This is a genomic window from Haloferula chungangensis, assembly GCF_042664875.1.
Lineage (GTDB): Bacteria > Verrucomicrobiota > Verrucomicrobiia > Verrucomicrobiales > Akkermansiaceae > Haloferula > Haloferula chungangensis.
The window spans coordinates 510262-559424 of record NZ_JBHTBS010000003.1 but is presented as its reverse complement, the minus strand read 5'-3'; the positions used below and the strand labels follow the sequence as shown (position 1 = coordinate 559424).

Below are 49163 nucleotides of genomic sequence, written 5' to 3'. Positions count from 1 at the left end.
ACGCAGCTTCAACTCGATGTCCCAGCGCTGCGCGTAGAGGGCGGAGAGCTCGAGCCAATCGTAGCTCTCGTGGTCGGTCAGGGTGGTGGCCAGCACCATGCGGCGCTTCTTGCCATCGCGGTCCTCGTGCCACAAAAAGATGCCCAAAAAGATGCCAGGCAGATGCCCAAAAAGATGCCAGATGCCCAAAAAGATGCCAGATGCCCAAAAAGATGCCAGATGCCCAAAAAGATGCCAGGCAAACAGTGATTGACTCGCTGATATTTTCTTGATAGAAAGTTCGCAACGTGATGAAAACCAAAGAGCAAGAAGTGATTGATCCGGTTGAAAAAGCAGGGCTGGCAACTGCTCCGGTTCCGGGCGGATTTCGGCGTGGGAAGGGGCTTGGGCGAAGGCGGATTCTGGGGATGGATGGCCAGTCGAATTGCTATCACGTGATGAGTCGAACGGCTGGTGGGGAGATGCTCTTTTGGGATGTCGAAAAGGAGGCGTTTCTACGGGTGATGCGTCGTTTAGAACGCTTTGCAGGAGTGGAAATTCTGACTTTTGCGGTGATGAGCAATCACTTTCACCTTCTCGTTCGCGTACCGGACCGGGCGAGGTTTCTGCTCCGATTCGAGGGGCCAGAAGGTGAAGAGAAGCTGCTTGAGCATCTGACCCTTCTTTACTCGAAGGCTTATGTGATGGCGCTCAGGCATGAGCTTTCCGATTTGCGCTCGAAGGGCATGAATGGGCCAGCGGAGGAATTGCTGGAGCGTTATCGGAGCCGTTTCTGCAATCTTTCGCAGTTCGTGAAAGAGCTGAAGGAGCGCTTTTCGCGCTGGTTCAACAAGCATCATGGACGGCGGGGAACTCTGTGGATGGACCGCTACAAAAGCGTGCTTGTGCAAGATGGCGATGCGCTAAGGACGATGGCGGCTTACATCGATTTGAATCCTGTTAGGGCGGGCCTGACGAAGGACCCGAAGGATTACCGCTGGTGTGGATATGCGGAGGCGGTCGCAGGGTCGAAACGGGCTCGGCGTGGGCTTTGCCGGGTAGTGGATTCGCCGCTTGATTCGTGGAATGACAAGGCCGGGGCATCGAATCTAACAGCTTCCGAGTGGTATCGCTGCTGGTTGTTCGGGGAAGGTGTGGAGGTTGAATCGTCTGCGTTTTCCTCGGGGCGGAAAGGGATTTCGACGGATGCTGCGAAGAAGGTTTTGGAGACCGGAGGGAAGCTGAGTTTGTCGGAGTTGCTGAGGTGTCGTGTGAGGTATTTCAGCGATGGGGTGGCGATTGGGAGTCGGAGTTTTGTGGAAGGGGTGTTTGCTGAGCGGCGGGAGCATTTCGGAGCCAAGCGGAAGAATGGAGCGAGGAAGGTGAAGGAGGTGGAAGGATTGGAGATGTTCTCGCTGCGGGCGCTGAGGATCAAGGCGGTGGAGTGAGGCAGTGAGCAGAGGGCTGTGAGCGGTTTGAATTGCCAGCTTGGCTTTGGGCCGCTTGGATACCCGCGCACCAGCCGATGGCCGATAATTCTCCGTCCCAATCCAAACGTTCCGTGTTCTTTCGCCGACTGGCGAGCACACTCGGATTATGGGCGCTTGTCGCCGCCGGACTCTGGAGCCAGCAGGCCTGGGCCTATGTCGGTCTCGTCGGCTTGTTGACCCTGCTCTCGACGATCGAGTATTTCCAGATGCTCAAGCAGAGCGGGACGAAGTGCTTTCCGCGATTTGGCATCGGGCTCGCGCTTGCCTACTGCGGGCTGCTTTACTGGTTGCTTCTAGGTGATGGGAAATTGGGCTCGGGCGGAGGAGTTTCCCTGCCGGCAGACTACGATGGCGCGGCGGTATTTCTGGCGGCGGCCGGGGCCTTCACCTTGCAGCTCAGGCATCCGCTGCGTGGCTTGGAACCCCTTCAAACGGTTGCCTTCACGGTGCTCGGCTTTGTCTATGTCGCGCTGTCTTTCAATTTCACGGCGCGTCTCGTGTTTCTCGTTCCAGGCGATGGCCAGGTTCCGGGGGCGATGATGCTGCTGTGGCTGATTGCGGTGACGAAGTTTACCGACATGGGAGCCTACATTACCGGCTCGATGATCGGAAAGCGGAAGATGATTCCGCATGTGAGTCCGGGGAAGACCTGGGAAGGATTTTTTGGGGCGCTGTTCTTCGCGCAGCTCGCAGCGTGTGGACTGTTTGCAATGATGCCTAACAAGCTCGCAGCACTCGGTGGCTGGCCGCACGTGATTGCGCTTGGCTTCATTCTGGCCCTGCTGGCCGTGGTCGGTGACCTGGCGGAAAGCATCGTCAAGCGCAGCCTCGGAGCAAAGGATTCGGGCAGGATGCTGCCGGGAATCGGCGGTGCCCTCGACCTGATCGATTCGCTCTGTTTCACCGCGCCGGTGCTCTACTTTTATTTGAAATGGGTGACGCTGTGAGGAAAAAGGTGGTGCTGTTAGGGTCGACCGGGTCGATCGGATGCTCGACTCTGGAGGTGGCGAGGCAGATTCCGGACCGGGTGGAACTGGTGGGGCTCGCGGCGAATGCCAGCGTGGGAAAACTCGCCGAGCAGGTCCGCGAAACCGGTGTGAAGCATGTGGCGCTGGCCGACGCTTCGAAGGAAGCTGAGCTGCGGGATCTGTTGCCGGAAGGCGTGAAGGTCTACATCGGCAACGAAGGTCTGATCGAGCTGGCGACGCTGTCCGGGGCCGACGTGGTGCTGGTGGCCATTGTCGGCACGGCGGGCTTGGAACCGGCGCTGGCAGCGATCGAAGCCGGCAAGGACCTGGCGGTGGCGTCGAAGGAGATTCTGGTGATGGCGGGCGAGATCGTGACCGCTGCCGCTGAGAAGCGCGGGGTGAAGATTCTGCCGGTCGATAGCGAACACAATGCGATTTTCCAGTGCCTCGATGGCCATCGGGGAGGGGCAAGGGAAGTTTCGCGGCTGATTCTAACAGCTTCGGGTGGACCCTTCCGGACCTGGCCCGCGGAGGACCTGAGAAAGGTCACCCTTGAGCAGGCCCTGAAGCATCCGACATGGGAGATGGGCCGTAAGATCACCATCGATTCGGCGACGCTTTTCAACAAGGGACTGGAGATGATCGAAGCGCGCTGGCTTTTCGGGATCGGCATGGAGCGCATCGATGTGGTGGTGCACCCGCAGAGCATCGTGCACTCGATGGTCGAGTTCGTGGATGGCTCGGTGCTGGCGCAGTTGAGCCGGACGGACATGTGCTTTCCCATCCAGTATGCGCTGACCTGGCCGGACCGGGTTCGTGGGGGCCTGAAGCCTCTGGATTTCGGCGAGTTGGCAAAGCTGGAGTTTGAGAAGCCGCGCGACGATGTTTTTCCAGCGCTTGGATTGGCGCGGCGGGCGGGACTGGAAGGCGGCACTTTGCCCGCGGTTTACAACGCAGCAAATGAGATCGCCGTGGACGCATTCGTTGCCCGGCGGATTGGCTTTACCGACATCTGGAGTGTGGTCGGTGAGGCGATGGACGCGCATCAAACCGGTGCCGCGGACTCGCTGGATCGATTGATCGATGCCGACGCCTGGGCGCGCATGAAAACGACAGACTTGCTTGGGGCTTGCCGAGCCTGATTCGGCAGCTAGTTTTCGGAGCGTGAGGAACTCGATGGTGCTGCTCCTGCTCGGAGCGATTTCCGCAGAAGGGGTGATCCTATACGGATCCGGTGACCCGGTGATCAATCGCGAGGTCGCGCCGGGAGGCGCATTGAGCGGGTCCGGTTGGCAGTATCAAGGGGAGTTCGGAAACTTCATGGGAACGATGATTTCCCCAAGTCATTTCATCACGGCCGCACACATCGGTGTATCGAGCACCTTCATTTCCAAGGGATATTTCAACGGAGGAAGCGACGTCGTTTACAATGTGGATAGCTCCGCCAACGGTGGGGTCGGTTACTGGAACGTCGCCGGAACAGACCTGAGGATTTTCGCAGTCACGGGGACTTTCACCTCCTACGCACCACTCTACACCGGGAGCGATGAAGTCGGGAAGGACCTGGTCGTCATGGGCAGGGGAACTCAACGTGGTGCCACGATCGACCTGCAATCGGTCACGAAAGGATGGCAGTGGGGGCCTGCTGACGGGGCTTCGCGCTGGGGTACCAATACGGTGGCCGCGACGATCACCCAAGAAGGCGCTGACTACCTTCAAGCCGATTTCGACGCGACAGGTGGAGCCAACGAAGCTCATCTATCCGTCGGCGATTCCGGAGGGGCGCTTTTCATTCAGGACGGGGGAAGCTGGAAGCTGGCCGGTATCAACTATGCCGTTGATGGCAAATGGGACTTCAATGACACCGTCGGCGATGGTCAGGAGTTCGACGCGGCCTTGTTCGACGCCGGGGGGCTTTATCTGGGGAGCGATTCCGAAGGGTGGACCCTGGTTGCCGACGGGACTGATGATGCGCCGAGCAGTTTTTATTCGACGCGCATCAGTAGCTACCATTCCCAGATTGAGGCGATTACGGGGATTCCTGAGCCGCGTGTCGGCATTCTGACTCTTGCACTTCTTCCGTTGCTTTCGCGTCGCAGGCGTTGACGTCGGCGGGGTGATGGGGTCCCATCGCCGGGATGTCGAAGGAATCGGGAAAGAAAGGGAAGGTTAGCGGCTCGATGAAGTGGCTTTTCGGCTACCTGCGTCCCTATCGGGCGATTTTCATTCCTTCGTTGCTCGCGCTCTTTGTCACGGCGGCTTTGTCGCTGGTCTTTCCTCTGATTTTGAAGGATCTCATCGGGGATCCTGCGGATGCCTGGAAGAATGGGGTGGATGCGCAGACGGTGAAGGACGGGCTCGATCAGAACATGAAGTGGCTGGTCGGAGCCCTGTGTCTGCAGGCCTTTATCGCATTCTGGCGAGTACTCGGTTTCATGAAGTCCGGGGAGGCGGCACTCAATGATTTGCGTCGAGATCTCTTCGCCCACATGCTTCGGCTTCCCGTTTCCTTTTTCCAGGACCAGCGATCGGGAGCCCTGAGCACTCGGGTAGCGGGTGACCTGGGAGTCGTCCGCGAAACCCTGATGAACACGGTGCCCCAGATGGTTCGGCAGCTGGTGATCCTGGTGGGCGGCCTAACAGCAGTGTTCTTTTTTTCGTGGAAGCTTGCATTGGTGATGCTGGGAAGCATTCCGGTCGTCGTTCTGGCGGTGGCAGTTTTTGGGCGAAAGGTGCGGGCGAGGTCAAAGGAAGCTCAGGATGCCTTGGCGGATTCGGGGACGGTGATCGAAGAGTCGGTGCAGAGCATTACGGACGTGAAAGCCTTCGGGAACGAGGCCTTCGAGGAGCATCGCTATTCGTCGGCGCTTGACCGCTTTTTCGCCGTGACTATGAAGGGGGCTCTGGCTCGCGCGTTCTTTCTCTCGTTCATCATATTCGTGATGTTCGGGACCATCGCGTTCGTAACGTGGTATGGAGCAGGCATGCTGGTTCGCGAAGAGTTGAGCCAGCGCGACTTCGTTGCCTTTATCCTCTTCAGCATTTTCGTCGGCGCATCACTGGGGTCATTTCCGGAAATCATCTCGCAGCTGCAAGCCATGAGCGGTGCAAGCGAGCGGATTCGGGAAATCCTTCAGGATGAGACGGAGGCATCAGGGGGAGAAAAAATCACCGGTTTGACCGGTGCTTTGGCCTTCGAGGACGTGGCATTTCGCTATTCATCAAGACCGGAGCAGGCGGTTATAGACGGCTTGAACCTGGAGGTTGAACCCGGGCAACGGGTGGCGTTGGTGGGGCCATCAGGGGCCGGCAAGTCGACAATTTTCTCGTTGATCCTCGGCTTTCATCGGCCGGGGGCTGGAAAGGTGACGTTCGACGGTCGTGACGCAACGACGCTAGATTTGGCGTCGCTTCGCTCGCAGATCGCGGTGGTTCCTCAGGAGGTGCTGCTCTTCGGCGGCACAATCTTGGAGAACATCGAGTATGGCCGGCCCGGCGCGACCAAGGAAGAAATCGAGGCGGCGGCGAAGGAAGCCAATGCCCATGACTTCATTATGTCGCTACCTGAGGGTTACGCGACGATGGTAGGACCTCGGGGAGTGAAGATTTCCGGCGGTCAGAGGCAGCGCATCGCGATCGCAAGAGCGATCCTCTCCGATGCCCGCATCCTGCTACTCGACGAGGCGACCAGCGCGCTCGATACTGAAAGCGAACGACTCGTCAATGAGGCGCTTGAACGACTCATGAAGGGGCGCACCAGCCTGGTCATTGCGCATCGGCTCTCCACCGTCCGCCATGCCGATCGGATCCTAGTGATCAACCACGGCAAGCTGGTGGAAAGCGGAACTCACGACCAGTTGGTAGCGATGCGGGGAACCTACCGACTTCTTGCCGAGACCCAGCTGGCCTGACCCCAGGATTACTCCAGTTCTTCCTCGGTCTCGTCAAGATACGAGTCTTCGCGTCGCGGTTCGAGGCGTCGCTCCGCCGAATGGCGACTTAGCAGGTAGTAGGTGACTCCCGCGCCAATCGAGGCGACGAGTGAGATCATCACCAAGGATCGGGTGGAGATGTCAACGTTACCAATGGTTTCCCGAGTGCGGTCCAGCAATGAGTTGCTGGACGGGTGAATGTAGTGCATTGCCCGTCGTTTGATGCTACGTGGCGTCATAATGTCTGGATAGTTCATGTTAGTCTTTGGGGTGGGATGTCAAAAAGCTTCTACAATGGCTTCGAGGCCGCAGATGCTTGAGAGCACATCGGAGCGTGCAGCTTCGAGCATGGGAAGGTGGGACGGCAAGGTTTCCGAATCCTTGCACGCGTGTGCCAACGCGCGATCGAGCTCCCTTTCGCTGCGGATGCATTCCGAGATGATGGGTGAAACATCATCCCTCGACACCCCGGATTGGAATTCGAGGTTCCATCGGCGATCTTTTGCTTCGGTGCTACCTTCCTGATCGACCTTTTGGCCCTGCTCCGCGATGGCGTCCTTGATCGTTTCGATAATCACGCTTCGGCGGCGCGAGATGGTCCGAAGTTCCTCGGCCAGGGCCCGATGATCTACCAGCTCCGCAGCTTGTTGGTAGCCGTCCCGTGAATCGATGTAGCGGGTCAGCACCTCCTGGAGTTCGGGCGCATCACTGAGCTGGCGGTGGCTCACGCTGGTTGCTTTCATAGGACTTCACCATTCGCAGACCTTATGCCGTCATGAGGAGGACCATCCTCCGATGCGAATCACTCTTGATGGGGGTAGCCGGGAATGGCTGGTGATCAGCGACTCGAGGCCATTCAAACAACTTTCGTGCGGAAACCACACTCTCTTGGCGAGGCGTCCTCGGACTGTGACGATGAGTGCAAAATGCAGCTTCGTCGTGCATCATGGAGATGAATCATTCGTTCTGCCATGCGGCTTTGGTTCGCCAGCGATGCTGGAAGCACTTGATTTCGCGCGGATACCATTGTGCCGCGATCTCGGCACAGCGTGTGCGAGATGGAGATGAACGCCGCAGTTGCCTGTTTGAGCAGGCGCTGCCATGCGCAATCCGAAATATTAACTATCGATCCCACCATGAATGATTCTTATTCAACTGCCGAGGAAACCGCCGACAATGTTGCCTACACCGCCGAGAAGGAAGCTGCGAAGCATAAGCTTGAGGGGGCGAAGAAACATGTCAGTCATATTGCCGAAGAAGCCAAAGAAGCAGCACGTGATCTGGGGAGCGCCGCAAAGATCGGTGCTTCAGCACTGCGGGACGCTTCTCGCTCGCGGGTTTATTCAGCACGTGATCTCGCCTCTGACCGCGCCTTGAGTGCACGTGATGACCTCGAATCGAGGGTGCGCCGCGAGCCGGTGAAATACATGGGCATCGCGCTCGGAACAGGATTTGTTCTGGGTTGGCTGTTCCGAGGTTGAGTTCCAGGTCGAGAGGATGACCCGTGGCCACGGCCATAAACGCTAACGGAACTGAATTCGGAACCGACCTGATCCGATGACAGGTTAGAGAGAGAAGGCTCGTGTTAAGCTTTCTCCTCTAACCTGTTGTTGGTGAGATGTGCTGCCGCTGCGGCGTTTAGGACCCAACCTTGGAGAAGAGATCCTCGGGCCAGACCTCGATGTCCAGGTTTCGCTCACCCCGAATCAATGATTCAAGGGCGGAAACAGCGCGTCTGGCATCGCCGATCGGGCGCGAGAAAAGGTTCCAATGATCCGAGTCTTCTCCATCATGATTCGGAATCACGGCGGCGAAGCGGTACGCCTGCTGCAGCTCCTCAAAAATCGATCCGGAGCGTTCTTCGATATCATTAAGCTCCGGAAGACTGAGGGAGGCAGATTTTTCATTCGATCGTCGCAACAGACGCTGGCGTGACAGGTTTTGCAGCTGGCGCTCGAAGCGTTCAGCCGAGGATTCGAGGATTTCGGAGATCTCTCGTAGAGAAAGAGGTGACAGGAATACGTCGATGATCGTGATCTCCGGGGATTTGAATTCGTCGCGCAGGTTTAAGGCGATGTGGTGATTGCCTTCATAAAGAACATTTCCCTGATGGATAAGCTCGTGCATTTCCACCAGATCCACGGCCTGCAATTGATCCCGAACTTCGAAGACGCGGTACCGGTCGTCGTCGCGGAGTGCCTCGATTTCCTTCCTGCTGCGGAAGTGGTAGTCACGTCCATCGACTTCGTCGGCCCTGGGAACCCGCGAGTGATAGAGCACGGGCGACTGCGTCCCTTTCATCAATTCCGGATGCAGTCTTCTGAGCGCCTTCACGAGCGGGGATTTGCCCGGATGGTCCACTGACGATCACAAACCGTGGGTTGTCATTTTTCATGGCGGGTTTTTCGGGTTCACTCGATAGGGTTGATCGCCCGCTCTCCCGACGTGTTTCCGGGGAGACCGGGCGATCGTGAAGGCGCGTCGGCGGAGTTTCTCACGCGCCCGGTCGATCCCAGAAGCGCAACTTTCGACAGGTCTCGATAAAGATGCTGGCATCCTTGGTCTTCATTAGAGGAATGAAGCCGTCGTCCATCTTCTTATCGAGTTGAAGGTCTTTGAGTAAGGTTTCCGCTTCGCGGGAATAAGCGATGAATTTGTAGTGCGCGAATGCATCCGCGAGGAAGTCACGAGCGGCGGGTTGCTTGGCGAGTTCAGTGGCACCCTCCTCGGAAACAAGGATGGCAACCGCGTCATAAAGCACCGAAGGACCTCCATCCAACTTCTCATCACCGACGATTCTTTCGCCGTCATCTGCAATGACGCCGCCGACCTTTGGGGCGACGACTTCGATGGTGGCACCCTCCTTTTCTGCTGCGGATTTGAGAGCTTTAAAGACTTTATGACGAAGCCCATCAGTCACCAGTACTCCGACTTTTCTGCCCGAGAAGGAACCTGGACCATTCTGCAAAATGCTTAGGGCGGGCGATTCTGGGAGATCCGTGATGGGTTGGCGAGCCGGCTCCGAAGCTTCAGGAAGGTCCATTCCAAGACCATTGGCAACCTTCTCAGCGAGACCACGATCCACGTTGAGAAGGTTTGCCATCAAGCGCGTGCGGATCCCTTCGGTTTTAACCTTGCTCAGTTCGAAGACCAGAGCTGAGACCATATGCTCTTGTTCAATGGGCGTCTGGCTGATGTAGAATTGGCGGGCCTGACTGTAGTGATCGGCAAAAGTCTCGGATCTCTGCCGGACTTTGACGCTGTCATCTTCAGCTGGCTCCGGATAGGATTTGAAGCCGGCATCGCTCTCCCGGGGTCCACGCTCCTCGCCCTCCCAGGAGTTCGGTTCGTAGTTGGCCCGGCCTTTCGGGTTATGCATTGCCATATGTCCGTCCTGCTGGAAATGGCGCATGGGGCAGCGGGGAGCATTGACCGGGATATGGGTGAAGTTCGGGCCGCCGAGGCGTTTGAGCTGGGTATCGAGATAGGAAAAGTTCCGGCTCTGGAGAAGCGGATCGTTACTATGGTCGATGCCGGGGACGATGTTCTGGGTGCAGAAGGCGACCTGTTCTGTTTCCGCAAAGAAGTTGTCCACAACCTGATCGAGCACGAGACGACCGATCGGGCGAACCGGCGCGAGTTCTTCAGGGATTAGTTTGGTGGCGTCGAGAATATCGAAGGGGAATTTGTCGACGACCTTCTGTGTAAGGATTTGGATGCCGAGTTCCCACTCGGGGAAATCGCCGTTTTTGATGGAGTTCCACATGTCCCGGCGGTGGAAATCAGGGTCGGCTCCGTTGATTTTGACCGCTTCATTCCATACAACCGATTGCATGCCCTGTTTCGGCTTCCAGTGGAATTTGACGAAGGTCGATTTTCCCTTCGCATTGACCAGCCGGAAAGTATGGACGCCGAAGCCTTCCATGAAGCGCAGAGAGCGAGGGATCGCCCGGTCCGACATGATCCACATGATCATGTGGGTGGCTTCCGGCATGAGGGACATGAAATCCCAGAAGTTATCATGAGCGGTCTGAGCTTGGGGGAAGCCGCGGTCGGGCTCCGGTTTTGCCGCATGGATCAGGTCCGGAAACTTCATGCCATCCTGAATGAAGAAGACCGGGATATTGTTTCCGACCAGGTCCCAGTTCCCCTTCTTTGTGTAGAATTTCACCGCGAAGCCTCGGACATCGCGCGCGAGGTCGGGAGAGCCGGCGCTGCCGGCTACCGTCGAGAATCTGACAAAGGTCTCCGTCTTCTCGCCGGCGCGTTGGAAATGGTCGGCGCAGGTGAGATCGGAGAGGTTATCATAATTCTCGAAGTAACCACGCGCTCCGTAGCCTCTGGCATGAACGACACGTTCGGGGATGCGCTCGTGGTCGAAGTGGAAGATCTTCTCCCGGTGGACCTGATCTTCGAGCAGGCTCGGGCCTCGGGTGCCCATCTTGAGCGAGTTCTGGTCATCGCTGATGGGAACGCCCTGCTGAGTGGTCATGATGTCATCATCACCATACGCCTTTTGGTGATTCTCGCCGCCGGCAGCCAGACCGGTGAAGGGGCACTTGCCCACACTTGGAGAAGAGTTGGAGGAACTCTCTTTAGGACTGGCGGATTTCTGTTTGCTCGATGGTTTTTGCTGAGATTTTTTCATGGTCAGCGTAACCACTATCCCGAATCAACTTTTCGGCAAACGGAAAGAAGTCATTCGATGGGAGATTTTTCGTTTCGTGTCTGCCCGGTTTCCAGGGGAGTTATACCACAGTATTACCATCTCTCCGCCAGCATCAATGCCATTGATGTCAAACCGGAACACTATCTGAAAATCGGTTTCATGCAAGGTGCACGGTCCAAGATGCATCGTGCATGATATGATGGAAATTTACGCCTGTCTTTCAGAGGCTTTCCTGAGAAGCGAAATGCCGGATCACTCGCTTGCCGGTGCAATGACATTGTAGCGGAGGATGTCACCCATGAGTGGGCGACCGTCGGCGTCGGAAGCGTGTTTCAGGTTGATGGTGTAGAGACGCTTGGTATCAATGCGGGGAAGGGTGATGCGGAGGGTTTGTCGGTCGTCTGACAGGGTGCTTTCAACCGGGTTGACTTCCTTGAGGTCGATTTTCGCCGAGCCGTATCTGGCGTGGTAGTCGTAGGTGTGACGAGAGACTTCAAGTCCGGGAAGTTTCTCGCCGAGTGGCTGGTTGAAGTGGATCTCGAAGCCATTCGCGAGGAGCTTGACGCGATCTACGATGAACATCGTATTCCCAAGCCAGTTGATCTTGCGCATGCCCTCGTCGCCGGCCCATGTGAGGTGGGTCTTTCCGACCCATAGCGAGCCCTTTTCATCGAAGGCGAAGCGGTGGTTGCCGATGCCCATGGCGGTGGAGGAAAGAAAGGGGATGGCGGTGCCCTGGGTAGTTCCGCCAACGACCTCCGGAAGAAAGCGGATGAGAGTCGGCTGGTTCATGTCGCCAATGATCAGCTCGCCTTTAGGCAGGCCGAATTTTTCCGCACCGACGGTAGGAATCGGCTGGGTCGGGGAGTTGGCGAGCTCCCCCCTGGGGGAAGAGTCCGGCGGCGCGGGTGCGCATGGATTCGAGTTCCTCGACGGGTACTTCGAGCGGGTTCCGGGTCCAACCTTCTTTCCAGATGAGCGAGGCGGGGTGACCACGCCGGCGGGGTCAGTCCGTGAATCGTTGCAGAAGTAATTTCTCCAGCTTCTCCGCTTCCCTCATCAAGGCCTTCTCGGACCTTACCCGCGCTACCGAACGGCTCACTCTTGTCGGGTGGCCCACACAGCCTGTCGGCCACCCAATCACGCGAAACCGAGATCATCTTGCGCAGCAACCACACCAGCATCGCCTTCTCCTCCTGATAAGCGCCCCTCCCCTCCAATCCGACACGTTTTTCAGGAACTCCAAGCTCCTTCATCACCAGCCGGGTAGTCCGCCCCGCTTCCACCTCGTCGTGCGCACGCCTCACCGCCAGCCATTCTTACTTCCCGCAAACCTCCTCCATCCGGTCCAGCCGTTTCAGCCGTTTCAGCCGTTTCAGCCGTTTCAGCCGTTTCAGCCGTTTCAGCCGTTTCAGCCGTTTCAGCCGTTTCAGCCGTTTCAGCCGTTTCAGCCGATCCCGATCCCGATCCCGATCCCGATCCCGATCGCCCTCGAACACGTTTCGCCCGCCATCTCCGCGCGCCACCACGTGGTAAATCGCCCCTGCCGCCTCGTAGCGAGCCTGCCTTGCCATGTGAAACCCAGCCAATCAGCACGATCTTACGAAGAGTTAATGCCACTTATCACGGACTGACCCGAATGGCACTGTTTTAAGCCGGATCTCGGTGGCTTTGGTGTGATCCGTCCGCCGGAGCGAGCCTGTCCTGATTCTACATAATCCTTACGGTGGTAGCGATTGAGAGTGGCAAGCGGATCGGAATTCCTTGATTTCTTGAGGATTCCTGGCCCGACAGGCCGCTTAAAACAGCGCCATTCCGGACTGACCCCTTCTGGACCCCTTCTGAAATCCTTGTCAAATTAACGATCCCGCCGCCATTCTCTACCCAAGGAACCTGAGGGCGATTTAGTCGGAATACATACAATCAAGGACTGTTCTTCAAAGAATCGAGAACCATGAGCACTGGAATCTGCATCAATACGAAGCCCGACAAGGATTTTGAAGGATACTTTCAGAATCTCGCAATGGACTTTGAGGAAGTAAATGAACTCCTCAAGGGCGACGGATGCGACCTGTCCTATTTCATGTTCAGTGCTGAGATTTTTGAAGACGAGATTGCGGAGAAGAGGCACGCGGGAGCAACGGAGGAGCAGCTCAAAGAGTTTGCCAAAAACTATGACACATCGAGGTGGGAGGATATTGCCGTGGCGGTGAAGAAACTCCTCCAAGCGCAGCAACTTGTCCAAGACTACAATGAAGACTGCTTTAGTTTCGGGAAGGAGGAATTCCTTATGGAACTGGACGAGCTAATTGCAGAGCTCACTCCTCACGCAACTAAGAATCTACGAGTTCAGCTACTCAGCGCCTAACAGCATGTATAAAAAGACCGATTAGCGGCGAGGTCTAGACGGACCCGCAAAATCTGACCGCGAAAGGCGACCGTGCGGCAAATCGAGCCGGGGAAAAATCCGATTCCGTTCGCTGAGACCAGCATGGCCCACAGAGCCGTCAACAAGCCACAAAAACACGCCCATCCCGCCGCGCCCCGCATTACATGGTGGTGCCATAACCGGTCAGGAGCCGCATCAGCAGCGTCGCTTTTTGGACAGCTCCCCTACGAGACCTCAACGCGTAGGGTCACCACCTATTAACCCTCGGATGCTCATACTTTTTCGTTGGCACGGAGAGCCGATTCAACTAGGTTCGGAGGGGACTCATTGGCTGATTCCACCGCTGCTGGGCTAGCGTCGCGCTGCGAATCTTCGCTTCAGCCTCCGGCCTCGGCTCCGATAGACAGGGAAGATCAAACTCAACTTCAACTTTCTTAGCGACTGAATCAAACCTTTGACGCAATCTAGATGTTTGTCGTTCGCAACAATCGCCTATAGCCCACTTCACAACCGATAATACGTAAACCAAAAAACTTCATTCCACCCACTTCGATGGCGTCAGCCAATTGATACCACTGATTGAGTTTTTTCCCTATATGAACAAAGAAAGACATGCGGAACTAAAAGTGAAATGGCGAAGAGCCGGCCACCCAAAATTTGACCGAATTATTGACGATCCAGTCTCCGACAAAGTCTTTGTCGTCTATGACGTCAAGCACGTCGAAGCACTCGACCGGGAAACAGGCAAGCTCGTATGGAAATACACTTGTCCTTCTAAAACTTCGATTTGCTTCCCTACCTGCACGGTCACAAGCTCCGGCCTGTCATTCTTGCTGTGGGGGAAGCGGCTGAGCAACACCAGACAATGGATTGTGCTCGACCACCAAAGCGGTAAAGACATCCTAATTGAAGAGCTCGACTTATATGGCCCAGCGAATCCGGTTGAAAATCTCCGTGGCTTCCCAATGGGCCAAGGCAAGATGCTTGTGGAAGTAGGGCAAGCCGGCTGCTGGTTGGGGAAAGCAGGCGACTTCCTTAGTTTACGCGACTCGCTTGCTCCTATCACCCTGGTATACCGAGCCGGAGAAAATCGACTGCTGGGAAGCGCGGTAGTCGAAGGCAATAATACTGCAATCGCAATCACACTCGATTTCCAGAGTATAAAAAATTCAGAGGTCACCTACTTCAACCCGGAAGAACTCGGGGTAATAAGTATTCGTCCCTTGTCTTATTCTAGAAAATACTATGTTTTCGAACCCTTCCCTTTCGACGGTAACCTCCTCATATGCAATTCAAAAGGTGAGCTGGTCCTGAAAATTCCCGACTGCAAAAAACAAATTCATGCGGTGCTGAACTCACAGGAACTGGAAGAGGACTTCATTGTCGCCTCGAGCGAAGGCAATTGCCTGTCGATCAGGAGATTCGACGTCGCAAATTCCAGGGACAAATGGAGAGCTGATCTCAATGTCCTTAGCGGATCTGGCATTGTTCCTTTCTATTTTACTGCCGACGGACTATTGATGCTGAGGCGCACTGAGGACGCCGACGGGTCTTCACACGGGATCTTCAGGATCGATTCCATTGATCTCGAAACAGGAGGAACAACGGAAGTTAAATTCAAAAATCGACCGGACAGAATATGGTCAAGTGAGATCGATGGGCTTGCCTGGACCGAATTCGGAGCCGAAGAAGGTAATCTGGTTTTTGGGTCCGTATTTAGATCCTAATAGTGAGAGCGAAGAGCGTCCCCCTTTGGAACTGAAAAGGGAACGAGAGAGGTCCGAGAGGGGTCCGAGAGGGGTCATCCGTGATTTGTTGCAGAACCAGTTTCTCCAGCTTCTCCGCTTTCCTCATCAAGGCCTTCTCGAACCTTACCCGCGCTACCAAACGGCTCACACTTGTCGGGTGGCCCACACACAGCCTGTCGGCCACCCAATCACGCGAAACCGAGCTCACCTTGCGAAGTAACCACACTGACGCCTTCATTCGCCCGTAGGAAGGAAAGCTGCTCCATCGCCACTCTTTCAGCATCTTCCTCGCCGCCCCCCTCACCCTTCACCGCCACTGCCTTGTAGCGAGCCAGCCTTGCCATGAAATCCAGCCAATAGCCAATGCCGCTTATCACGGACCGACCCCTTTCATTCAAGGACCCCCTTAACAGACCGACCCCTTTCACTTGTCATAGAAATTTACGCCTGTCTTTCAGAGGCTTTCCGCAGAAGCGAAATGCCGGATCACTCGCTTGCCGGTGCGATGACATTGTAGCGGAGGACGTCACCCATGAGTGGCCGACCGTCGGCGTCGGAAGCGTGTTTCAGGTTGATGGTGTAGAGACGCTTGGTATCAATGCGGGGAAGGGTGATGCGGAGGGTTTGGCGGTCGTCTGACAGGGTGCTTTCAACCGGGTTGACTTCCTTGAGGTCGATTTTCGCCGAGCCGTATCTGGCGTGGTAGTCGTAGGTGTGACGAGAGACTTCAAGTCCGGGAAGTTTCTCGCCGAGGGGCTGGTTGAAGTGGATCTCGAAGCCATTCGCGAGGAGCTTGACGCGATCTACGATGAACATCGTATTCCCAAGCCAGTTGATCTTGCGCATGCCCTCGTCGCCGGCCCATGTGAGGTGGGTCTTTCCGACCCATAGCGAGCCCTTTTCATCGAAGGCGAAGCGGTGGTTGCCGATGCCCATGGCGGTGGAGGAAAGGAAGGGGATGGCGGTGCCCTGGGTAGTTCCGCCAACGACCTCCGGAAGAAAGCGGATGAGGGTCGGCTGGTTCATGTCGCCAATGATCAGCTCGCCTTTAGGCAGGCCGAATTTTTCCGCACCGACGGTAGGAATCGGCTGGGTCGGCGAGTTGGCGAGCTCCCCCTGGGGGAAGAGTCCGGCGGCGCGGGTGCGCATGGATTCGAGTTCCTCGACGGGTACTTCGAGCGGGTTCCGGGTCCAACCTTCTTTCCAGATGAGCGAGGCGGGGTGACCATGGAAGCTGCCTTCAGTGACATGGCAGAGCGGGCTGGTGCCGCGCCAGTCGCCCTGGTTGTCGGTAACCCAGAGGCGGCCTTCGTCGTCAAAGCCGATGCCGTCCGGCGACCGGAACCCGTAGGCGAAGACCGAGCTATCGCCCTCCGGAGTAATCTTCATGATGCAGCCGCGGTAGGGAACCCGTGAGAACATGCGGCCGGCCTTGTGTTTATTCGTCTCCCAATGATCGCCCTCGGTCCAGGTGGCAAAGACCTCGCGCTCGAGCCCGATGGGGGAAAATTCGCCACGCACGATGGGAAAGGTGCCGGCCAGATGTGAGGCGACATTGAGGGCGACGTAAAGGTTTCCGTCCTTGTCACGGGCGGGGCCGTAGGCGAACTCGTGGTAGTTGCCGGTAAGACCGAAGTCGGTGAAGACGGCCTGGTAGTGGTCGGCCTTGCCGTCTCCGTCGGTGTCAGAGAGACGGGTAAGCTCGGACCATTGCATGACGAGCAGCGATCCGTCCTTGTCTTCGAGAAGTCCGAGCGGGCATTGGAGTCCTCGGGCGAAGTTTGACCAAGTCTGTGTCTTCGTGTCGTAGATTTCGACTTCGCCGCTGTAGAAGCAGGCGGCGATGCGTCCGTCTTCAAGCACGGTGAGACCTCCATATTGAGGATCGACCGTGGCGGGTGAGGGGATGTTCTCGACCTTGTAGTAATCCATCCAGTTCTGCGCCTGGGCGCTGAGACCGAGGCAAATGGCGATGAGTGAAATGCGAGCGGTCTTCATTTCTCGGAGGTGTTGGAGATGGTGAGGGTGAATGCGGCTGCTTCTGCAGGCGTGAGGGTCAGCTTGTTGTCGCGGATGCTGCCTTTGTCACAGGTGATGCGGCCCGGCCCCTCGTGGGTCAGGTCGAGGACGAGGCCGTTGGTGGCTCCGGTGGTGGTGAAATGGCGCTCAATGGCCTGCGCATGCCGGGCCTTTCTAACAAGTTCCCGGATTTCGACCCCGCCCATGCTGTAGTCAAATTCCGGGTAGCCTTCAACGAGGCGGTAGCCCCTGTAGTCGGGAGTCGTGTTTCCGAGCTTGGTGAAGAAGTTTTCCGTGGTCGCTCGGATGAATGGCTTGGCGCGGAGGCCCGCAATCTTGCGCGAGCCACGGGCGGCGGTGTGGTCGCCTTTCCAAGCGTAACGAAATTGGCAGATAGCGGTATCCCAGCAGAGTGCAAGCCCATCCGGCAGGGCAACGACGATGGACGCCGGGCTGGAGTCAGGCATGAAGGTATGGACGACATAGGGGAGCTCGCGTTTCGGCTCCTTGTAGTTGGCAAACATCGGCGAGCCTTTCTTCTCTCTCTTGCCGACGACAACCTTGAGGATGAAGTCGTGGATATTGGCAAGGGTCTCGTCGGGGAGGTGGGCCATGGACGGCATCTCGACGGCGAGCGGATCCTTCTTTCCGGGATTTTTGGCCCAGTGAATAAAGGTCGCGCGCTTGTCCTTCGGGTAGACGGAGGCGATGCGGATCAGTGAGGGGCCGACGGTGTGGGCATCAATCTGATGGCAGGCCATGCAGTTGACCTCATAGGCGGTTTTTCCGGCTGCCACTTCCTGAGCATGGAGGCAGGGCTTCGCCGTCAGGGCGATGGCGAAGAGGAAGGGATGGATGACTCGGGGCATGGATGGGAGTGGTAGTGGGATCGTCGAAGGAATCGAGTTGGCGGGCCGCATTGCTTCTCAGTCACCCGATACGGTGAAAGTCCGTAAATTTATCGGGATGAGGGGCTTGTTAGGGTTTTCCGAGCATGGCACCGCCGTCGCAGCCGCAGATATCCCTAAAAATGAGGATGGGCGAAGGAGATGGAAAAATCTGCGGTGGGCTCACGGCTTGCGTGCCTTGGTTGATCTGGACGCGTTCCGGTTCTTACCTCGTCTCTGCAGGTGCTCGGGGACATGAACGCCCGGGGCATCGTGCTCGGATTCCCACAGATCGAACCTTGGCAGGATGGCCTCAAGTTTACTGCGTTCGTGGCGATGCTGTTCGCCAACGGCATTCCAGTCGGTGATCTGGGCGAAGCTGATGAGGTCATCAGGCTCGGAGGAAACGTCCCACCATTTGCCGAAGCCATCGCGCATCACCTTGCTGCCGCGGATGAGTTGGTCCTTCCCCCGGTAAGCGTAGATCCAGTCGCGGTGGGTCGATTTCTCGGTGAAGAGGAAGGGATAAAGGCTTTCGCCGTTGATCTCGTAATCGGCGGGGAGCGAGTAGCCGGTGATGTCGGCGAGGGTGGGAAGGATGTCGGAGAAGTTGACGAGGATGTCCTGCTCGCCGTGCTTGGTCATGCCGGGGGCGTGGATGATCAGCGGAACGTGGGTGCCTTTCTGGCGATCGGGACTGTGCTTGCCGTAACCGCTGGTGCCGTTGTCGGCGCAGAAGATGAAGATGGTGTTGTCGGCGATGCCCATCTCCTCGAGCTTGTTCTGATAGAGCCAGACCTGGTAGTCGAGGTAGTTGATGTGGTGATGAATGCCGGACTCGGTGGTGGTACCATGAGTGTCGTAGATGCCCTTGTCACCGGTGACCTTCGGCTCGGTTCGGGTATATTTTTCGCCGTCCCATTTGACGATCGGAGTGTCCGGCCACTTTGAGGGGGAGTCGGGCTTGAACCAGTCGAAGGCGTCGTGTCCGAGGTGGCTGCAGTGGTAGATGAAGAAGCGCCGACCTTCCTTCTGCTTCCGCTCCATGAACTCGAAGGCGAACTCGAGTTCGATGTCGGGACCGTAGGTGTTGAGGCCGAAGCTCTTCTTCGATTCCTCGGTATGAGGATACCAGGCGAACGTCTTTTCTCCGGGATGATTCATCAGGCGGACGTGCGGATACCAGTACCACCCATGCTGAAGATAGGTGTCGAGAGGTTCGTCGGTGTCGGAATTGAAGATCTGGTTTTTTCCATCGACCTTCTTCTGGTACATTTTGAAGTCGGTGAAGGGGTTGTCGCGATCCTGCAAGTTGCCCGGGGTGAAGCAGCCTTCGTCGTAGCCGAATTTTGTCAGGTCGCCGGCCATCTGGGTCTTGCCAGCCCAGAAAGTGCCGTAGCCTGCCCGTTGAGCGACGTGGCCGAGCTGGATCGGCGAGCTTTCGTAAAGCGGCCAGGTGGCGAACTTGCCGTTTCCGACTTCATACTGACCGGTATCGCCATTCGTCCACCACTTGTGGATGTGGGCGTAGCGTCCGGTCATCATCATCGCGCGGCTGGGGGAACAGACGGTGGTGGCCCAGGCGGTTTTGATCCAGCAGCCCTCGTTGGCGAGCTTGTCGATCGCCGGAGTCTGCGCCCGGAATTTCGGGTCGCTGGAGTCGCTGGAAAGAGGCTCGGTCCAGACCGAAGAGCCGTAGATCGGCAACTCGCGGGCACTGATGTCGTCGGCGAACAGGATGATGATGTTCGGTTTTTCGGTCGCCGGAACAAGGCCGCTCAAGGCGACACTCAAGAGCATGGAAAGGCCGCGGATCTGCTTCATGGTGGAGTGCATGGTCATTGATGGAGATTCCAGGACCTTGGTGGACGATGATTACGTGGTGGGGACGACAATCTGTCATACAAGCCAAGTTTTTCGCGGCGCCCCTTAAGCCTCACCTATCGCCTGATTCAGCAATTGTTCTTATGATCGATCAGGGGCTCTGGCAGTCTCGTTCCTCCAATTGGAGAAGGGCCAGCCAGGTGCCGGATCGAGATGGTTGATTCTAAGAAATTTGCTGGGTGCTCTTTTTGTGGCCAAAGCACGCAGGCTATCAACGAGAACTCAAGCGAGCACACCAAGGCGTGAAACTGCGATGCACTATCTGACGCTTTTTGCTTTCGCTTTCTGCCTTCGCCGGGCGACAGTATGTCACCTTGCCCGAGTTGGCAGGATGCCAACGCTCCGCTTTCGAGCAAAGACATCAGTCTAATACCAAGTGCCGAAGGGTCGTCGGTCGGGCTGGCGTCGACTTCGGTCGAGCGCGAAGTGCAAGGAAAGCCAGCACCCCGAATTTTATGCGCATCATTCTAAATGGCAAAAAGGCAGGCTTGGAGTCTGTGCGATCAGCAATTCGTCACGCGAGAGAAGAAGGTCCTTTGGAAGTTCGGGTAACCTGGGAGTCAGGAGACATTGAACGTCTCGTCGGTGAGGCTCTGGCGGAGGGGTGTTCACGACTTGTCGTGGGAGGTGGAGACGGGTCTGTGAAGGAGATCACCGACGCGCTCATGAAGTATCCGGCCGAGAGACGACCGGAATTGGCGATCCTTCCGCTGGGAACTGCGAATGATTTTGCCACGGCCTGCGGGATCACCGCGGATCCTGTCGGTGCTCTCAAGCTGGCCCGCCAGGGTGAGGTCCATTGGATCGATGTCGTGAGTGCGAACAACGAGTATTTCATCAATGTGGCCAGCGGTGGGTTTGGTGCCCAGGTCACGGCCAACACTCCAGTGGGTTTGAAGAATTTCCTGGGTGGTGGCGCCTACACGCTTGCGGGTGTCGTTCAGGCGCTTGGATTCGAACCATATGACGGGAAAGTTCGAATGCCGGATGAGGTCGTCTTGGGAAAGATGGTGATTGGTGCGGTGTGCAACGGACGACAAGCAGGAGGCGGGCAGCAGCTGGCGCCGGACGCACGAATCAATGACGGGTTTCTGGAAGTGGTGGGTCTGTTGGATTTCCCTCCAAGCCACACCAGGCAAGTGTTGGAGGAATTGAGAGATCGTGAAGTGAGCGGAACCTATGTGAAGCGATTCAAGGTTCCGTGGGTCGAGTGGGAGTCAGAGGTTGAAATGCCGATCAATCTGGACGGCGAGCCGATCAAGAGCACAAAGATCCGCTTCGAAGTGCAGCCAAAGGCCCTGAGGCTCGTCCTGCCGACCCCCTGTCCGATGATTGATTGAGGGGGCGTTGGTGAGGCGCTTGAGTGGCTCAACATGGAAACCGAAAAATATCGAGCGCTCCAAGCGGGGAATGCGTTCTACTGGCGGTCGCGAGAAAATCTCGTGGAATGTAGAGTCCACTTCATGAAAAACGCCATTCTGATCTCCCTCGGCAGCTGCCTCGCTGCGTCCATGCTTCCGGCCCAAACGCCGACGGCATCCTCTGAGTCTTCCAAGCCCAGCGACATCTATCAGGATGGCTGGATCGACCGGAACAAGAACGGCGTGAAGGATCCCTATGAGAATCCGGAACTCCCGATCGATGAGCGCATTGCCGATCTGTTGGAGCAGATGACGATGGATGAGAAAACGGCTCAAATGGGCACCATCTATGGCTACAAGCGGGTGCTGATGGATGTCCGCCCGACGGAAAAGTGGAAGAACGAGGTTTGGAAGGATGGCATCGGGAATATCGATGAGCACGCCAATGGCGTCCGCGGTGTGATGGAGATGACCGGGCATGAAGAGCACGCGGAGTTGCTCAATGAGATTCAACGCTGGTTCATCGAAGAGACCCGCCTTGGGGTTCCCGTTGACTTTACCAACGAAGGCATTCGGGGTGTCTGCCACAGCTGGGCGAGCAATTTCCCGACACAGCTCGGCATCGGCGCGACCTGGGACAAGGAGCTCGTCCGCCGCATCGGTGAGATCACCGGTAAGGAAGGCAAAGCGCTGGGATATTCGAACATCTATTCGCCCATTCTCGACGTCGTACGTGATCCACGCTGGGGCCGCACCATCGAATGCTACGGTGAGGAACCGTATCTGGTCGGTGAGTTAGGAAAGCAGCAGGCACTTGGTCTCCAATCGCAGGGAGTCGCCTCGACCGTGAAACATTTCGCGACTTACAGCAGCCCGAGCGGTGGTCGTGACAGCAAGGCGCGCACCGATACCCAGATTCCTTACCGGGACATGCATGAGATCCTGATGCATCCCTTCGAGAAGGTGATCAAGGAAGCGAAGCCCAAGGGGGCGATGAGCTCCTACAACACCTACGATGGTATCCCCGTCACCGGGAGTCCCTACTTCCTAACAGACCTGCTGCGCGGTGAGTATGGCTTCAATGGCTACGTCGTTTCCGACAGCGGAGCGGTTTCCCGTCTTCACGAGCAGCACAAGACCGCCGACAGCTTCGAAACCGCTATCGTACAGGCCGTAAATGCCGGTCTCAACGTCCGCACCAACTTCAAGCCGACGAAGGATTTCGTGATTCCTCTTCGCAAGGTCATTGCAGAAGGGCGCATCAGCGAAGAGACGATCAACTCACGCGTTGCCGATGTGCTGCGAGTGAAGTTCGAGCTCGGCCTCTTTGACGAGCCATTCGTCGATGCCAAGGCTGCACCTTCCATCGTCCATCAGCCTTCGCATGAGGCGACGACTCTGGAAGCAGCCCGTAAGGCGATGGTGCTGCTCAAGAACGATGGCATTCTTCCTTTGGATCCTGAGAAGGTCGGCACGGTGCTGGTGACGGGGCCGGGAGCCGACGATGTCAAACCGATGCTCAGCCGTTACGGTCCGGGTTCATCCAACGTGATCACGCCATTGGCCGGTATCAAGACCTACCTCGGAGACAAGGCGAAGGTGCTGCACACGGAAGGTGCCTACTATCACGATAAGCGATTCCCGACTTCCGACATCATGCCAGAGCCTCCCAATGCGGAAGATCAGGCGAAAATCGATAAAGCCGTGGAGATGGCCGAGCAGTCGGATGTGGTCATCGTCTTCCTTGGCGACAACGATGACACCGTCGGTGAGTCTCGCTCGCGCACGGATCTCGATCTGCCGGGTTACCAGAATCTGCTCGTCCAGGAGTTGGTCAAAACGGGCAAGCCGGTGGTCGCCGTGCTGATGCCGGGTCGGGCAATCTCGATCAACTGGATCCAGGAAAAGGTCCCGGGCATTCTCGTTTCATGGCACGGAGGTGAAAAGGCCGGTCAAGCTGTGGCGGAGACGCTCTTCGGCGCCAACAACCCCGGAGGAAAGCTCCCGATCACCTTCCCTAAAACGGTCGGTCAGATCCCACTTGCCGTGCCGCATCGCAATGGTGCCTGGGGTACGCAGGGCAAGAGCCACGATCCGAATGGCTGGGGCACTTCGCGCGTTCTCGATCCGCTGTATATGTTCGGTTATGGCCTGAGTTACACCACCTTCGAATACAAGGATCTCAAGATCGAGCCGGCGGAGCCGACCGAGGACGACGAAATTACGATCACCTGCAACGTCACGAATACTGGCGATCGGGACGGGGACTCGGTGGTGCAGCTTTACATCAAGGACGTGGTGGGATCCGTCACGCCCTTTGCTCAGGTGCTGCGCGGATTCGAACGCATTCCCCTGAAGGCGGGTGAGAGCAAGGAAGTCAGCTTCAAGCTGCAACCCAAACGCGACCTGAAGATGCTCGACATCGACAAGAAGTGGATCGTCGAGCCCGGTGTCTTTGAGGTGATGATCAGCGAGGCCTACGGAAAAGACGGCGTGAAACAAAAGGGAAGTTTCACGCTGCGTTGATTGGTGTTAGGCAAGTCGCGCACGACGAATGAAACCCTCTCTCTCACAATTCCTTCTCGGCCTTCTGGTTGGGGCGCTGCTCTGCTGTGTGGGCTTTGCCTGGATTGGCCAGCGGGATGGCAAAGCGGCGGATGGCTCCCGGGTTCGGGAGATCACCGTGGCGCACGGACTTGCGGTGACCCATCCGGTCCACCAAGGGATCGAGGAATTCGGCCGCGAGCTCGACCGGCTTTCCGGAGGGTCTCTGAAGGTGAACATCTTTCCTGGCGAGCAGCTCGGGACTGAAACCGTCTGCCTTGAGAAGACCCAGCAGGGAGAGATCGACATCACCAAGGTCAGCACGGCTCCGATCGGGAATTTCGTGCCTGTCTTCAAGCTCTTCAGTCTGCCATATCTTTTTCGCGATGAAGATCACTACTGGAGGGTTCTCGATGGCGAAGTCGGCGAGGACCTTCTCGATGCCCTGAGCATCACGGAAAGCGGAACATCGAGCGGTCTGGTCGGGATGACGTACTATGATGCGGGTAGTAGAAGCTTCTACGCGACCCGCCCTCTCACATCGGCGGATAGCCTGAAAGGGCTCAAGATCCGCGTGCAGCAGGACCCGGTGGCGGAAGCGGCGGTCAAGTCCTTGGGGGCATCGGCCGTAACGATGGGATTCGGTGAACTTTACACCTCGCTCAAGCAGGGTGGCGTGGACGGCGCCGAGAACAATCCCCCGAGTCTGCTTTCCAGCCGCCACTTCGAAGTCTGCAAGCACTACCTGCTCGATGAGCATTCGCGGATTCCCGATGTGCTGGTCGCGGGATCAAAGTTCTGGGACAGCCTGAATGAAACCGAGCGGGCATGGGTCGACCAGGCGGCCCGGCATTCGAGCAAGTTCCAACGCGAGCTGTGGGCGATCGAAAGCCAGAAAGCTCTGGATGAACTGGAAGCTGCGGGCGTGACGATTCTGAAAGCGGATCCCGAAGCATTCCGCCATCTCACCAAGCCGGTGGTCGAGCAATTTGCTACCGGTGACCGCAAGGAATTCGTCAACCGAATCGGAGCCGTCAAATGAAAGGCTTTGCTTTGCTTCAAAGGGTGCTGGGGAGGGTGCTTGGCGGCATCTGTGTCGTGGTCTTCGCGGTGCTGGTCGTGGATGTGCTGTGGGGCGTATTTACCCGACAGGTGCTCAATGAGCAGCCGGCATGGACGGAAGAGTTGGCCCGCCTGCTTCTCGTTTGGTTGGCAATCTTGGGAGGCGTTCTGGCCTATTCCGGTGACCGCCATCTGGGTGTTGACGTGTTGGTGAGCCACTTTGATCCGGCGACCAGAAAGCGCGCTCATGCGGTGGGACATATCTGCGTCTTCGCCTTTTCCGTCGGGGTGCTTCTGATCGGAGGCATCGAACTTTTTCGCGATCGTCTGAGTTCGGGGCAAATGATGGCGACCCTCGGAATCCGCAAAGCGTGGTTCTATCTCGTGCTTCCGGTGGGCGGGGGGCTCATCGCGCTGTTGGCCGTCGAGAAAACCATCGCCGCTCTCATCGGCCATGAGGGAAAGGGGGAGCAGGCATGAGCGTCGGACTTGCCGTTCTCCTGGTCTCTTTCGTCGTGCTTTTGCTCCTCGAAGTTCCAGTCGCTTTCGTCATCGGGATTGCCACCTTGTTAGGGGCACTGGCGCTGAGTCGGGACGGATCGTTCGTCTCGGTGGCCAGCGATATGGCCAACGGCCTCGATAGCTTCCCGCTGCTGGCGATTCCCTTCTTCATTCTCGCGGGTGAACTGATGGCGACCGGTGGTCTGGCACGTCGCCTGATCGATTTCGCTTCGTCGATGGTCGGACGGATGTCCGGCGGTCTTTCGATCGTGAACACGCTTACTTGCATGCTCTTCGGCGCAGTATCCGGATCGGCGACGGCGGCGATTTCCTCGGTGGGTGCCGCGCTCATTCCGGAGATGGAAAAGAAGGGCTACCCGCGGGAGTTCAGCGTCGCATTGACCGCGACGGCTGCCACGACGGGGCTTCTCATTCCGCCGAGCAACGTGATGATCGTCTACGCTCTGGTGGCGTCGAATGTCTCGGTTGGAGCGCTGTTTCTTGCCGGCCTCATTCCGGGGCTGGTGACGGGCTTTGCCGTGATGGCGGTGGCTTTCCTCGTTAGCCGTCGTTTCAAAGTCGTAGGAACGGCAAATGCGCAGGGTGTGATTGTTCAGGAAGTTCCGGCTTTCTGGCGATCCTTTTTGAGGGCTTTGCCGAGCCTCTCGATGCTCTTTCTGGTGATCGGTGTGATCATCGGCGGCATCATGACGCCGACGGAGTCGTCCGCGATCGCGGTGCTCTGGTCGCTGTTGTTGGTTTGCGTTTTTTACCGCGAGGTGAAGTGGTATCAGCTACCTCAAATCCTGATCAACTCGGCGCGCACCACGGGTATCGTGCTGTTGCTGATCGGCACGAGTGCGGCGATGAGCCGGCTTCTCACCATCGAGCAGGTTCCACAGGCGGCGGCCGATGCCTTGCTCAGTGTTTCGAATAACCCGCTCGTCATCCTTTTGTTGATCAATGTGGCACTGCTGTTAGTCGGCATCTTCATGGACATGACGCCTGCGGTGCTGGTGTTCACACCGATCTTCCTGCCGGTTGCTGTTGGGATCGATATCAACCCGGTTCACTTCGGGGTGATCATGATTGCCAACCTGTGCATCGGCCTCTGCACACCGCCTGTCGGTTCCTGCCTGTTCCTGGGATGCGGGGTCGGAAAGGCAAAGATCGCCGGGGTCTCGCGGGCAATGGTTCCCTTCTACATCGCGATGTTTGCGGCGCTGCTGCTGATCACCTACTTTGAAGACCTCGCGCTGTGGTTGCCGAGGGCTTTGGGGGAACTGGAGTGAGGGGGAGGATGAAGGATCAGGAAGGTCCGTTCAGACGTGCGCTGAAACTTCGCGCGCGATCTTTTTGCCGAAGCTTCTCTCGGCGGCTTCCAGATCGTGGTCGGCCTGTAATCCCATCCAGAAGGCCGCAGAGGTTCCAAAATACCTTGCCAGTCTCAAGGCGGTTTCGGCGCTGATGCCGCGTCGACATTTGGTGATCTCCGTGAGTCGTGATGGCGGGATTCCCGTCGCCCGCGAAACCGATGCTTGAGTCAAACCCAAGGGACGAATGAATTCCTCAAGCAGGATTTCACCAGGATGAATCATGGGGAGCAGGTCTTTTTGTTTCATGGCTTTAGTGATAGTCGACGATGGAAACCTCATGCTTCGAGCCATCTTCCCAGCGGAAGATCACTCGCCATTGGTTGATCCGGACACTCCAGAAGCCTTTGAGGTTTCCTTTCAATGCCTCCAAGCGGTTGCCCGGTGGGACCGATAAATTCTGAATGATTCTCGCCTGATGAATCATCCTGAGTTTGCGCCGTGCCACTGCCTGGATGTCTCCGGGTAGTTTTTTGGAACGCTCCCCTCGGTAGATCCGTTCAGTCTCGGAATCGCCAAAAGTTTCGATCACCAATTCACCCTCCGCCGATCTAGAATTACGGCAAGCGTCATTCCATTCGGACTGGGGAGGCTTCTCTATTTGGTGGGCTTGGGTAAGGCGGAGTACTGGGGTTGCGGCACGGGGGTGTGCCGCTTCCTGGCGACTGAAGTCGCGGCTCCTTGTAGGTGTGCCGCCTTCTATTTGCGGACGCCGTCGGACTCGATGAGTTCGTCGAGTTGCTTGGCCATAGAGGCTGCTTTCTCGGGATTCTGGTCGATGATGTTACTCTGCTCGCTCGGGTCGGTCTCGAGATTGTAGAGCTCGGGTTTGGGTGCCTTTTTCCCCTTGGTCTCTTTTTTCAGCGACTCGTTGGAGATGTATTTCCAGTCGCCGGAGCGGAGGGCGAAAGTGCGGGCCTCCTGAACCATGTAGGGCAGGCCTTTTTCATCCTCGCCGAGGAAGGCGGGAAGCATGTCGCGGCTGTCCTGAGCTTCGTTCTCGGCGAGTTCGATATCTAACATGTTGGCGAAGGAAGCGATGAAATCGATCTGGTTGACCATCGCCTTGGAGGTGCCGGGTTTGATCCTGGCGGGCCAGCGGATGATCAGCGGGACGCGCGTTCCGCCTTCGTAGATCTGATACTTGCCGCCGCGCCAGATGCCGGAGCCGTCGTGGCCCTGGTCCACTTCCTTGGAAGATGTTTTCACCCGGGTGCCATCATTGTAACCGTCGTCATAGACCGGTCCGTTGTCGCTGGAGAAAATAACGATGGTGTTCTCGGTAAGGCCGTTCTCTTCGAGGGCTTTCATGATCTCACCGGTGGCCCAGTCGAACTGGACCATCGCATCGCCACGGAATCCAAGCTCCGTTTTCCCTTTGAAGCGCGGGTTGGGGGCGCGGGGGACGTGGATGTCCTGCGAGGCGAAGTAGAGGAAGAAGGGCTTGTCCTTGTTCGTCGTAATGTAGTCTCTGGCTTCTTTCACGAAGACATCGGCCATCGTTTCATCGTTCCAGAGCGCGGATTTTCCACCCGCCATGTAGCCGATGCGGCCGATGCCGTTGATCACGCTGTCACTGTGCCCATGGGTGCTCTGGTAGTAGGTCATGGCCTCGCGGTCGGTCTGGCCGTCGGGATACTGGGTGCTGCCGGGCTTCTGGACGTCCTTGAGCTTGTTGCCGACGTAAAGCGGGTCATTCGGGTCGAGCCCGACGACGTGATGGCCATCCAGGTAGACGCAGGGAACGCGGTCGTTGGTGGAGGGGAGGAGGAAGGACGAATCGAAACCAATCTCGAGAGGACCGGGTTTGACGGCGCCGTTCCAGTTCGTCGGCACGCCTTTTTCACCGATCCCAAGGTGCCATTTTCCGACGACTCCGGTGGTGTAGCCGGCTTTCTTGAAGAGCTTCGGCAGGGTCAGGATCTCGGTCGGGATGGAAAGGGGGGCGTTCGGCGGAAGAATGCTGACATCGTGGCGGAAACCGTGAACGCCGGTGAGCAAGCTGAAGCGCGAGGGGGTGCAGGTGGCGGCGGAACAATGGCCGTCGGTGAAATTCAAACCACCAGAGGCAAGCCGATCGATGTTAGGGGTCGGGATCAGTTTTGAACCATTCACGCCCACGTCTCCAAAGCCGACGTCGTCACCGTAGATGATGACGACATTGGGGCGATCGGCGGCGGAAAGGGTGCAAAGTCCGCAAAGGAGAGCGGCACTGAGTTGAAGTAGGGTTTTGGGGCGGGTCATGGGGATTATTCGTGAAGGGTCGGAAAAGTGGAACGCGTTGTTCCTCTTGCTGGGCTTTTATTTTTCCGAAGCGACGTTGATGGCCGGAAGTTCCTGCATCGCAGTGAAATGATGGCGCATCATGAAAGGAGTCTACTGAGGAAAGATGGGATTACTTTCGCACCCAGGCTCTCACGTAATCGACTTCCATATGGGTTGGGAAACCATCGGGAGTGGAAGCTTCGGGCACGGGTTCGCGGCCATCGACGCCCGCCCAGCGGATCAGGGGCGGGCGTGGCTCAAGAGTGAGGGTGACATACATCGGGAGGTGCCAGTATTTGTTCTCTGCTTCGGCAACCTTGATGCCGTCGATGTACCAGGTGATTTTCTCCGGAGTATTTTCACAGCCGTAGGTGTGGAAGTCATCGCGCGGATCCCATGGGGCCATGTAGTGGTGCTCGCAAAGGTCGGGAAGGTGCTGAGGACGCTGCCAAATCTCCTTGCCGTCCTTGATGATGCGGGTGTGGAGGTTGCAGTCGATCTTGTTAGGCGGCACCGGCTTCTTCGGGTTGTTGGCACCTTGAAGCATCTCGACGATGTCGATTTCCGAATAGGTCACGTGAGGATAGTCCGGGTTCTTGCCGCCGGAGCTGTAGAGCCAGAAGGCGGGGCAGAGGCCGGGGAACTTGCTGCAGCCCTTGATGCGCGCTTCGAAGTAGCCGTAGGTGGTCGTGGTGTCGGAGCGCAGGATGCCGACCTTGTAGAAGAACTCGCGGCCCTTCCGATCCTTGTGCGGTTCGTGGGTCGCCTTGATGACGAGGGAGCCGTCCTTTTGAAAGACGTTGTCGGGCGTCCAGGCTCGGTCGCCCCAGGGCGCGAGGTCGTTGTCCCACTTTGAGTCGTCGATTTCGCTTCCTTCGAATTCGTCGGTGAACTCCTCGACGAGGACCCATTGCTTCCCGGGATCGGGATCAGCGAAGATCGGTTGCGGAGACGCTGGGGTCGGAGAAGATCCCGTTTCGGACGATTGAGGACTTGTCGGTTTCTTACTGCAATTCGATAGGACGGCGATGGACAGAAGCAGGCAGAGGGCGGAAGGATTTCGGGTGATCACGAGATTGGCTGGGTTGCTTGGTGGCGGAATGAGACGAGGTGAACAACCCTGATCTTTCTAATTGCATACAAAACACTAAAAATATTTGTATGCCGCCGCGATGCCGAACAGGGTGGATCGGTTGGGATCTCAGTCTCGGAACAGCGCTTCGAGATCGGAGTCCTTCACCGCCATTTCCTGGCACGTTTTATCGAGCGCAATGGCCTGATCGAGCAGCTGGCGAGCTTCTTCGAGTTCTCCGGACACCGAGGCGTAGCAGGCCAGGTTGTAGATAATGATGGGCTCTTTCGGATGGGATTTCCGCGCCTCGATCAGGATCTCGCGAGCGGCATCGATCGTCTCCAGACGTCGCACTGCGTAGGCCCAGCTGATCCACCACTGCGGGCTATCGGGGTCACTGCGGGCGAGGCGCTTCGCCAGTTCGCCCATCTCCGCCCACCTCGATTGACGTGAGAAAAGATCGCAGCGGAGGATGTTGGCGATGTCCAGATCCTGATCGATCAGCCCGAGTTCCTCCAGAGCTACGTCGAAAAGACCGAGCTCCGTGTAGCCTTGAACGGCCATGACCTGTCGTGCTGTTTCAGCGTCCATCGTGAGGTGGGAAGCGTCCCGGTGGATGAGCCTGCGGTCAAGCTTGGCGGCTTGGCTCTTCAAGTGAAGCAGTGAATCGATGGGGGGGCAAGCCATTGATGCCGTGCTTGCGGGCATTGTCATCTAACAGGCCTCAGGCGATGAAGCCGATATCGGGTGCGGAGGAGAAGTTGGCGATGTTGGGGAGGACGGCGGACATGTTGCCGGAGGAGACGCCGAACCAGCTGGCCATTTCCTCGAAGTATTTGTCGGTGGAAGTGGTGGGGAGCATGCGTCCGCCGTTGCCGAGATCGTCGCTGCTGTTGAGGGTGAGATCGGGGAAGGTGCCGAAGACCTTGCCGCCGTCGACCGGTCCGCCCCAGACCATCTGGTTGCCGCCCCAGGCGTGGTCGGTGCCGCGGCCGTTCGAGCGCAGGGTACGTCCGAAGTCGGAGGCGGTGTAGGAAATGACGTCGTTGGCGACGCCGAGGTATTCGAGGGCCAGCTGGTAGTTGGCGATGGCGGTGGAAACTTCGTCGAGCATGCCGGACTGGGTATTGAGAAGCTCGCTGTGGTGGTCCCATCCGCCGCGTTGGATGAAGATGGTATTGCGCCGGAGTCCGAGGGCTTCGCGGGCTTTGATGGTCTTGGCGGCGGCCCAGAGTTCTTTGCCGAAATTGCCGGTGCTGTTGTTGAGTGCGTTCTGGACGCTGGTGGGAACGACGGAGACGTCGACCGCGTCGTAGACGGCCTTGAATGCCTGCTGGGCATCACGTGATTCCTTGACGTGCACGGCGAAGGCATCCTGGACCATGTTGTTGTACATGGAGGCGAGGAGCCCATCGACGGCGGTGTTTTTGTAGCCCGCCACGGCGGAGCCGGCAGTGGGAAGAAGCGCGCCGCTCTTGGTGATGGCAAACTGGCTGGTGGCACGTCCGATCTGGAAAATATTGTTGCCAGCCAGCGAGATGGACATCGAGGTGGCCTGGCTGTTGTAGGTCGAGTGAATGAGGTCGGCCATGCGTCCGCCCCAGCCGCTCAGTTGCGAGGGGCCTTCAGGTTGGGATGTCTGCCACTGGTTGATCTGGTCGATGTGGGAGAAGAGCGCCTTGGGAAAGGGAACGCTGCCGGCGTTGTACTGGGCTTTGGTCAGCGGGTGGATGAGGGTGCCGATGTTGGCGACGAAGGCGAGGCGACGTCCGTAGCTGGAGAAGGCACCGGTGCCGTTGAACATCTCGGCGAGCTCGCGGCAACTGGGATGGAGGCCGTAGCCCTGACCATCGCCTCCCTCAGCCTGAGTGAGGGGAAGAAGCGATGCCTGCGAGAGAGCCATGCCGCCACCGCCGACGCCGCCACGGGAGGTGGCGTAGGTGGCATAGCGGCTGTCGTTCGGCACGAGGAAATTGTAGCTGTCGTGACCACCGGCGAGCAGTACGCAGACGAGGGTCTTGCAGTCGGTTCCGCCGGGACCACTCGAGAGGCCTTCAGCAGCGGCTTGGTTGGCGAGCTTGAGGTTGAGGAGGCTGGAGAGTGTGGAAATGCAGCCGATGGATGCGCAGGAAGCCTCACCAAGGAATCGACGACGGGAGATGGGTGGTTTCATGAGGTGATCTAACAGGTCTGATGTTGGATGGCGGGATTACTTGGTGCAGGCTCCTTCGGGTGACATGAGGACGAGGTAGGCTGCCAGCCGGGCTTTTTCGGTGTTTTTGTTGGCGGCGTTGATCGCTCCATTCGTTTCCACGTTCCGCAGGGCGGTGGTGATGATCGCACGGCTCTGGGCACCGAGAGTTCCGCCGCAGTAGAGAATCGAGAGGTGGTCGAGAAGCTCGGGGATGTCTCCGGCGATGGCCGCGAGCTTGCTCAGATCGGGCGGGAAGTCCTTGCCGTCGTACCAGCTGTTGTTGTTGCTTTGATGTTGGAATCCCCGTTCACAAACCCGCCAGAGGTAGTTCGGAAAAGAGATGGCGGTGTAGGAATTGACGATGCCGAAGGCCGGGGAATCGAGGTGGTTCTCGGAGAGCTGGCCGAAAAGACGGTAGTCCGGGCGGTAGAAGTTGAAAACCGAAGGAGATCGCATCGGTTCCTGCAGGGAGATGTCGGCAAAGTAGTCCTCGAAATACCACCAGAGCAGCTCGTCGTGTTCGTCAAGCTCGAGCATGCGTCCGAGATGGACCAGGCGGATGAGTGGTTCGCGCAGGTGCCCGAAATAAGGGGTCTTGAGGTGCTCCATCGGATTGCGGGCCTCGTCGTCGAGAAGGATCGCCTTGACCACCGCCTCGAGATCTCCGGTGACGCCGGAGCCGTTGTCGGTGAAGACGGCGGAAACGCGTGCCACGTAGGCAGGCGAGGGATTCGAGGAGACCAGGAACTGGATCAACTGACGGCTGATGAAGGGCGCGCAGTTGGGGTGGTGGACGAGCTGGTGGACGCAGTCCCTGACGTCCTGAAGCGCGTTCGCATCGTTCGCCGACCTCGCGGGGATGGTGTGATAGAGGCGGTTGCCACTTCCATCCACGCCGATGGGAATGTTCTTTGTCGTGAAGTCGTGGTGGGAGGCGAAGACCTTCATCGGGGTGGTCATATAGCGCCCGCTGCTGTCGCCGTCGTCCCGCCAGCCCCACTGTCCGAAGTGGTTTTCCGAGAAATTGATGCCCGTGAAGACCTCGGCGACGTTGGTGATGTCGGTGGTGTTGTAGGTCTCGATCGGTTCACCGTTGCTTCCGAGAATGCGGGTGCCGTCGGGATTGAGCTCCCACAGTCCGATCGAGAAAAGCTGCATGATTTCCCGCGCATAGTTTTCATCGGGATAAATGCCTGCGGGGACGTTGGCCTTCTGGTTGCCGATGTGGCTGAGGTAGTGGCCCATGAAAGGGTGCAGTGAGACGTCGAGCAGCAGGTCCTCGTAGTTGCCGAAGGCGCCGGTGACGAACATGTCGTAGTAGTTGGCGGCAGCCCGAAGCTGGTGGTAGAGGTCCGCGCCATTGCGCGATGCCACCAGAATCTGCGAGAGCGCGAAGGCGACCCGCTGGCGGAGTTGGTCGGGTCCGGCAATCGCGGCCCTCATCCACGCCGTGGTGTAGTTGCTGCCGGAGACGAAGGGGTTGTTGCCGCCGCCGCCATTGATGTAGTAGCCGGAGAGCGTAGGGTCGGTGTAATCGTACTGAGGCGCGGCCTGCATGTCGGCCTTGATGGCATCGGCGTAGTCCTGATGAATCGTCGGTGTTGCCGCCATCTGCGCATCGATCCAGGCCTCCGCGCCGATGGAGGCGACGAAGTCAACCTGGGACATGTCCGAAGGACCGAAGGTCGTCTGAAGAAGCAGGCGAGCAGCCTGCGCTCTTGTTAGAGCCTTGCCGGATTCCGGCTGGCGGTAGATTTCGTTAAAAGCAGCGAGGTCGCCGGAGACGCTGACATCCGGGTTTGCGTCGCCATCCGTATCGTAAGATTGCGGCTGGAAGGCTGAGTTCGCACTGCCGGGTCCGCTGGAAAATCCAAACAGGGGCTCGAGGTAATCGGCAACGCCATCGTTATCGAGATCCTCAGAGCGGGGGAGGATGCGAAAGAACCCACGTTCAAGATCCTGCGTGGGGACATCCAGTTTTCTCATGCCGTTTTCCAGATAGGGCGTGCCTCCTTGAGGTCCCCATGGGTCTTCCTGGCCGAGATCGGTGGAGCTTTCAATGATGCCGGGTCGGCCGCTGAGGTAAGTCCATGCTACGATCGCGGTGTTCGCATCCTTCACCGCGATACCGAGTCCGGCGTTGCTGTCAGGGTTGAAGGGATCGGTGCCGAACTTGGATTCGCCGAGGTTGCTCAGGCCGTCGCCATCGGAGTCGCCGGCGGGGTCGATGCCTTTCGCACCGTAGAGCGATTCCCAAACATCGGGGAGACCGCTTCCGTCCTGATCATCGTTCTCGGGGTCGAGCGTGATGCCGTGAGGAGTCAGCGCGTTGGGAGCGGTGTACGAAAACCGGAGGTCGAAGTCCCTTGCCCGGGCAAGGGGGACAACGGTCGTCGGCGGCGAGGTCGGGGACCCGACCGGCAAGTAGGAGATGTTGTCGAAAACCAGTGTCAGGCTTGGTGTCCCGAGCGTGAAGTGCGTGGTGGAATGGGTATAGCCAGGACCTCCGTTCAGAAAGACGCTGTGGTTGACCTCGTTGACGTCGCCCGAGACGTGTCCGACGGTGTCCTCGGGAGAGGCGTTTGCGGACGCGAAGAAGCCTGCGCCGGTGAAGGCCTCGAAGGCGACGCTGCCGGCCGTGCCGGGACTCAATTGAACGTCAACGACCGTGAAGGTGAGCGATTCGTCGGGATCGAATCCGCTGCTTCCGTTGTTGGCGACGGCGAGGCCTTCGGAGGTAAAGGCGACCGCGTCCGAAGTGCCGGTGCTCGCACGGATCGTGAAGTCAAAGTAGTCGTCGGTGCCACCCGAGCCATCGAGATCGAGCTTTTGCCAGCGGAAAATAAAGTCGGTGGTCGGCTCGGTGCTCACCGAGGCCAGATTGAAGCCGGGCCTGGCGACGATTTCACCTTCGCTCGCTCCGCCGCCCGTGGGATAAATGCCTCCGTTGCTGCGAAAATTGAAATCATCCGTCGTGAGGGGCCCCGCGGCGAGCAAGGGTGCCATGGTCAAAATGACTCCATGGGCCAAATAGATCTTCTTCATGGGTGGGTTTTTCCAAAAGCGTCCGGCAAGCTAACTAATTGAATTCAGAATACAATCTGTTTTCGGGGTCTTGTGGCTTCGTGTGTTCTGCCAAGGCTGCTTGCAGGTCTCGGAGTCACCCCGTTTTCCGAGAATGATCTCAGAAGCCCGCTATTTGCCGACGGTGACAGCGATGGTGTCCCGCAGGCCGTCGCGACGGAATGTGGGGGCATTTCCGGAGGCCTGGGGCATGGCGTCGTCCCAGGAATAGAGAGTGACCTTTACTTCGCCGGGAGCATGGGCGTGGAGGACGCCGAACTTGTCGACGCTGGCGACCTTCGGGTCGCTGGATTCCCAGATGACGTTCTGGCGGGTTGCGTCGGCGGGGAGGATCTCCCAGGCGAGTTGCTTGCTTTCGTGCTTCTTGAGCTGATGGTTTCCGGTCGTGATTTTGAGGCCTTCGACGTGCTGGAAGTCGTGGGCGTCGATCACTTTTCCGAGGGCCAGGTAGGCGGCTTTCTGCTCCTGATCGAGGGCCTCTAACAGGAGTCCGCTGCTTTGGTAGTGGACCCAGCCGGTTTTGATCTTCTTGTCGCCGGCATCTTCGAGGGGATCGCTGCGGAGGTCGAAGAAGCGGCCCTCCGGGAAAAGTTTGCTGGGGGCGTAGCGTTTGAAGTCCTTGGTGAAGGCATACTTGAGGAGCTTTGTATGGTCCTCGATGGGCTGGTTGCCGTTGAACCAGGTGTAGATGACCTTGCGTGCTTCGCCGGGTTTGCCAGTGGCTTGCGGCCAAAAGCTGATGCCGTCGATCTTTGGCTTGTCAGGGATTTCGACGTCGGCGGCTTCGGCAATGGTCGGGTAGATGTCGACGACGTCGACGAGTCCATCGTACGTCTTCGACTCCGGGATTTTTCCGAGCCATGACAGGACCAGCGGAACGTGCAAGCCGTTGTCCTTGTTTCCGCCCTTGCCGCCGTTGTATTCGCGGCCATCGGGAAGGACGTGGATGAAGGGCTCCTTGGTACCGTTGTCGCCCATGACGATGATGAGGGTGTTCTCACGCAGGCCGTGTTCGTCGAGCTTGGCGACGACATTGCCGATGAGCTTGTCCATGTATTCGATCATGTCGGGGAAGAACTTGTGTTCATCCACCTTCTGGTCCTCGTCGATGGTGTCGAAAATGGAATGCGGTTGGGTGTCGGGCGTCGGCTTGTGCTCGTCGTGGACGAGGATCATCGGGTAGTAGAGGAAGAAGGGCTTGTCCTTGTTCGTCTCGATGAATTTGAGCGCCTGGCGGTTGCAGATATCCGGACCATACCAGCGGCGTCCGGTTTCGGGGTCGAGGTCCTTGCGGCCATTGTAATTGACGGTTTCGCCATTGATCACCAGGTCGGGATTGATGAATCGTTGATTGGCAGTGACGACATCGAAGCAGCAGTAGTCGTCCCAGCCGAACTGCGAGATGTATTTTTTGCCGGGGATTTCCCTGGTGCCGCGGGTTTGCTTCCACTTGCCGTAGATGCCGGTGGCGTAGCCGGCCTGCTTGAACACGTCGCCAAAGGTGATGTCGGATTGGTGCTGGGATTTGACCTTGAGGAGGTTCCGATCGTTGGTCTGCCCGCTCATCAGGGCGATGCGAGTATTTTCACAGAGCGGGTAGGCAAAGGCATGATTGCAACGCAGGCCTTCGGCGGCGAGGCGGTCGATGTTGGGCGTGCTGAAAGGGGCGTTCTTGAACTCCCCTGAGAAATGACTGAGGCGATCGGCACCGTAAGCGGTGACACCGTAGTGGCTGAGGTCATCGATGAGGATGAGCACGATATTCGGCTTCTCCACCGCCTGAACGAGGGTGGGAGCGACAATGGCAAAGGCCGCCAGGATGCCATGAAGTGTGACTGTTAGATTCATGAACTCTTTTTGGTCGGCTTCGCGATGTCGTTCGCTCGGACCAGGATGTAGGACCGCACCCAATCGTAGTAGGTGCTGTTTTTCCCTGGGTCCGCGAGGTCATCGTCCGTGGGCAGACCGGGTTCCCAGTCGTAGGTTTCGGTGACGAGGTGCATGTACATCGGTCGCGAGAAAGGTTGGGGATTGTAGGCGGTCGAAGGGTTGATGGTGAACAGGAACTTACCATCGTAGTAGAATTTCATGGTAGTGGCATCGATCCACCAGAGTCCGTAGGTGTGGAAATCCTCGGCCGAGGGTGCGATTTTTCCTGCGCCTCCCTTCGGTGTGCCAACGCTGGCATTCGGTGGGCTTCCGCTGCCCCGGACATTGATGGAGTAGTGGGTGTTGGCATTGAACTGCTTGTCCCAGTCCTTGAAGCGGGTCGGTGCACCGACGCTTTCAATGATGTCGAGTTCCTGGCGATGATGCTCGCGGACGAGTTCGCCGTTTTCGCCAATGTAGCGAATCTCCTTCGGAAGGTTCTTGAGCCAGAAAGTCGAAGACATCGTGCTAAGCGACGCCTTCATACGGGTTTCATAGTAGCCAAAATGGGCCTGGTCGTTTTTTGAAGCGACCGCCCCACCGGCATAGGAATACCTATCACCGGGTTTGCCATCGTTGCCTTCGGTGGGATCGAGCTTCGTATTGCGGATGCGGAGCAGGCCGTTCTCGACGCTGACATTCTCTGCCTTGAAGGTGGCTGGCGGACGACCGTTGGTCCAGTAGGGGCTTTTGTCGTGCCACTTGTTAGAATCGAGTTGAGGACCGCTGAACTCATCCGAGAAATCCGGGTTCACCGCCCACCTGAAACCTTCTGGAGGCTTCGGGAGATTGGCAATGTGTTCGATGGCGAGTTGGTAGGGTCCGGGCTTATGGGCACTGGAGGCTTCCTTCGGTTCCGCCTGAACGGACGTCACCGCAGCGAGGAGGACTCCGCTTGCCACACGGGCGGTGGCATTGAGCCATGGCGTCAGGTTGGATTGAGTGGGGAAAATCATAGGAGATGTCATACAGGTTTTCGGGATAGGAAATTTCGGGTTTTCGTCAAAATTGCAGAATTCTTTTCGGCTACGGGCTTGGAACGGTCGGGCGACCGGAGTTCAGGATGTCCATGTATTCGGCGAACAACTGATCGACGACTTCCTTGAACTCGGGGTTGTTGATGAGGTCCTTCGACTCACGAGGGTCATGCTTGAGGTGATAGAGCGCCTTGGGTTCGTACTTGCTGCGCTTGAAGTCGCTCTGGATGACAAGTTTCCATGGCATCTTGCGCAGCATCAGTTCCTGATTTGCCCCTGCCTGATTGACCCAGAACTCACGTGGATGGAAGCTGCCTTTGCCGGTGAGAAGTGGCAGAAGGTTGTTGGAGTCCAGAGCCTGTCCTTTTGGGATTTTGGTGCCGACGAGTGCGGCGAAGGTGGCGACCATGTCCTGGTTGACGGCTAGTTCGTCGGTCGTGCCCGGTTTGATATGGCCTGGCCAAACCGCGAAGGTGGGCACGCGGTGTCCGCCTTCGAGAGGACGGTTTTTGCTGCCGCTCCATCCGCCGCCGGGCGCATAGCCATGGCTCTTGGCGGCGGGGCCGTCGGTCAAGCCGCCGTTGTCGGAGCTGAAGACTATCAGTGTGTTGTCGAATTCGCCGCTGGCTTTGAGGGCGTCGACGATGCGTTTCACTTGGAGGTCGAGTTCGACGACCATGTCGAGATGGTGGCTCGGCGTGCTGCCTTTGATCTTATGGCCATCGAATGTGTCGGGAGGGCAGTGCGGCACGTGCACCATCGGCGAGCAGTAGTAGAGGAAGAAGGGTTCATCCTTCTCAGCACCGATGCGGATGAACTCGACAGCTTTCGATGAGAGCAGGTCGCCAATCTTGCGGGTGTCCCAGTTGGAGTCGCCGGGGCCGGTGCCCTTGTCGCTGACGTCCTTCGGATTGATGGCGTTTCTCTCGGTGAGATGAACGATCTTCGAGTCCTTCTCCAATGGGAACCACTGCTCGTTTTCATAAAGGAGATAAAGGGGGCCCTGGATTCCGCAGGGAGTGGTGAAATCATAGTCGAAGCCGCAATCTTTCGGACCGCTGCCCGCCCATCTGCTGAGTTCGACCTTGCCGATGAGGTCACCGCTTTTGGCACCACGGTAGATGGCCTGGCTTCCGGGAATGTGAAAGTCGCCACCGAGATGCCATTTACCGATGAAGCCGGTGTAATAGCCGGCGTCCCGAACCACACTGCCGAGGGTAACCTCACCGGGCTTGAAGGCGGAGGGTGCGAAGCTGCTCCAGACGCCGGGCGGGGCGTAGGAGCGGTAGTTGTTGTTGCCGCTCATGACTGCGTAGCGGGTCGGCGCGCAGAGGGCGGTGGCGGAATGGCCGTCGGTAAACCAGAGCCCACTCTCTGCCAGAGCATCAATGTTCGGAGTTTCAAATATCGGTTTCCTTTTCTGAATGTGACGGGCGTGGTAACTGAGGTCTCCAAGGCCCAGGTCGTCGGCGAGAATGAAGACGATGTTAGGCTTTTCCAGGACGCCTGCCTGCTGACCCTCAGCGGACGAGGCCATCTGCACGAACATCACGGTGGCGAATAGCATCGGTGCGAAGGACTTCTTCGCCGCGACTCGGAAAATCGCGAAACGACGATCATTCGACTTCGATGGTGGTCTGTCTACAATTTCGGGAGATAGCATAAGGTCGGGAGTGATTTTCTGGGGTGAAGGAGGCTGATGGGTGCTCCTTGGTGAGGAGTCGGTTGAGACCCGTCGAAAGGACAACGTGCTTTCAGCTGGAAATGGCGAGCAGGGGGCCGGCTCTCATTGCTGAGGATAGTGACGCTGGTGCCGAGCCTATCTTATCAGGAGAATCAGTGAAGCTCCGTCATCATCAGCTGAGCCGACACCGACAAGGTGGAGTCTGAATCTCAAGCCGTGCTCTGCACAACCACGGGAGGGGTCTCAACGCTGCATTTCAGCGGAGAAAGAGAAAGAGGAAGAGAAAGAAAGAAAGAAAGAAAGTACGCGGACTGGGATTCGAACCCAGGACCGATCGGTTAAAAGGTTTATGTTCCTCCCAGATATTGGCGCAGATGTGGCTTGAAATGGGGGTTTAGGCGTGTGATAACCCTGATTATCACTCCGCGATTAGGTCGCTTTTGGACAATTTCGGGGGTGATATGTCCAAGAAAACTGTCCAGCTATGGCTACCCCAAAAAAGCGAAAATCCCCCTTCCGTGGCCTCGATCGTCATGGCCGGAAATGGCGATGGAGAAAAACGCAGGAGGGGCGGACGGTGACGGTGCTCTTCGATGCTCACTCGGAGCAGGAGGCAATAGCGCGGGCGGTGGAGTTTTCCCGGAATCCTGAGTTGCTGTTGGCGGGAAAATGGGAGCAGGAGGTGGAGGCTTACAGAGCGGCGGCGGTGGCGCGGGGGAATCTCTCGAGGAAGTATGGCATGACCAGGCGGACGGTGTTGCTGAAGGCGGGGAAGGATATGGGGGTGGCGTCTCCAAGTGAGCTGACTCAAGACAAGGTGATCCGATGGGTCGAGGGGTTGCGGGCGAATCGAGCCTCGAAGACGGCGGCAAATTATCTGATCGATCTGCGGGCTTTCACGCGATGGCTGATGCGGGAGCGGCGGCTCTACATCGATCCATGCGTGGGGGTGGAGGCGGAGAAGGTGGACGTGGTGACCAGGGACGTGTTCCTGGAGCCGAAGGAGATTCGGCAGTTGCTCGATGCTGCGCGAGAGAGGAAGGACCCAGAGTTGGAACTGATCATTCTGCTATCGGCTGAGGCGGGCCTTCGCAAGGGAGAGGTGGATGCGGCGCGGAAGGAGTGGGTGGACGTGAAGCGGGGCGTGATCACGATTCCAGCAGCGGAGGCGGATGGGACCTGGAAACGCAAGGGAGCGACGGGGAAGCGGAAAGGTGTGTCGATCGAGCTGGTTTCCGAATTGCGGCAGTGGTTCCAGACGCATGGAGTGCCGGGGCCGTATCTGATCAAGCCGAAGAAGCTGACGTGGGGGCGGCAGGGCTACCGATACGATTTCCGCAAGCGGCTGGATAATTTCCTAGCGGAACAGGGATTCAGTCACGCGGTGTTCCACGATCTCCGGCGCTCGTTTGGGTCTAACAGGGTGAGCGCCGGCGCGTCGATCGAGCAGGTCGCGGCGTGGATGGGCATCGATCCCAAAACGGCGTGGAAGCACTATGCGCGCTTCAAGGTGGTAACGGGTGCGATCGAGAAGGGGAGCGCGGCGCAAGAGCTTGTTGAGGAGCCGCCGGCGACGTCGCCGACTACGGCGCGGCCGTTACGGGAGAGACTGCTGGAACTCAAGGCGCTGCGTGAGGAGGGGCTGCTGACGGATGAGGAGTATTCCGAGCAGCTGGGGCGGGTGATGAAAGATCTGTAATACCAAGAACCGAAAAGAATGAACTACCACTACAATCCGAAATCTCCGGAGCCTACCGATTCCGAGGCGCTGCAACTCCGGGCGGCCCTCATTGAATCGCTACTGAAGCGCCGGCCAGAGATGGCCGGTAAGCTCGATCTGATCTTCGGATCGAGTGGGGCGGCTTCTGGTGAGTCCAGAATGAGCCGCCCCAGAGGTCCGCGCTTTCCTCGATAGCCTCTAGGGGTGCCCCGCGCGCGCGAGAGAGAATCTAATGCGCGCGGGTGGCCGCTTCCTCCGCCAGTCGGAGCCGCGTGGGGTCGATGACGGCGCGGCTGCCTTCCTTGCACTCAGGATCTGGAACGATTGTGACCGGGTGGCCGTGCTTCACTGCTAGGTGTATCCAGCGGAGGCCTCCGGGCATTTTCGGTGCCGTCGGCAGGGCCTTCAGCTCCACCCGGTCTTCTGGTGATCTTAACCCTCGCACGCGGTCTCGATCCTCCCACGCCGCAACCCTCACCAATAGGTCGTTCCTCTGGCGAGGATGCAACCATTCTCCAAGACTCGACTTCCAATCCTTCGCCAGTTGGGGCTTGCCTTCGTTCCACGCGGCCTCTGCCGCCTTCGGTTCGAGCAAGTTCCGTCTCAGTATGTCCTTGGCAGCCACAGCATCAAAGGGGCCGATGTCGGTCCCACTGTGCAGCAGCAGCTTGATAGCGTCCGGGTGATACTCCTTCGGCACTTTGAGGATCTCCCGATAGGCACCAGGGGAAAGTCTCCTGCGATCGTCGGCGGGGAGGATTAGGGCTTGGCGGAGCTCGTCGCTTTCGACGGTGGCAAGGAAGCGGGTGGCTTGGTAGTCGACGAGCTTCATGGCGCGGCTCCATGGGAAGGCGCGGCCTTGGTCAGGAAGGGCTTCGAGGGTTCGTTTTGGTATCGATACTTCATCGGCGAAACGCTGCCAGTTGAGCTTGGGCTGATACCCGGTGCGGAGATGCTGGAGCCATTTCTTGAGGCAGCGGGTTCTCTCGGGTCCTGTGATGGTAGCGGAACCCCCAGCGGTCAAGATGACGAGGGACACTTCGCCGGCGTCATCCGGTGCGATGGCGGCGGAGTTGTCGTCATCACGGGCGATGATGGCGTAGAATCGAGCCCTTCCACGCTCGTGGTGGATGATGTGCTCTGGGAGGCACTCGCCGAAGGGCATTTCTGCGGGATTCATACGCGGCACAGCGTATTAAATTCCGCGCCTGTTTGTCAAATCCTAGGTTTTCCGGCGGTTTCACTAGGTTTCACTGATTTGCCAAGAGGGTGAAGAATTGACACCCGCGCAAAGGCGTATGAGCGAATTCACAAAAGATGAACAACCGATGATGCCGGAGGAGAAGCTGGTCGATGCGAACGGCCTGCTCGATGCCCTATTTGATAGTTCAAGCCGTCCATCGGTCCGGTGGCTCTATGGGCAAAAAGCCTTGGGCCGGGTGCCGTGCGTCCGAGTAGGCGGGCGGGTGTTCTACTCTCCAACTGAGGTCCGAGCGACCCTGATCCGTCGGTGAATCGCCCTGGGTGTGTTGGGTGATGTCTTTCGGCTCGGTGAGTGCCGAGTTGGATCGGGTGTGTGTGTGATGAGGAACGAAACGAACACGAGATATGAGTGATAAAAATAAAGTTCCTGAAGGGAGCATTCAAAATCAGTTGGGACTCGGGGCGGAGGCTGCCGCGATCGGAGTCAATATGAAGTCCGGTGCATCTGCGGCGGTTGTGATGTATGAGTCGGATCTGAACCGCGTGGCGCAGAGGATCGGAGAGTATTGCCGGAAGCTGGACATCTTTCTGAAGGAGAATGGGCAGGTGGTGTATTTTGATCACCGATGGCGTCTTTGCGAGATGACGCCGAAAATCTTCCGAACCTGGATCAATGGGCATGTAGTCATTGCTCACAAGTTCGATGAAGATGGAAAGCCCGTCGTGGGAACTCTTCGGGAGCAGGACGCGGCGGCGGTCCTCGTGAGTGAGAGTTTCCGGATGTGGTTGCGTCCGCTAACAGGGGTGAATGACGTGCGTCTTCCGGTGATTCGTAAGTTGACCGATGGGGAACTGCAGGAAACCGTGCAAAATAATGGTAAGACATTCTATAATTTCTCTCACTGTGAGGAAGAGCTGACTCTATTGCCAGAAGGTTACGACGAGGAGACTCAGTCTTATACGGTGCCTTCTCACATTGAATTCGATCTGGATCTGGATCTGGCAGTCGGCCAGAGTTGGTTTAGGCGGACATTTGGGGAATTTCCAGTTGCTGATGACCGTAGTTTTGCCGTGCACGTTGCAGCGATGCTCGCTCCGTTCATCAGATATCTTCCAGGCGGTTTTGGCTTGAGGCCTGGCTTCCTGTGGGACGCGAATGAATCCGGATCGGGAAAAACTGTAATGGCCCAAGCCGCGCTCTGCGCGGTCTATGGTCACGCGAAGGTGGCGAAGAAGAAATCGGCGGAAGATTGGGACAAAGAACTCGAGGCGTTTCAGCGTAGCGGCCGAGAGTATATCTTGGTCGACAACTTACGAGGTGGACTGAACTCGCCAACGGTGGAGCAGATGATGACGTCAACTGAATCAGTCGGCCGTTCAATGGGTGGCCATGACACCTATGAAGCTGACAACCGCCTCCTGATCTTCCTGACTGGTAACGACACCGAGCTTGAGGGGGATTCAGTTCGTCGGTTTCTTGTATGCTCGCTTGAAGAGCCGGGGGATCCAAATAGCCGAGTAATTACGACGCCGTATCTGACCGATAGTCAGATGAGGTCTCCGGAGTGGCGTGCGGAGGCATTGGCAGCCCTGTGGGCTCTGGTGCGTGTGTGGTGGGCGAAGGGAAGGCCTGCTGGGCCGACTGCGCTAGCATCGTTCCAGCCGTTCACTGAGCTGCTGGGTGGAATCGTGACGGCCAATCTTTTCGAGGATCCATGCGTGAAGTCGACTCGGCCGTGCCGAGCCACTGCTGAGGATCTGGAATTCCAAAAGTTTATCGAAAAGGTCGTTGAGGAGATCGAACAGTCGGGGGATCTCCCTGATGAGGATGGCGTCATTCGGCGGAAGTTTGATAGGCGTGATTTGGCGGAGATCGCGCGGCGGAATGAAGTTTTCCAGGAGGTTGTTGGCGAGCGACAAGATGGGGTGAGTCTCACAATCAGGAAGGAGGGTCTGACCGGTGATCTTGTCCGACATGCTGTGGATAAAGGTTACCTCGATGGAAGGCAGGAGGTAGCCTGGGGTAAGCTCATCAAAAAGCGGATGGGTAAGGCCAACTTCGAGGTTGATGGGAAGCGCGTCCGTTTCGGCGACCGGCGCGAGAAGCACGGGTGGCGCACCACTGTGGAGATTCTGGGTGGTGTATGATCCTTCCCCCCGCGCCCCCCTGTTGGGAACTATACCATACACCGGTGAAGGGTTACCGGGTGGGGCGGGGGGTAGCTGCTTTGATTGGTGTAGCCTATCCCTTCATTCATCGTTCCACCCCTACACCTTCTGACCCTCTTTCTTCTAGGGAGGGTGTAGAGGGTGAAGGGGGTGAAGGGGTAAACGGTGTCAGAGCGGGAAAGCCCTAGCCCCCTAGTGACAGAAGCATGACTGAAAACCCTACACCCCCTGCAAACCCTACACCCAAGGGCCGAAACCCTTGTTTTTGCTGGGGTTGGCCGGTGAAGTTTTTGGGATGGAGGGGGGGTAAGGAATCTTTTGAACAGCTCTACCCCCTGCAGGCAGCGGGAGCTTGCAGCCCAAACGAGCGAAAAGGGTGCAGTTTTTTTTTGGCCCCGTGGGGATTGACATGGCCCCTAGGTGTGATGGCTGAGGAACCCGGAAAAGTAGCAAAGTCCGAACGGACCCTGGAGGATTATTCGGCCTGGTATGGGAAGAGCCAACGGACGATCAAGCGATGGCGCCAGATGGGAGTGCAGAAGCGTGATCTGTGCCCACTGGATGATCCCGCTGCCCTAGTCGGGTGGTGGCTACGTCACCAAAGGCAGCGCGTGCCGGTTGGAATCCTGCGGGCAGCGAAACTGGCCGGCCAGTCACTGTTGAATCGATTCACTCTTGAGCGCTTTGAAGGTGACGGGCCGCCGACTTCTCAAAATGTGCTGGGGTGGCTCGAGGAGCGGTCCGTTTCGTGGAGCATCTCTGGCGACGAGGAGAAGGGGCTGGGTGTCGAAATGCAGCTCGGTAGCCGTCGCTGCCATATCTCTAACATCGAGCCCGATGATGTCCGCGTCATGCTGGTTCGAGCGACGCAAATTTTCGCGGGGGAATCCGCAGATGAAAAATACACAGTCAATCCGAATTTATGGAAACCGCAAACGCAAAACTAGCTAAGAATACCACCTTGGACCGCGCCCGCCAGTCACTCGAATCGCTCATCGCGATGAAGGACAAACTCATGTCTCTGGGCATGGGGAACCTGGCGACCGGGCGGAACAATCGCAAGGCCAAGGCGGAGCTGGGGCAGCTCGAAAGGAAGCTGACCTCCCCTGATCCGAAGGAGACCTCGAAGCCGACACCGGCGGAAGAGGAAGAACCGGTCCTCGATGAACTCCAGCCCGATACTAGCGAGATCTCCCCGCCTAGGAGCCAGCCTGAGAAGGCACCCTCGCTCGCTGCCGGTGCCCGTGCTCGATACCTGGAAGCTTCGAAGATTTCGGCGGCGATGCACACAGCAGCGAAGGCTGAGGCTTCGGCCCGGCAAGCCGTGCTGACTTCCGCGAAGACTGGCGATCTGGTGGCCTGTCTGTCCGACGCTACTCTCACGTCGATGGAGCGGGGCACCGTGACCAAAGAACTCGCGCGCCGCAAAACCCTTCCCGGTGGTGATGATGAAGTAGCGGAAGCCTTCGCGGCCCAGCATGCGCTCCGGCCGAAGGCGAGAAAGCCTCTACTCACGTGGGACACGAGCTTTCCGGCTCTCGTCATCGAGAAGGGCTCGAATGCGAGCCGGGAGGAGCTTAGCCGAGCGATGGCATCGGATGAGACCACCCCGGCCCAGCGCTACAAGCTGGCAGCGGAGATCAACCGCCGTGCGCGATAACAATCTACCAGAATACAAACGCAGACATCATCATGAATCCATTATCTCCACAAACATCCCGGAATCTCGACCGCCTGCAACATATCGACAACGAGCTCGAGAATCGATATCTTGCCGGCGATGACCTCGTCGCGGCTGAATGCGCCGCGTCGTTCGGACTTTCGGACCTGATCCCGCTGGCGGCGGCTGGTGTAAAAGTTCGCCGGGCCGCACTCGAAAAATGGCGTGCCCGGATCGCCGTCTCTGAGGGCACGCAATATTCCCCGGAAGCGTGGAACGCGCTTGATCCTGGCTATCGACTGAAGGCTCAACAGGGGCTCGTGCCCTTGTCGGAGCTCTTCACGAAGCTCCGAGATTTGCGAGCCGCCGAGTTCGACCGTCATCATCAGGAGCGGCAGGCGCTACAGTCTCGTCTCGATAAGGCGATTTCCAAATTTTCCTTTGATGGCACGGAGCTTTCCCGGAGGAATTTGAGCTGGCTCGTAATGAGCGAATCCGGAGAGATCCGCGTTGGTCGGAAAACGGTCGATTGCCGCGATACCGTGCGGGCCTTTCAAGAGGCCGGCGAGGCGTGCATGCAGTTCGAGTTCCGCCTGAAGCGGCAATTTGATCCGATCAGCCAGCCTGAACAACCAGCAGCAACCTCCGTGCTATGACAGACCCCGATCAACTTGACCGGCTTCAACGCATCGATGCCGAACTTACGAATCGGTATCTTGTCGATGATCTGGAGGCCGCTGAAGCTGCGGCCGAGCTGGGGCTTCCGCAACTGCTCGCCGTTTCAGCCGATGGCTTGGAAGCGCGGCGCGCTGCCTTGGCAGAGTGGCGCGGTGGAATCGCCGTCGCCGAGGGCCGGAAGTTCTCCACCCTCGCATGGAATGCGCTCGATCCCGATTATCGACTGACAGCTCGCCAAGGGCTCGTGCCCTTGGAGGAGTTCTTCAAGGTGCTGCGAGACTTGCGAGAAGAGGAACTCGCCCGGCAGCAGCGGGCGCGTGATGAGCTGGAGGCGGACATGGAGGCGGCGGTTTCGATGTATACCGCCGGCGGCGTGGTGATCTCCACGCGGAAGCTTGATTGGCTGGTCATGGCGCAGGATGGCTCAATCCGCGTGGGCCGGAAGGCGGGCAACTGCGATGATGTCGTGCGTGGCTTTAAAGATACCGGCTTGTCGAGTTTGGTGTTTGAGCTTCGATTCAAGGAGCAGTTCGAAGCGCCCACCCCGCCTGAACAACCAGAAGAGGAATAATTATGGCCGAGGTTATCAAAACGGTTCTGACGGCGGACTCCAGCGACATGCGCACGGAGTTCGAGAAGGCATCTTCTGTCGTCAAGTCCTACACAACGAAGCTGGAGGAGTCCCGGAAACGCAATGCGCGTGCCGCGCTCGATGAACTCCGCGCGCTCAAGCTGGAGGCCAATGGCCAGCAGCAGGCGGCGCAGGCAATCCGTGAATCGATCCGGCTCAAAGAGCAGGCGCTCCGCCTGGCGAAGCAGACCGGTCTATCCGAACAGGCGGCAATGGTGATGCTCCGGAAAAAGGCCGAGCTACTGAAGCAACTTGCGCGGCAAGAGGTGGTCCTGGCGAATCAGCGGCAAGCGCGGGCGGCTTTCCAGGCTACCCAAGGTTCGACGAGTGCGATCGTGAGGACGGGCGATGCTGTCCAGGGTGCTGGGAAGAAGGCCGGGAATGCCGGTCTGGCGTTCCTGGAGCTGTCCCGGGCAGTGGAAGATGCTCAGTATGGGTTCCGCGGCGTCATGAACAACCTCCCCGGCATGGTGATGATGATGGGGGGCACAGCCGGACTGGCCGGCGCGGTCTCCGTTTCGGCGGTTGCGGTTTACAACCTCAACGAAGCCTTGGCGAAGCTCCATGAGCGCGGATCCGCGATCCGCGATGCCCGCAATGGTGCATCGCCGTTCGTGACGGTGGGCGGTGGGGCTCAAGAACCTCAACTTGAGGAGGCGGCGGCGAAGATGAAGGACTTCCTCGAGGTGAGCCGAGCTGCCCAGGAGACGAGGCAGGCCCGCTTCACCCTCGATCAGCGTATCGCCGCGCTGCGGCTGGATGGTTCTTCAGCTGCTGAAAAGGAGCTTCAGATTTCCCAGCGTGAGTTGGCTGTGGATCAAGAGCGGGCGCGGATACTGGAAGGGCGCATGGCGGCGGAGGAGAAGACGATGGAGCGCCTTCAGGAATTGGAGGATGAGCGCGTGGCGGCTCAAGCCCGCGCCCTGGAACTAACAAAGCAATTCCGCTCTGAGCGCGAGAAGGCAGGCGTTGAAACCTCTGATAGCATGTTCGCCGGAATGCTGAAGCATTTTGCGGATTCCGAGTTCCGGCCCGATAAGGTCGCGCAACTGGAGGATGCGAGAACGGCAGCGGATCTGGCCCGTGTGCGG

The 49163-nt window shown here is 57.9% G+C and carries 43 protein-coding genes (1 of these 43 running past the window's edge); 21 read left to right on the top strand and 22 right to left on the bottom strand.

The features are described 5' to 3' along the window. The coding region (locus tag ACFQY0_RS09060) for a hypothetical protein (protein ID WP_379711486.1) at positions 1-345 on the bottom strand (345 nt) is incomplete at its 3' end. Positions 346-437: 92 nt separating this feature from the next. Here ACFQY0_RS09060 and ACFQY0_RS09055 point away from each other — a divergent pair. The 5 genes from ACFQY0_RS09055 (at position 438) to ACFQY0_RS09035 (ending at position 6348) form a co-directional block, all read left to right on the top strand. Next, entirely contained in the window at positions 438-1427 is a 990-nt protein-coding gene (locus tag ACFQY0_RS09055; RefSeq protein ID WP_379711484.1) for a transposase, read from the top strand. Positions 1428-1540: 113 nt separating this feature from the next. Beyond that, complete coding sequence (locus tag ACFQY0_RS09050; RefSeq protein ID WP_379711482.1) at positions 1541-2416, top strand: phosphatidate cytidylyltransferase; 876 nt, start codon at positions 1541-1543, stop codon at positions 2414-2416. After that, positions 2401-3579 carry a 1-deoxy-D-xylulose-5-phosphate reductoisomerase gene (locus ACFQY0_RS09045; RefSeq protein WP_379711481.1) on the top strand — a complete coding sequence of 393 codons (1179 nt, stop codon included), beginning with the start codon at positions 2401-2403 and terminating at the stop codon, positions 3577-3579. Before ACFQY0_RS09050 ends, ACFQY0_RS09045 begins: the two co-directional genes overlap by 16 nt. A 22-nt stretch (positions 3580-3601) precedes the next feature. After that, positions 3602-4543: a trypsin-like serine protease gene (locus tag ACFQY0_RS09040; protein WP_379711479.1), complete on the top strand. Its 942-nt coding sequence runs from the start codon at positions 3602-3604 to the stop codon at positions 4541-4543. A gap of 32 nt (positions 4544-4575) precedes the next feature. After that, positions 4576-6348: an ABC transporter ATP-binding protein gene (locus ACFQY0_RS09035; protein ID WP_379711478.1), complete on the top strand. Its 1773-nt coding sequence runs from the start codon at positions 4576-4578 to the stop codon at positions 6346-6348. Positions 6349-6356: 8 nt separating this feature from the next. Here ACFQY0_RS09035 and ACFQY0_RS09030 read toward each other — a convergent pair whose 3' ends face one another. Further along, positions 6357-6608: a hypothetical protein gene (locus ACFQY0_RS09030; protein WP_379711477.1), complete on the bottom strand. Its 252-nt coding sequence runs from the start codon at positions 6606-6608 to the stop codon at positions 6357-6359. Between the two features lie 39 nt (positions 6609-6647). Then, positions 6648-7112 (bottom strand): DUF2383 domain-containing protein, encoded by a 465-nt coding sequence (locus ACFQY0_RS09025; RefSeq protein WP_379711475.1) that lies wholly within the window; start codon positions 7110-7112, stop codon positions 6648-6650. Between the two features lie 393 nt (positions 7113-7505). Here ACFQY0_RS09025 and ACFQY0_RS09020 point away from each other — a divergent pair, with 393 nt between their 5' ends. Further along, positions 7506-7850, top strand: coding sequence for a hypothetical protein (locus ACFQY0_RS09020; RefSeq protein ID WP_379711474.1), 345 nt, complete (start codon positions 7506-7508; stop codon positions 7848-7850). Between the two features lie 157 nt (positions 7851-8007). On the opposite strand, the gene ACFQY0_RS09015 is transcribed toward ACFQY0_RS09020, so the two are convergent. From ACFQY0_RS09015 to ACFQY0_RS09000, 4 genes are all read right to left on the bottom strand, one after another. Continuing rightward, positions 8008-8730, bottom strand: a complete 723-nt coding sequence (locus ACFQY0_RS09015) for a hypothetical protein (protein WP_379711472.1) — start codon at positions 8728-8730, stop codon at positions 8008-8010. A gap of 133 nt (positions 8731-8863) precedes the next feature. Further along, positions 8864-11017, bottom strand: coding sequence for a catalase (locus tag ACFQY0_RS09010; protein WP_379711471.1), 2154 nt, complete (start codon positions 11015-11017; stop codon positions 8864-8866). A 273-nt stretch (positions 11018-11290) separates the two neighbouring features. Next, positions 11291-11830: a hypothetical protein gene (locus ACFQY0_RS09005; protein ID WP_379711469.1), complete on the bottom strand. Its 540-nt coding sequence runs from the start codon at positions 11828-11830 to the stop codon at positions 11291-11293. 527 nt (positions 11831-12357) lie between these two features. Beyond that, the gene (locus ACFQY0_RS09000) at positions 12358-12612 is read right to left on the bottom strand and encodes a hypothetical protein (protein ID WP_379711467.1); all 255 of its coding nucleotides are present in this window, start codon (positions 12610-12612) and stop codon (positions 12358-12360) included. Between the two features lie 380 nt (positions 12613-12992). On the opposite strand from ACFQY0_RS09000, the gene ACFQY0_RS08995 reads away from it, so the two are divergent. After that, on the top strand, positions 12993-13406 hold the full coding sequence (locus tag ACFQY0_RS08995) for a hypothetical protein (protein ID WP_379711466.1): 414 nt from the start codon (positions 12993-12995) through the stop codon (positions 13404-13406). A 617-nt stretch (positions 13407-14023) separates the two neighbouring features. Continuing rightward, on the top strand, positions 14024-15154 hold the full coding sequence (locus tag ACFQY0_RS08990) for a hypothetical protein (RefSeq protein ID WP_379711464.1): 1131 nt from the start codon (positions 14024-14026) through the stop codon (positions 15152-15154). Between the two features lie 209 nt (positions 15155-15363). Here the strand turns inward: ACFQY0_RS08990 and ACFQY0_RS08985 are convergent, their stop codons facing one another. The 4 genes from ACFQY0_RS08985 to ACFQY0_RS08970 form a co-directional block, all read right to left on the bottom strand. Next, positions 15364-15519 (bottom strand): hypothetical protein, encoded by a 156-nt coding sequence (locus ACFQY0_RS08985; protein ID WP_379711463.1) that lies wholly within the window; start codon positions 15517-15519, stop codon positions 15364-15366. Between the two features lie 142 nt (positions 15520-15661). Beyond that, the gene (locus ACFQY0_RS08980) at positions 15662-17173 is read right to left on the bottom strand and encodes a DUF7133 domain-containing protein (RefSeq protein ID WP_379711461.1); all 1512 of its coding nucleotides are present in this window, start codon (positions 17171-17173) and stop codon (positions 15662-15664) included. Continuing rightward, positions 17170-18063 carry a c-type cytochrome gene (locus ACFQY0_RS08975; protein WP_379711460.1) on the bottom strand — a complete coding sequence of 298 codons (894 nt, stop codon included), beginning with the start codon at positions 18061-18063 and terminating at the stop codon, positions 17170-17172. The genes ACFQY0_RS08980 and ACFQY0_RS08975 overlap by 4 nt, the downstream gene beginning before the upstream one ends. Before the next feature lie 201 nt (positions 18064-18264). Next, positions 18265-19923, bottom strand: a complete 1659-nt coding sequence (locus ACFQY0_RS08970; protein WP_379711458.1) for a sulfatase-like hydrolase/transferase — start codon at positions 19921-19923, stop codon at positions 18265-18267. Between the two features lie 497 nt (positions 19924-20420). On the opposite strand from ACFQY0_RS08970, the gene yegS reads away from it, so the two are divergent. The 5 genes from yegS to ACFQY0_RS08945 all read left to right on the top strand — a co-directional run bounded on the left by yegS (position 20421) and on the right by ACFQY0_RS08945 (position 26725). Continuing rightward, positions 20421-21305 (top strand): lipid kinase YegS, encoded by an 885-nt coding sequence (gene yegS / locus ACFQY0_RS08965; protein WP_379711456.1) that lies wholly within the window; start codon positions 20421-20423, stop codon positions 21303-21305. 123 nt (positions 21306-21428) lie between these two features. After that, on the top strand, positions 21429-23852 hold the full coding sequence (locus ACFQY0_RS08960) for a glycoside hydrolase family 3 N-terminal domain-containing protein (RefSeq protein ID WP_379711455.1): 2424 nt from the start codon (positions 21429-21431) through the stop codon (positions 23850-23852). 28 nt (positions 23853-23880) lie between these two features. Next, positions 23881-24912: a TRAP transporter substrate-binding protein gene (locus ACFQY0_RS08955; protein ID WP_379711454.1), complete on the top strand. Its 1032-nt coding sequence runs from the start codon at positions 23881-23883 to the stop codon at positions 24910-24912. Then, positions 24909-25412, top strand: a complete 504-nt coding sequence (locus tag ACFQY0_RS08950) for a TRAP transporter small permease (protein ID WP_379711452.1) — start codon at positions 24909-24911, stop codon at positions 25410-25412. Before ACFQY0_RS08955 ends, ACFQY0_RS08950 begins: the two co-directional genes overlap by 4 nt. Continuing rightward, positions 25409-26725, top strand: a complete 1317-nt coding sequence (locus tag ACFQY0_RS08945; protein WP_379711451.1) for a TRAP transporter large permease — start codon at positions 25409-25411, stop codon at positions 26723-26725. Before ACFQY0_RS08950 ends, ACFQY0_RS08945 begins: the two co-directional genes overlap by 4 nt. Before the next feature lie 30 nt (positions 26726-26755). Here ACFQY0_RS08945 and ACFQY0_RS08940 read toward each other — a convergent pair whose 3' ends face one another. From ACFQY0_RS08940 to ACFQY0_RS08895, 10 genes are all read right to left on the bottom strand, one after another. Continuing rightward, on the bottom strand, positions 26756-27055 hold the full coding sequence (locus ACFQY0_RS08940; RefSeq protein ID WP_379711449.1) for a HigA family addiction module antitoxin: 300 nt from the start codon (positions 27053-27055) through the stop codon (positions 26756-26758). 4 nt (positions 27056-27059) lie between these two features. Continuing rightward, entirely contained in the window at positions 27060-27338 is a 279-nt protein-coding gene (locus tag ACFQY0_RS08935) for a type II toxin-antitoxin system RelE/ParE family toxin (RefSeq protein WP_379711447.1), read from the bottom strand. 167 nt (positions 27339-27505) lie between these two features. Further along, complete coding sequence (locus tag ACFQY0_RS08930) at positions 27506-29050, bottom strand: sulfatase-like hydrolase/transferase (protein WP_379711445.1); 1545 nt, start codon at positions 29048-29050, stop codon at positions 27506-27508. A 151-nt stretch (positions 29051-29201) separates the two neighbouring features. Then, the gene (locus ACFQY0_RS08925; RefSeq protein WP_379711444.1) at positions 29202-30143 is read right to left on the bottom strand and encodes a kappa-carrageenase; all 942 of its coding nucleotides are present in this window, start codon (positions 30141-30143) and stop codon (positions 29202-29204) included. 129 nt (positions 30144-30272) lie between these two features. Further along, positions 30273-30734, bottom strand: coding sequence for a tetratricopeptide repeat protein (locus ACFQY0_RS08920; protein ID WP_379711442.1), 462 nt, complete (start codon positions 30732-30734; stop codon positions 30273-30275). 133 nt (positions 30735-30867) lie between these two features. Further along, positions 30868-32316, bottom strand: coding sequence for a DUF1501 domain-containing protein (locus ACFQY0_RS08915; RefSeq protein ID WP_379711440.1), 1449 nt, complete (start codon positions 32314-32316; stop codon positions 30868-30870). A 36-nt stretch (positions 32317-32352) separates the two neighbouring features. Continuing rightward, positions 32353-35382 (bottom strand): DUF1800 domain-containing protein, encoded by a 3030-nt coding sequence (locus tag ACFQY0_RS08910; protein WP_379711439.1) that lies wholly within the window; start codon positions 35380-35382, stop codon positions 32353-32355. Between the two features lie 150 nt (positions 35383-35532). Beyond that, positions 35533-37269, bottom strand: a complete 1737-nt coding sequence (locus ACFQY0_RS08905) for a sulfatase-like hydrolase/transferase (RefSeq protein ID WP_379711438.1) — start codon at positions 37267-37269, stop codon at positions 35533-35535. Continuing rightward, positions 37266-38306, bottom strand: coding sequence for a family 16 glycosylhydrolase (locus ACFQY0_RS08900; protein WP_379711437.1), 1041 nt, complete (start codon positions 38304-38306; stop codon positions 37266-37268). The genes ACFQY0_RS08905 and ACFQY0_RS08900 overlap by 4 nt, the downstream gene beginning before the upstream one ends. Positions 38307-38376: 70 nt before the next feature. Next, complete coding sequence (locus ACFQY0_RS08895; protein ID WP_379711435.1) at positions 38377-39990, bottom strand: sulfatase family protein; 1614 nt, start codon at positions 39988-39990, stop codon at positions 38377-38379. 505 nt (positions 39991-40495) lie between these two features. On the opposite strand from ACFQY0_RS08895, the gene ACFQY0_RS08890 reads away from it, so the two are divergent. Beyond that, positions 40496-41710 carry a tyrosine-type recombinase/integrase gene (locus ACFQY0_RS08890; protein WP_379711433.1) on the top strand — a complete coding sequence of 405 codons (1215 nt, stop codon included), beginning with the start codon at positions 40496-40498 and terminating at the stop codon, positions 41708-41710. Between the two features lie 250 nt (positions 41711-41960). Here the strand turns inward: ACFQY0_RS08890 and ACFQY0_RS08885 are convergent, their stop codons facing one another. Further along, positions 41961-42911 (bottom strand): hypothetical protein, encoded by a 951-nt coding sequence (locus tag ACFQY0_RS08885; RefSeq protein WP_379711431.1) that lies wholly within the window; start codon positions 42909-42911, stop codon positions 41961-41963. A 118-nt stretch (positions 42912-43029) separates the two neighbouring features. Between ACFQY0_RS08885 and ACFQY0_RS08880 the strand changes: the two genes are divergently transcribed. The 7 genes from ACFQY0_RS08880 to ACFQY0_RS08850 all read left to right on the top strand — a co-directional run. After that, positions 43030-43245 carry a hypothetical protein gene (locus ACFQY0_RS08880; RefSeq protein WP_379711429.1) on the top strand — a complete coding sequence of 72 codons (216 nt, stop codon included), beginning with the start codon at positions 43030-43032 and terminating at the stop codon, positions 43243-43245. Between the two features lie 94 nt (positions 43246-43339). Then, positions 43340-45082: a hypothetical protein gene (locus ACFQY0_RS08875; RefSeq protein ID WP_379711427.1), complete on the top strand. Its 1743-nt coding sequence runs from the start codon at positions 43340-43342 to the stop codon at positions 45080-45082. A gap of 443 nt (positions 45083-45525) precedes the next feature. After that, positions 45526-46050, top strand: a complete 525-nt coding sequence (locus ACFQY0_RS08870; protein WP_379711426.1) for a hypothetical protein — start codon at positions 45526-45528, stop codon at positions 46048-46050. Beyond that, positions 46026-46763: a hypothetical protein gene (locus ACFQY0_RS08865; RefSeq protein WP_379711424.1), complete on the top strand. Its 738-nt coding sequence runs from the start codon at positions 46026-46028 to the stop codon at positions 46761-46763. The genes ACFQY0_RS08870 and ACFQY0_RS08865 overlap by 25 nt, the downstream gene beginning before the upstream one ends. A gap of 32 nt (positions 46764-46795) precedes the next feature. Continuing rightward, positions 46796-47419 (top strand): hypothetical protein, encoded by a 624-nt coding sequence (locus tag ACFQY0_RS08860; protein WP_379711423.1) that lies wholly within the window; start codon positions 46796-46798, stop codon positions 47417-47419. Further along, positions 47416-48012, top strand: coding sequence for a hypothetical protein (locus ACFQY0_RS08855; RefSeq protein WP_379711422.1), 597 nt, complete (start codon positions 47416-47418; stop codon positions 48010-48012). Before ACFQY0_RS08860 ends, ACFQY0_RS08855 begins: the two co-directional genes overlap by 4 nt. Positions 48013-48014: 2 nt before the next feature. Then, positions 48015-49163 carry the 5' portion of a coiled-coil domain-containing protein gene (locus ACFQY0_RS08850; RefSeq protein ID WP_379711420.1) on the top strand. The gene runs 669 nt beyond the window's last position, so only the first 1149 of its 1818 coding nucleotides appear in the window; its start codon is at positions 48015-48017; its stop codon lies beyond the right edge, outside the window.

Excerpts from the sequence above, each read along its gene's own strand:
- ACFQY0_RS09055 (WP_379711484.1), top strand. The coding sequence starts at position 438 with ATGAGTCGAACGGCTGGTGGGGAGATGCTCTTTTGGGATGTCGAAAAG.
- ACFQY0_RS09045 (WP_379711481.1), top strand. The coding sequence starts at position 2,401 with ATGGGTGACGCTGTGAGGAAAAAGGTGGTGCTGTTAGGGTCGACCGGG.
- ACFQY0_RS09035 (WP_379711478.1), top strand. The coding sequence starts at position 4,576 with ATGTCGAAGGAATCGGGAAAGAAAGGGAAGGTTAGCGGCTCGATGAAG.
- ACFQY0_RS09030 (WP_379711477.1), bottom strand. The coding sequence starts at position 6,608 with ATGACGCCACGTAGCATCAAACGACGGGCAATGCACTACATTCACCCG.
- ACFQY0_RS09025 (WP_379711475.1), bottom strand. The coding sequence starts at position 7,112 with ATGAAAGCAACCAGCGTGAGCCACCGCCAGCTCAGTGATGCGCCCGAA.
- ACFQY0_RS09020 (WP_379711474.1), top strand. The coding sequence starts at position 7,506 with ATGAATGATTCTTATTCAACTGCCGAGGAAACCGCCGACAATGTTGCC.
- ACFQY0_RS09010 (WP_379711471.1), bottom strand. The coding sequence starts at position 11,017 with ATGAAAAAATCTCAGCAAAAACCATCGAGCAAACAGAAATCCGCCAGT.
- ACFQY0_RS09005 (WP_379711469.1), bottom strand. The coding sequence starts at position 11,830 with ATGAACCAGCCGACTCTCATCCGCTTTCTTCCGGAGGTCGTTGGCGGA.
- ACFQY0_RS09000 (WP_379711467.1), bottom strand. The coding sequence starts at position 12,612 with ATGGCAAGGCAGGCTCGCTACGAGGCGGCAGGGGCGATTTACCACGTG.
- ACFQY0_RS08995 (WP_379711466.1), top strand. The coding sequence starts at position 12,993 with ATGAGCACTGGAATCTGCATCAATACGAAGCCCGACAAGGATTTTGAA.
- ACFQY0_RS08990 (WP_379711464.1), top strand. The coding sequence starts at position 14,024 with ATGAACAAAGAAAGACATGCGGAACTAAAAGTGAAATGGCGAAGAGCC.
- ACFQY0_RS08985 (WP_379711463.1), bottom strand. The coding sequence starts at position 15,519 with ATGGCAAGGCTGGCTCGCTACAAGGCAGTGGCGGTGAAGGGTGAGGGG.
- ACFQY0_RS08980 (WP_379711461.1), bottom strand. The coding sequence starts at position 17,173 with ATGAAGACCGCTCGCATTTCACTCATCGCCATTTGCCTCGGTCTCAGC.
- ACFQY0_RS08975 (WP_379711460.1), bottom strand. The coding sequence starts at position 18,063 with ATGCCCCGAGTCATCCATCCCTTCCTCTTCGCCATCGCCCTGACGGCG.
- ACFQY0_RS08970 (WP_379711458.1), bottom strand. The coding sequence starts at position 19,923 with ATGACCATGCACTCCACCATGAAGCAGATCCGCGGCCTTTCCATGCTC.
- yegS (WP_379711456.1), top strand. The coding sequence starts at position 20,421 with ATGCGCATCATTCTAAATGGCAAAAAGGCAGGCTTGGAGTCTGTGCGA.
- ACFQY0_RS08960 (WP_379711455.1), top strand. The coding sequence starts at position 21,429 with ATGAAAAACGCCATTCTGATCTCCCTCGGCAGCTGCCTCGCTGCGTCC.
- ACFQY0_RS08955 (WP_379711454.1), top strand. The coding sequence starts at position 23,881 with ATGAAACCCTCTCTCTCACAATTCCTTCTCGGCCTTCTGGTTGGGGCG.
- ACFQY0_RS08950 (WP_379711452.1), top strand. The coding sequence starts at position 24,909 with ATGAAAGGCTTTGCTTTGCTTCAAAGGGTGCTGGGGAGGGTGCTTGGC.
- ACFQY0_RS08945 (WP_379711451.1), top strand. The coding sequence starts at position 25,409 with ATGAGCGTCGGACTTGCCGTTCTCCTGGTCTCTTTCGTCGTGCTTTTG.
- ACFQY0_RS08940 (WP_379711449.1), bottom strand. The coding sequence starts at position 27,055 with ATGAAACAAAAAGACCTGCTCCCCATGATTCATCCTGGTGAAATCCTG.
- ACFQY0_RS08930 (WP_379711445.1), bottom strand. The coding sequence starts at position 29,050 with ATGACCCGCCCCAAAACCCTACTTCAACTCAGTGCCGCTCTCCTTTGC.
- ACFQY0_RS08920 (WP_379711442.1), bottom strand. The coding sequence starts at position 30,734 with ATGGACGCTGAAACAGCACGACAGGTCATGGCCGTTCAAGGCTACACG.
- ACFQY0_RS08915 (WP_379711440.1), bottom strand. The coding sequence starts at position 32,316 with ATGAAACCACCCATCTCCCGTCGTCGATTCCTTGGTGAGGCTTCCTGC.
- ACFQY0_RS08910 (WP_379711439.1), bottom strand. The coding sequence starts at position 35,382 with ATGAAGAAGATCTATTTGGCCCATGGAGTCATTTTGACCATGGCACCC.
- ACFQY0_RS08905 (WP_379711438.1), bottom strand. The coding sequence starts at position 37,269 with ATGAATCTAACAGTCACACTTCATGGCATCCTGGCGGCCTTTGCCATT.
- ACFQY0_RS08900 (WP_379711437.1), bottom strand. The coding sequence starts at position 38,306 with ATGATTTTCCCCACTCAATCCAACCTGACGCCATGGCTCAATGCCACC.
- ACFQY0_RS08895 (WP_379711435.1), bottom strand. The coding sequence starts at position 39,990 with ATGCTATCTCCCGAAATTGTAGACAGACCACCATCGAAGTCGAATGAT.
- ACFQY0_RS08890 (WP_379711433.1), top strand. The coding sequence starts at position 40,496 with ATGGCTACCCCAAAAAAGCGAAAATCCCCCTTCCGTGGCCTCGATCGT.
- ACFQY0_RS08885 (WP_379711431.1), bottom strand. The coding sequence starts at position 42,911 with ATGAATCCCGCAGAAATGCCCTTCGGCGAGTGCCTCCCAGAGCACATC.
- ACFQY0_RS08880 (WP_379711429.1), top strand. The coding sequence starts at position 43,030 with ATGAGCGAATTCACAAAAGATGAACAACCGATGATGCCGGAGGAGAAG.
- ACFQY0_RS08875 (WP_379711427.1), top strand. The coding sequence starts at position 43,340 with ATGAGTGATAAAAATAAAGTTCCTGAAGGGAGCATTCAAAATCAGTTG.
- ACFQY0_RS08865 (WP_379711424.1), top strand. The coding sequence starts at position 46,026 with ATGGAAACCGCAAACGCAAAACTAGCTAAGAATACCACCTTGGACCGC.
- ACFQY0_RS08860 (WP_379711423.1), top strand. The coding sequence starts at position 46,796 with ATGAATCCATTATCTCCACAAACATCCCGGAATCTCGACCGCCTGCAA.
- ACFQY0_RS08855 (WP_379711422.1), top strand. The coding sequence starts at position 47,416 with ATGACAGACCCCGATCAACTTGACCGGCTTCAACGCATCGATGCCGAA.